This window comes from Prevotella sp. PTAC, assembly GCF_013166535.1.
Classification (GTDB): domain Bacteria; phylum Bacteroidota; class Bacteroidia; order Bacteroidales; family Bacteroidaceae; genus Prevotella.
The window spans coordinates 1-57,671 of record NZ_JABKKK010000002.1 but is presented as its reverse complement, the minus strand read 5'-3'; the positions used below and the strand labels follow the sequence as shown (position 1 = coordinate 57,671).

The 57,671-nt window shown below is 46.7% G+C and carries 41 protein-coding genes, 2 tRNA genes, 1 other RNA gene and 2 pseudogenes (1 of these 46 running past the window's edge); 26 read left to right on the top strand and 20 right to left on the bottom strand.

Annotation, left to right across the window (positions count from 1 at the left end; all coding sequences use genetic code 11):
• From thiC to HPS53_RS02060, 5 genes are all read left to right on the top strand, one after another.
• Nucleotides 1–973: the 3' portion of a phosphomethylpyrimidine synthase ThiC gene (gene thiC, locus HPS53_RS02080; RefSeq protein ID WP_172204057.1), read on the top strand. Its footprint begins 605 nt before the window's first position; the window shows 973 of its 1,578 coding nt (coding positions 606–1,578); its start codon lies beyond the left edge, outside the window; it ends in the stop codon at nucleotides 971–973.
• 35 nt (nucleotides 974–1,008) lie between these two features.
• On the top strand, nucleotides 1,009–1,614 hold the full coding sequence (locus HPS53_RS02075) for a thiamine phosphate synthase (RefSeq protein WP_172204055.1): 606 nt from the start codon (nucleotides 1,009–1,011) through the stop codon (nucleotides 1,612–1,614).
• An 830-nt stretch (nucleotides 1,615–2,444) separates the two neighbouring features.
• Nucleotides 2,445–3,080 (top strand): lactate utilization protein, encoded by a 636-nt coding sequence (locus HPS53_RS02070; RefSeq protein WP_104368521.1) that lies wholly within the window; start codon nucleotides 2,445–2,447, stop codon nucleotides 3,078–3,080.
• 79 nt (nucleotides 3,081–3,159) lie between these two features.
• Complete coding sequence (locus HPS53_RS02065) at nucleotides 3,160–5,229, top strand: DNA topoisomerase 3 (protein ID WP_172204053.1); 2,070 nt, start codon at nucleotides 3,160–3,162, stop codon at nucleotides 5,227–5,229.
• Nucleotides 5,230–5,474: 245 nt separating this feature from the next.
• The gene (locus HPS53_RS02060; RefSeq protein ID WP_172204051.1) at nucleotides 5,475–7,535 is read left to right on the top strand and encodes an OmpA family protein; all 2,061 of its coding nucleotides are present in this window, start codon (nucleotides 5,475–5,477) and stop codon (nucleotides 7,533–7,535) included.
• 19 nt (nucleotides 7,536–7,554) lie between these two features.
• Here HPS53_RS02060 and HPS53_RS02055 read toward each other — a convergent pair whose 3' ends face one another.
• From HPS53_RS02055 to HPS53_RS02045, 3 genes are read right to left on the bottom strand one after another with little or no spacing between them, the layout of a single operon-like run.
• Complete coding sequence (locus tag HPS53_RS02055) at nucleotides 7,555–7,896, bottom strand: DUF5056 domain-containing protein (RefSeq protein WP_104368518.1); 342 nt, start codon at nucleotides 7,894–7,896, stop codon at nucleotides 7,555–7,557.
• Nucleotides 7,883–8,425 carry an RNA polymerase sigma factor gene (locus HPS53_RS02050; RefSeq protein WP_104368517.1) on the bottom strand — a complete coding sequence of 181 codons (543 nt, stop codon included), beginning with the start codon at nucleotides 8,423–8,425 and terminating at the stop codon, nucleotides 7,883–7,885. The genes HPS53_RS02055 and HPS53_RS02050 overlap by 14 nt, the downstream gene beginning before the upstream one ends.
• Nucleotides 8,426–8,434: 9 nt before the next feature.
• Nucleotides 8,435–9,205, bottom strand: a complete 771-nt coding sequence (locus tag HPS53_RS02045) for a DUF6249 domain-containing protein (RefSeq protein WP_172204049.1) — start codon at nucleotides 9,203–9,205, stop codon at nucleotides 8,435–8,437.
• A gap of 112 nt (nucleotides 9,206–9,317) precedes the next feature.
• On the opposite strand from HPS53_RS02045, the gene HPS53_RS02040 reads away from it, so the two are divergent.
• The 3 genes from HPS53_RS02040 to HPS53_RS02030 all read left to right on the top strand — a co-directional run bounded on the left by HPS53_RS02040 (nucleotide 9,318) and on the right by HPS53_RS02030 (nucleotide 12,244).
• Nucleotides 9,318–10,763, top strand: coding sequence for a hypothetical protein (locus HPS53_RS02040; protein ID WP_172204047.1), 1,446 nt, complete (start codon nucleotides 9,318–9,320; stop codon nucleotides 10,761–10,763).
• 182 nt (nucleotides 10,764–10,945) lie between these two features.
• The gene (locus HPS53_RS02035) at nucleotides 10,946–11,740 is read left to right on the top strand and encodes a thymidylate synthase (protein ID WP_172204045.1); all 795 of its coding nucleotides are present in this window, start codon (nucleotides 10,946–10,948) and stop codon (nucleotides 11,738–11,740) included.
• Between the two features lie 24 nt (nucleotides 11,741–11,764).
• Nucleotides 11,765–12,244: a dihydrofolate reductase gene (locus HPS53_RS02030; RefSeq protein ID WP_172204043.1), complete on the top strand. Its 480-nt coding sequence runs from the start codon at nucleotides 11,765–11,767 to the stop codon at nucleotides 12,242–12,244.
• An 80-nt stretch (nucleotides 12,245–12,324) separates the two neighbouring features.
• On the opposite strand, the gene HPS53_RS02025 is transcribed toward HPS53_RS02030, so the two are convergent.
• From HPS53_RS02025 to HPS53_RS02000, 6 genes are all read right to left on the bottom strand, one after another.
• Nucleotides 12,325–13,005 (bottom strand): Crp/Fnr family transcriptional regulator, encoded by a 681-nt coding sequence (locus HPS53_RS02025; RefSeq protein ID WP_172204041.1) that lies wholly within the window; start codon nucleotides 13,003–13,005, stop codon nucleotides 12,325–12,327.
• Nucleotides 13,006–13,009: 4 nt separating this feature from the next.
• Nucleotides 13,010–14,047 (bottom strand): FAD:protein FMN transferase, encoded by a 1,038-nt coding sequence (locus HPS53_RS02020; protein ID WP_172204039.1) that lies wholly within the window; start codon nucleotides 14,045–14,047, stop codon nucleotides 13,010–13,012.
• Nucleotides 14,048–14,130: 83 nt separating this feature from the next.
• Entirely contained in the window at nucleotides 14,131–14,820 is a 690-nt protein-coding gene (locus HPS53_RS02015) for a DUF6048 family protein (RefSeq protein WP_233210115.1), read from the bottom strand.
• On the bottom strand, nucleotides 14,771–15,184 hold the full coding sequence (locus HPS53_RS02010) for a DUF6452 family protein (protein WP_233210113.1): 414 nt from the start codon (nucleotides 15,182–15,184) through the stop codon (nucleotides 14,771–14,773). Before HPS53_RS02010 ends, HPS53_RS02015 begins: the two co-directional genes overlap by 50 nt.
• A 485-nt stretch (nucleotides 15,185–15,669) precedes the next feature.
• Complete coding sequence (locus HPS53_RS02005) at nucleotides 15,670–16,620, bottom strand: glycosyltransferase (RefSeq protein ID WP_172204216.1); 951 nt, start codon at nucleotides 16,618–16,620, stop codon at nucleotides 15,670–15,672.
• 20 nt (nucleotides 16,621–16,640) lie between these two features.
• A complete protein-coding gene (locus HPS53_RS02000; protein ID WP_172204037.1) occupies nucleotides 16,641–17,210 on the bottom strand; it encodes a DUF4199 domain-containing protein in 570 nt (189 codons plus the stop codon).
• Between the two features lie 199 nt (nucleotides 17,211–17,409).
• Here HPS53_RS02000 and ffs point away from each other — a divergent pair.
• Together ffs and HPS53_RS01990 are read left to right on the top strand one after the other, a co-directional pair.
• An RNA gene (gene ffs / locus HPS53_RS01995) (signal recognition particle sRNA small type) lies at nucleotides 17,410–17,508 on the top strand.
• 1 nt (nucleotide 17,509) lies between these two features.
• A tRNA-Thr gene (locus HPS53_RS01990) sits at nucleotides 17,510–17,583 on the top strand.
• Between the two features lie 650 nt (nucleotides 17,584–18,233).
• Here the strand turns inward: HPS53_RS01990 and HPS53_RS01985 are convergent.
• On the bottom strand, nucleotides 18,234–20,825 hold the full coding sequence (locus HPS53_RS01985) for an endonuclease MutS2 (RefSeq protein ID WP_172204035.1): 2,592 nt from the start codon (nucleotides 20,823–20,825) through the stop codon (nucleotides 18,234–18,236).
• Between the two features lie 242 nt (nucleotides 20,826–21,067).
• Between HPS53_RS01985 and HPS53_RS01980 the strand changes: the two genes are divergently transcribed.
• The 8 genes from HPS53_RS01980 (at nucleotide 21,068) to HPS53_RS01945 (ending at nucleotide 35,513) form a co-directional block, all read left to right on the top strand.
• Nucleotides 21,068–26,857 (top strand): C10 family peptidase, encoded by a 5,790-nt coding sequence (locus tag HPS53_RS01980; RefSeq protein WP_172204033.1) that lies wholly within the window; start codon nucleotides 21,068–21,070, stop codon nucleotides 26,855–26,857.
• An 11-nt stretch (nucleotides 26,858–26,868) separates the two neighbouring features.
• Nucleotides 26,869–27,048, top strand: coding sequence for a hypothetical protein (locus HPS53_RS01975; RefSeq protein WP_172204031.1), 180 nt, complete (start codon nucleotides 26,869–26,871; stop codon nucleotides 27,046–27,048).
• Between the two features lie 548 nt (nucleotides 27,049–27,596).
• Complete coding sequence (locus HPS53_RS01970) at nucleotides 27,597–29,873, top strand: outer membrane beta-barrel family protein (protein WP_172204029.1); 2,277 nt, start codon at nucleotides 27,597–27,599, stop codon at nucleotides 29,871–29,873.
• Between the two features lie 13 nt (nucleotides 29,874–29,886).
• On the top strand, nucleotides 29,887–29,976 hold the full coding sequence (locus HPS53_RS12750) for a cysteine peptidase family C39 domain-containing protein (protein ID WP_104370137.1): 90 nt from the start codon (nucleotides 29,887–29,889) through the stop codon (nucleotides 29,974–29,976).
• 634 nt (nucleotides 29,977–30,610) lie between these two features.
• Nucleotides 30,611–30,695, top strand: a tRNA-Ser gene (locus tag HPS53_RS01960).
• 358 nt (nucleotides 30,696–31,053) lie between these two features.
• A complete protein-coding gene (locus HPS53_RS01955; protein WP_172204027.1) occupies nucleotides 31,054–32,151 on the top strand; it encodes a site-specific integrase in 1,098 nt (365 codons plus the stop codon).
• A gap of 280 nt (nucleotides 32,152–32,431) precedes the next feature.
• On the top strand, nucleotides 32,432–34,087 hold the full coding sequence (locus tag HPS53_RS01950; protein ID WP_152635313.1) for a DUF262 domain-containing protein: 1,656 nt from the start codon (nucleotides 32,432–32,434) through the stop codon (nucleotides 34,085–34,087).
• Nucleotides 34,059–35,513: a hypothetical protein gene (locus HPS53_RS01945; protein ID WP_152635314.1), complete on the top strand. Its 1,455-nt coding sequence runs from the start codon at nucleotides 34,059–34,061 to the stop codon at nucleotides 35,511–35,513. Before HPS53_RS01950 ends, HPS53_RS01945 begins: the two co-directional genes overlap by 29 nt.
• Before the next feature lie 67 nt (nucleotides 35,514–35,580).
• Here the strand turns inward: HPS53_RS01945 and HPS53_RS01940 are convergent, their stop codons facing one another.
• The 5 genes from HPS53_RS01940 to HPS53_RS01920 form a co-directional block, all read right to left on the bottom strand.
• A complete protein-coding gene (locus tag HPS53_RS01940; RefSeq protein ID WP_172204025.1) occupies nucleotides 35,581–39,603 on the bottom strand; it encodes an Eco57I restriction-modification methylase domain-containing protein in 4,023 nt (1,340 codons plus the stop codon).
• Between the two features lie 6 nt (nucleotides 39,604–39,609).
• On the bottom strand, nucleotides 39,610–40,626 hold the full coding sequence (locus HPS53_RS01935) for a hypothetical protein (protein WP_025833453.1): 1,017 nt from the start codon (nucleotides 40,624–40,626) through the stop codon (nucleotides 39,610–39,612).
• Nucleotides 40,627–40,846: 220 nt separating this feature from the next.
• A complete protein-coding gene (locus tag HPS53_RS01930) occupies nucleotides 40,847–42,049 on the bottom strand; it encodes a site-specific integrase (RefSeq protein ID WP_025833451.1) in 1,203 nt (400 codons plus the stop codon).
• Between the two features lie 4 nt (nucleotides 42,050–42,053).
• Nucleotides 42,054–42,479 (bottom strand): conjugal transfer protein MobA, encoded by a 426-nt coding sequence (mobA, locus tag HPS53_RS01925; protein WP_172204023.1) that lies wholly within the window; start codon nucleotides 42,477–42,479, stop codon nucleotides 42,054–42,056.
• Between the two features lie 466 nt (nucleotides 42,480–42,945).
• Nucleotides 42,946–43,416: a DUF3408 domain-containing protein gene (locus tag HPS53_RS01920; protein ID WP_172204214.1), complete on the bottom strand. Its 471-nt coding sequence runs from the start codon at nucleotides 43,414–43,416 to the stop codon at nucleotides 42,946–42,948.
• Between the two features lie 421 nt (nucleotides 43,417–43,837).
• Here HPS53_RS01920 and HPS53_RS01915 point away from each other — a divergent pair, with 421 nt between their 5' ends.
• Together HPS53_RS01915 and HPS53_RS01910 are read left to right on the top strand one after the other, a co-directional pair.
• On the top strand, nucleotides 43,838–44,134 hold the full coding sequence (locus HPS53_RS01915; protein WP_172204021.1) for a DNA-binding protein: 297 nt from the start codon (nucleotides 43,838–43,840) through the stop codon (nucleotides 44,132–44,134).
• 46 nt (nucleotides 44,135–44,180) lie between these two features.
• Nucleotides 44,181–44,486, top strand: a complete 306-nt coding sequence (locus HPS53_RS01910; protein WP_172204019.1) for a helix-turn-helix domain-containing protein — start codon at nucleotides 44,181–44,183, stop codon at nucleotides 44,484–44,486.
• A gap of 145 nt (nucleotides 44,487–44,631) precedes the next feature.
• On the opposite strand, the gene HPS53_RS01905 is transcribed toward HPS53_RS01910, so the two are convergent.
• The 4 genes from HPS53_RS01905 to HPS53_RS01890 are packed head-to-tail and all read right to left on the bottom strand — an operon-like array spanning nucleotide 44,632 to nucleotide 47,675.
• The gene (locus HPS53_RS01905) at nucleotides 44,632–44,796 is read right to left on the bottom strand and encodes a hypothetical protein (protein ID WP_172204017.1); all 165 of its coding nucleotides are present in this window, start codon (nucleotides 44,794–44,796) and stop codon (nucleotides 44,632–44,634) included.
• Between the two features lie 27 nt (nucleotides 44,797–44,823).
• Nucleotides 44,824–45,186, bottom strand: coding sequence for a hypothetical protein (locus tag HPS53_RS01900; RefSeq protein ID WP_172204015.1), 363 nt, complete (start codon nucleotides 45,184–45,186; stop codon nucleotides 44,824–44,826).
• 11 nt (nucleotides 45,187–45,197) lie between these two features.
• Nucleotides 45,198–46,415 (bottom strand): site-specific integrase, encoded by a 1,218-nt coding sequence (locus HPS53_RS01895; protein WP_172204013.1) that lies wholly within the window; start codon nucleotides 46,413–46,415, stop codon nucleotides 45,198–45,200.
• 30 nt (nucleotides 46,416–46,445) lie between these two features.
• Nucleotides 46,446–47,675 (bottom strand): site-specific integrase, encoded by a 1,230-nt coding sequence (locus HPS53_RS01890; RefSeq protein ID WP_172204011.1) that lies wholly within the window; start codon nucleotides 47,673–47,675, stop codon nucleotides 46,446–46,448.
• 283 nt (nucleotides 47,676–47,958) lie between these two features.
• On the opposite strand from HPS53_RS01890, the pseudogene HPS53_RS12560 reads away from it, so the two are divergent.
• The 6 genes and pseudogenes from HPS53_RS12560 to HPS53_RS01860 all read left to right on the top strand — a co-directional run.
• Nucleotides 47,959–48,171 (top strand): annotated as a pseudogene (locus HPS53_RS12560) (tyrosine-type recombinase/integrase); the annotation flags it as partial.
• Nucleotides 48,172–48,457: 286 nt separating this feature from the next.
• The gene (locus HPS53_RS01880; protein ID WP_168355206.1) at nucleotides 48,458–48,814 is read left to right on the top strand and encodes a helix-turn-helix domain-containing protein; all 357 of its coding nucleotides are present in this window, start codon (nucleotides 48,458–48,460) and stop codon (nucleotides 48,812–48,814) included.
• Nucleotides 48,802–49,125: a helix-turn-helix domain-containing protein gene (locus HPS53_RS01875; protein WP_135984920.1), complete on the top strand. Its 324-nt coding sequence runs from the start codon at nucleotides 48,802–48,804 to the stop codon at nucleotides 49,123–49,125. Before HPS53_RS01880 ends, HPS53_RS01875 begins: the two co-directional genes overlap by 13 nt.
• A gap of 42 nt (nucleotides 49,126–49,167) precedes the next feature.
• Nucleotides 49,168–50,586 carry a DUF4099 domain-containing protein gene (locus HPS53_RS01870; RefSeq protein WP_135984922.1) on the top strand — a complete coding sequence of 473 codons (1,419 nt, stop codon included), beginning with the start codon at nucleotides 49,168–49,170 and terminating at the stop codon, nucleotides 50,584–50,586.
• A 297-nt stretch (nucleotides 50,587–50,883) separates the two neighbouring features.
• Complete coding sequence (locus HPS53_RS01865) at nucleotides 50,884–51,330, top strand: DUF1896 family protein (protein ID WP_135984924.1); 447 nt, start codon at nucleotides 50,884–50,886, stop codon at nucleotides 51,328–51,330.
• Nucleotides 51,320–56,002: pseudogene (locus HPS53_RS01860) on the top strand (DNA methylase); the annotation flags it as partial. The gene HPS53_RS01865 and the pseudogene HPS53_RS01860, both read left to right, overlap by 11 nt.
• A gap of 343 nt (nucleotides 56,003–56,345) precedes the next feature.
• On the opposite strand, the gene HPS53_RS01855 reads toward HPS53_RS01860, so the two are convergent.
• Entirely contained in the window at nucleotides 56,346–57,374 is a 1,029-nt protein-coding gene (locus tag HPS53_RS01855; protein ID WP_016272550.1) for an IS110 family transposase, read from the bottom strand.
• Nucleotides 57,375–57,671: the final 297 nt, after the last annotated feature.

Here is a 57,671-nt window from a genome sequence, read left to right as displayed (position 1 = left end):
TATACACGAGACAAGGGAGTGGATTTTGCGCAATTGTCCTGTGCCGGTAGGCACCGTTCCCATGTATCAGGCGTTCGAGAAGGTGAACGGCAAGGCAGAAGACCTGACGTGGGAGATATTCCGGGATACTCTGATCGAGCAGTGCGAGCAGGGAGTGGACTACTTCACCATCCATTGCGGCATACGTCTCAAAAACGTACATCTTTCCCAAGGTCGCCTCACGGGTATGGTGAGCCGTGGCGGAAGCATTATATCAAAGTGGTGCATGGTGCATCAGGAAGAGAGTTTCCTTTATGCCCGCTTCGATGATATATGTGACATCTGCGCCAAGTATGATGTTGCCATATCCCTCGGCGACGGTCTTCGCCCGGGCAGCACGCACGATGCCAACGACGCGGCGCAGTTTGCCGAGCTCGACACTATGGGTGAGCTGGTGGAGCGTGCATGGGCCAAGAACGTGCAGGCGTTTATCGAAGGCCCGGGGCATGTGCCGATGCACAAGATACGTGAGAATATGGACAGGCAGATAGAGAAATGCCACGGTGCGCCGTTCTACACCCTCGGTCCTCTCGTTACCGATATCGCTCCCGGCTACGACCATATCACCAGTGCCATCGGAGCCGCCATGATAGGGTGGTATGGCACGGCGATGCTGTGTTATGTGACACCGAAAGAGCATCTCGCCCTGCCCGATAAGGACGATGTGCGTACAGGTGTCGTCACATATAAGATAGCCGCCCATGCCGCCGATTTGGCCAAAGGGCATCCCGGTGCCACAGTGCGTGACAATGCACTGAGTAAGGCACGCTACGACTTCCGTTGGAAAGACCAGTTCAATCTGGCACTCGATCCCGAACGCGCATTTGAATACTACAAGACATCCAACAAGACCGAGGGTGAGTATTGCACCATGTGCGGTCCGAATTTCTGTGCTGCCCGTATCAGCCACTCACTCAAAGACTGCGGCAAGTGATATTGGTATAGTGTGCGATAGTAAACCGAAAGCGTATGAAATTCATAGTGATAACCTCTCCCGAGTTCATCCCGGGGGAGGCTTTTTTTATCCGTCGGTTGTTTGATTGCGGCCTTGACATACTGCATCTGCGCAAGCCCGGCTCGTCAGTCACCGGTTGTGCACAGCTTCTTGATGCGTTGCCGGCCGAGGTGCGCCGCCGCATCGTGACCCACGACCATTTCTCTCTTTGCGGTGATTACGGTCTGTTTGGTGTTCATCTCAACTGTCGCAACCCTGCTGTCCCGTCCGGATTGTGTCCAGCCTCGGTGTCGGCATCGTGCCATTCGGTTGCCGAGGTGCGGCAGCGTAAGACAGGTTGCGACTATGTGTTCATGAGTCCGGTGTTCGACAGCATATCCAAGCGTGGCTACTCAGCCGCCTATTCCGACGAAGCGCTTTGCCGGGCCTCGTCCGACGGCACGATAGACAGTCGTGTCATGGCTCTTGGCGGTGTCTCGCTCGGCAATATCGGGGCGTTGAGGAGATGGGGGTTCGGCGGTGCGGCATTTCTCGGTGATGTGTGGCGGCTGTCGGCAGACGAAGCCGCTTTCACCCGCCATGCATGCGAACTAAGATGCTCGTTGGATGAAAATATCTGAATATTTAGTATGGAAAGTATTTGTGCTTTGTAAAATAAATATCAAGGTGCGACCCGGTTGTTCTGTCTTCCGTTTTCATGATGCGCTCACTGTCGAATGGTGCTTTTTACATTGATTTATGATATGTTTCTCGTCGCATTATGATGAAAAAAACGGTTGTTTCATGTTTGTCCGGTAGTTGTGTTGCAACGGGATACCCGTTGGTTTGCGTTTAGCGTCTAAATGGAATGCAACGAGTATCTAAACGGAGCATGACGAGTATCCCGTTGCAAAGCAATAAGGCCCCCGATGCATAGCACCGGGGGCCTCGTTTTTTGTGATTGGAGTGTTATTCGCTATATTTGTGCTGATTCGGGTATGCGTTCGCAAAGCGGGTGCTAACCCACAGCCATGCGGCCGGCCGCCGCAAAGTATGTGTTTATGCGTTTTTCGGCCTGTAAACGATAATCATATATAGTATTCGACCGTTGTCGGCCGGGGTGTCAATCTGTCTGGGCTTATCAAAAAACATGGTTGCCGAGAGTGCTCGGGCTTCCGGTTTCTGTGTGCAGGCAGTGGTTTGTTTTAATGTCGTTTTGTAAATATTTGTCATGGTTTTCAAGCGTTTCAGATGTTCTTCCTCATACAAATTTAGTGAAAAACGGTGTGAAAATCAAGCGTTGACGCGATATACTTTGCGATATAAACAGTCGGTGGCGGAGTTCCTGAACAGTGCGTTTCGGTATCTGAAAAGTAAAAAATAAGCATCGGCAGACGGTGTTAATCCGTAAGTTTGTTGTAACTTTGCATTTCTTAAACGTTATCTTGCGTATATTAAAAACATATTTACGATGACACCTTTGGAAACGAGAAACGAGCGTCTGGCTAAGAAAATGATTAAAAATCTGGAACGCCGCAACTTCAACGCTTTATATTGCCGCACGTCGGAAGAGGCGATAGAGCAGGTGAACAGGCTTATTGCCGATGGCAGCACAGTGTCGTGGGGCGGATCGATGACCCTGCGCGACATGGGGCTTACAGCATCGCTGCATGAGCGCGGAACGTTGCGCCTGCTTGATCGTGACCTTGCCGCCGACCGAACCGAGGCCGCCGAGATATATCTCGACGCTTTCAGGGCAGATTATTATCTGTCGAGTGCCAATGCCATCAGTGAAGATGGGGTGATAGTGAACATAGACGGTAACGGTAACCGTGTGGCAGCCATAACCTTCGGGCCGAAAAACGTGATATTCGTGATCGGGCTGAACAAGGTGGCACAGAGCGTGGAGGCGGCACTGGCCCGTGCCCGTTCAACGGCATCACCGATAAACGCGGCCCGCTTCGACATCAAGACACCCTGCCAGGCGGACGGCATTTGCCACAACTGCAACTCACCTGAGAGCATCTGCAACCATATACACTTCCTGCGAAACTCACCGCGCGGTCGCCACACGGTGGTGCTCGTAGGTGAGGATTTAGGATACTGACGGCCTTTCCGGCATGGCATTGCCGCCGTAATGGCGGCTCATAATGAAAGTGGTATAAAAACAGAACACAGCGAGAACAATGATAGTCTGCATTGCCGAGAAACCGAGCGTGGCTCGAGACATTGCCCGGATAATAGGGGCTACGGTATCGAAAAAAGGATACATGGAAGGTAACGGGTATCAGGTGACTTGGACATTCGGCCACCTCTGCACCCTGAAAGAGCCCGACGACTACCGTCCCGAGTGGAAGCGGTGGGCGCTCGGAGCGCTGCCCATGCTGCCGGAACGTTTCGGTATAAAGCTCATCGAAGACAAAGGCATAAAAGAGCAGTTTGCCGTGATAGAGCGGTTGATGCGGGATGCCGACGGGATTATAAACTGCGGTGACGCCGGGCAGGAGGGAGAACTGATACAGAGGTGGGTGATGCAGAAAGCGCAGGCACGCTGCCCGGTGAAGCGTCTGTGGATATCGTCGATGACGGACGAGGCAATACGGGAGGGATTCAGCACGCTCAAAGACCAGGCTGACTATCAGCCGCTGTATCTTGCCGGGCTGAGCCGTGCCATAGGCGACTGGATACTGGGCATGAACGCCACGCGCCTTTATACGCTGAAATACGGCCAGAACCGTCAGGTGCTGTCCATCGGTCGTGTGCAGACGCCAACACTCGCGCTCATCGTAAACCGGCAGAAAGAGATCGAGAACTTCAAGCCCGAGGCATATTGGATACTTTCCACCGTATACCGTGACACCACTTTCACGGCAACCAAAGGCCGCTTCACATCGAAAGAGGAGGGCGAGCGGTCGTTTGCCGATATAGCGGGCAAGCCGTTCACCGTCACATCGGTGCAGAAGAAAAACGGTACGGAGGCTCCGCCACGTCTGTACGACCTCACGTCGTTGCAGGTAGACTGCAACAGGAAGTTCTCTATGAGCGCCGAGCTGACGCTCAACGTCATTCAGGGACTGTATGAGAAGAAACTGACTACTTATCCCCGTGTGGACACCCAGTTCTTGAGCGACGACATATACCCCAAATGTCCGTCCACGTTGGCGGGACTTCGCGGTTATGAGGGCCTCACGTCGCCGCTGGCCGGCAGGAAACTGCCGAAATCGAAGAAAGTGTTCGACTCGTCGAAGGTGACAGACCACCACGCCATAATACCCACCGGGGTGCCGGCGATGAACCTCAGCGACATGGAACGGCATGTCTACGACCTCATAGCCCGCCGCTTCATAAGCGTGTTTTACCCCGATTGCAAGTTTGCCACAACCACTGTTCTGGGCAAGGTCGATGATGTTGAGTTCAAGGTGACGGGCAAGACAATCCTCAGTCCTGGCTGGCGCATGGTGTATGAGAAAGACGTAAGTGCGAATGATGACGACGATACGAAGAAAGACGATGAGGAACGCACGCTTCCTCCGTTTGCCGAGGGGGAGAGCGGAAGTCACGAACCGTGTCTGACGGAGAAATGGACCACGCCGCCGAAATTCTATAACGAGGCCACTCTGTTGCGCGCCATGGAGACGGCGGGCAAGTTTGTGGAAGACGAGCAGTTGCGCGCCGCGCTGAAAGAGAACGGAATAGGGCGTCCGTCGTCGCGTGCCGGCATCATAGAGACGCTCTTCAAGCGACATTACATAAAGCGAGAGCGCAAGAACCTCATAGCCACGCCGACGGGCATAGAGCTGATAGGCATTATAAGGGAAGAGCTGCTTAAAAGTTGCGAGCTGACGGGAATATGGGAGAAAAAACTGCGCGACATAGAGCACGGTAAGTATGACGCTGGGCGGTTTGTAGACGAGTTGAAGGTGCAGATCGGTGAAATAGTGCGAGATGTGCTTTCCGATAACAGCAACAGGCGTGTCACGGTGATGACGGAAGAAGACCTGAAAAAGAAACTTGCCCCCAAGACGGCCAAGGCTCCTGCCGCCGCGAAGACGCCGCGCGCAGCCCGCAAATCCGACAAGCATGCTTCCGGTAATGGAGTCGCGTCGGCCTCGAACGTCCTCACGCCGGATGATTCTCTGATAGGCAAGCCGTGCCCGTTATGTGGCGGCGGAACCGTGATAAAGGGTAAATCGGCATACGGCTGTTCCCGGTGGAGAGAGGGATGCAAGTGGGTGTTGCCGTTCGATGGCAAATAGTCATTTTATTAGTCATGGCGTTTGAATATCTATTGCGGCCGGCATAGCTGTCTTTATAGTTGTAAGGAGTATTTTTGAAAGAAAGGGTTATTACTGTCTTGCATGGATATTTGAATAAGGATACATTGCGATGGGGAGTTTTTATCTGGATGTTGAATGGGTTGATGTATACGGTTGTCACGTAACATGGCACAAACGGAAATGTAAAGCAATAAAAACGCCAGGCATTGCGTTATAATTAATGTATGCGCAGAATCTACATTATATTACATACAGTCATTGTCGTGACATTGTTTGCATCGTGCGGAGCAGACAACGCAATGAAAAAGGGCGATAAGTTTTATGCCCTTGGCGAGTATTTCGACGCCTCGACCCAATACAAGAAGGCGTATTCGGCCACGCCGGCTAAAGAAAGGGCCACCCGTGGTAAGAGGGCATTGAAACTTGCGGAGTGTTATCGCAGGATAAACTACACGCAGAAAGCCATTGCCGCATACAACAATGCGATACGATATAAGCAGGCGGACAGCCTGACACATCTGAGGCTGGCGCAGCAGCTGATGAAGACCGGAAACTACAAAGAGGCGGCAAAGAATTTCGAGATAGCGCTCGACAGTATGCCGGGCAGTAAGCTCGCTGTCACCGGACTGAGTGCCGCAAGGCTCGCTCCGCAGTGGAAAGAAGCCGGCTCCCAATATACAGTGAAGCGCGAGAACTTCTTCAACTCACGTCGTGCGGACTACTCTCCGATGCTTGCCGGAGACGATAACGACCAGCTTTTCTTTACTTCCACACGCAATCAGGTGAAAGGTGACGAGTTGAGCGGTATCACGGGAACGAAAAACGGCGACATATTCTTTTCTCAGAAAGATGAAAAGGGTAAATGGACAAAGCCCGAAGACATAGACACCGAACTGAACTCGTCTTTCGATGAGGGCGCATGCTCGTTCACTCCAGACGGTAAGACGATGTATCTTACACAGTGCCTTACCGACCCCTCGTATCCGAGATATGCCACGATATGCACATCCGAACGCTCGGATGCGGCATGGGGGAAGGCAACTCCGCTGACAATCACCAAAGACACACTGTCGAGCTATGCCCATCCGGCAGTGTCTCCCGACGGTGAGTGGCTTTATTTCACGAGCGACATGCCGGGGGGAATGGGCGGTCTCGACATCTGGCGGGTGCGTCTCACGACTAGCGGACTTGGGGGAGTGGAGAACCTTGGGGCACCGGTGAATACCGAGGGTGACGAGATGTTTCCGACATTCAGGCCGAATGGTGATTTGTATTTCTCGTCGGACGGGCATCCGGGCATGGGCGGACTCGACATTTTAATAGCCAAGCCGGATACGGCGGCGGGAGGATGGGTGATAGAGCATCCGGGATATCCGCTCAACTCGCAGGGCGATGACTTCGGTATGACGTTCGAGGGACTGCGCAACCGCGGATTCTTCTCATCGAACAGAGGCGACGGGAAGGGCTGGGATCATATTTACAGTTTTGAAAATCCTGAGATAGTGCAGACCGTGAAAGGATGGGTCTATGAGCAGGAGGGGTACGAACTGCCCGAAGGTCTGGTATATATGGTGGGCAATGACGGCACGAACATGAAGCTTAGCGTGAAGGGAGACGGCTCGTTCACGCAGGAGATAAAGCCCGGAGTGGACTATGTTTTTCTGGGAACTTGCAAGGGATTTCTTAATCATAAGGAGCAGTTGAGAGTGGAACCGGTGACGGAATCGACGGAATATGTACTTCAATTTCCGCTTGCCTCCATTACCGCGCCGGTGCTGATAGACAATATTTTCTATGATTTCGACAAGGCAACGTTGCGTCCCGAGTCTACGACGGCACTCGATGAGTTGATAAAACTGCTGAACGAAAATCCCAATGTGACAATAGAACTCAGTGCACACTGCGACTATCGGGGGGCTGTGGCATATAACAAAGTACTGTCGCAAAAGCGTGCCGAGGCGGTAGTGACTTATCTGATAGAGCACGGTATAGCCAAAGACAGGCTCAGCCCGGTTGGCTACGGTAAGGAGAAGCCCAAGACAATAAAGAAAAAACTGACGGAGAAGTATCCTTTCCTGAAAGAAAACGATGTGCTCACGGAAGAGTTCATAAAGACATTAAAACCGGAAGAGCAGGAGATTTGCAATCAGTTGAACCGCCGCACGGAGTTCATTGTGCTGCGAACGACATACGGAATGTTTGACGAAAAAGGTATGTTGAAAGAGCGGCCGAAGGCCGAACCGGCCGAACCGGAGCCCTCAGATGATTTTGACGGGTTGTTCTGATACGGTGTTTTGACGGTTGTCAGGACGACCAGCTCTCGTTGTCGATTTCATGGTAAGTCCATATTGCCAGCACAATTATGGTAACGGCGGCAAGCGGAAGATATACCAGTTGTCGCGGTTCGAATATCGGTATGGTTCGAATGAAGACTTCTATATATACGGCAATCAGTTGCCATACTTGAAAGACAAAGGACATGATGATGCCGACAGATATGCAGAAAACAGTCCAAAGTCGTGATACACGGTTGACTTTGTCCGGCAACGACCTCATGACCTTATGGCTGAAATCCTTGTCCGGAATATCCATTTGTCGTATTTCATCAAACAGTTTGTCTATCAGTATGTCATCATCTTTTGTCATATCCGTTTTGTTTTAAGTAGTTTGACAGTTTGAACTTGCCTCTTGAGAGGTGTGATTTCACCGTGTTTGGCGACAGTCCGGTTATCTCTGCTATTTTGTCTATCTTGTATCCGTCCGTCAGTTGTAGCGTGATGCAGGAGCGTTCGATCGGGGAGAGAATGGCGAGAGCTTTGTATAGATCCATCCTCATCCCACAATCTGTGGTGTCGGATAGTTTCATTGCGGCTGCGGTCGTGTCGGTGTCTGCCGTCGGTCGCTTGCTTCTTGTGTAGTCGAGAAACACATTGTAGGCGATGCGGAAGAGCCATGTGGAGAACGACGAGCGACCGGCGAACTTCCCGATGTTTATGTACGCCTTGATGAACGTGTCTTGTGCCAGATCGTCACTCAACTGTTCGTCGCCAAGTGTCTGGGCGATGAAAAACCTGCGAAGTGGCGATTGGTATTTCACAACAAGCCTGTCGAATGCACGCTTGTTGTGGAATACGGCCACTTGCATGACGAGTGACATGTCGCTGAACGTCTCCATACTGCTTTTTTACAGTTCCTGGTAGTCTGTACGGTCTTTATCCGATTTCTCTTTGCGTTCGTATTCCTTATCGAAATACTTGTCCTTTTTCTCTGTCGTTCGTGCGATTATTACTTGTCCGATGCCGTAAAACATTAATAGCATACCGATGCTGCGGCCCAAGCTTACATCAATAAACCAGAAAGCGCATATCATTCCGATACCGAGAGTGATGTTCTTGATGCCTTTGCTCCATAGATTGGTATTTTTATTGGTGTGGTTTTGCAGTATGTTTTCCGGAATGGCATGTCCTGTTTTTATGGCCATTTCCGCCAGTTTGTATTTCTGTTTGCGGTTTTTGTATATGAAATAGAATATCAACGCAAGTATCGCCAGAGGCGAGAAGATGAACAATATGGCAATAATGAATATTGATTCGAGCATTATATTGCTCATGTTCATAAAGTCGTTCAGGGGAGGTGGTGTCCCGAAGTCGGCCGCGCCTAACTGCGATAACAGTGTGTCATCGGGATTGACGTTGTTTGGCTGCTGCGCATCCGTGGTCGTATCTGAGTACGCTTCGATGCTTTCTTTCTCTTGCACGGCAGTTGCCGCTTCTTTCTTGATGGAAGATTTTTTCTTTTTCGGGCTTGTCTTTGCCGTCTCATTCTGTTTGGTGGCAGGAGATTCTGTCGCTGTCTGACTTTCTGTTCTGGGAGTATGACGGTGGTACTGGGTCATGGCGGCCGATGTATTCATGACGGTTGCCATAATTATCAATGCGGTCAAAAACGTTTTCATAATGTCTTTTGTTTTTTATCTTTTATTTGATTGTTAGACGCAACAAGGGGCTTTTTAGTTGCAAAGATGCGATTTTTTTTCTAAATTTGCAGTCATAAAACAGTAGAAACCAATGATATTACCCGATAGTTTTGCGCAGAGAACGGAGCAGATGATGGGCAGTGGGCTGTTTGGCCGATTCGTGAAGGCATTGGACGAGGAGCCGCCTGTGAGCATTCGTATAAACGGAAAGAAATGGAATGGACGCCCGGTTGTTTGTGAACGTGTGCCGTGGTGTGCGTCGGGATATTATCTTTCGTCTCGTCCGGCTTTCACTTTCGATCCTCTTCTGCATGCCGGTTGCTACTATGTGCAGGAAGCATCGTCTATGTTTGTGGCGCATGTGATATCCGAATATGTGGATAAGCCTGTGGCGATGCTCGACCTTTGTGCCGCTCCCGGAGGAAAATCTACGGCCGCACTGTCCGCATTACCCGACGGAAGTATGCTTGTATGCAATGAACCGGTGCGTCAACGGGCTAATATCCTGGTCGAGAATATATGCAAATGGGGCAGTCCCAATGTGGTTGTCACTAATAATTTTCCTGTTGATTTTGTTTCTTCCGGTATCTTGTTCGATGTCATTCTTTGTGATGTTCCATGTTCAGGAGAGGGTATGTTCCGCAAAGACGATGGCGCGGTGGGCGAGTGGAGTGTGCAGGGCGTGGAGGCTTGCGGCCGTCTTCAGCGTGAGATTGTCGGCTGTGCGTGGCGTTGCCTGCGGCCGGGTGGTTTGCTGATATATTCCACTTGTACGTTCAATACTGCCGAGAATGAGGAGAATATATCGTGGATGTGCGATAATCTCGGGGCGGAGCCGCTGCCGTCGGGTATTTGTGAGGAGTGGGGGATTACCGGTTCGTTGCTCGACGGGTTTTCAGAGCCTGTATGCCGCTTTATTCCAGGCGTCTCACGTGGCGAGGGATTGTTCATGGCTGCTTTGCGTAAACCTGATGACGGCAGCGCGTCGGTGTCTTGTTTGTCTGTAGAACATGAAGCCGGCTCGAAACTATTACCGTCGAAAATGAAGAGGAAAGCCGGGCGACAGCGGAAAAACAATAAGGCAGATAAGATGAAACTGCCGGTACACTGGTTGCTCGATGATACCCATGCGTTTGACTTTTCTATGCGTGGAGATATAATTGAAGCCGTCCCCGATTCTCTTAGGGATATATATAAGGCGGCTGTTTCACGACTGAAGGTTCTCTCGGCCGGTGTCACCGTCGGGTGTGTTAAGGGGCGTGACATCGTCCCAGATGCGTCGCTTGCGCTTTCGACGTTACTCAACCGTGACGCTTTCCACTTGGTGGAACTGTCTTATGCAGACGCTGTTTCTTATCTGCGTCGTGATAGTATTACGCTTCCTGCCGATACACCGCGTGGTTATGTGCTCGTGACTTATCGAGGAGTGGTGCTCGGTTTTATGAAAAATATCGGCAATCGGGCAAATAACCTCTATCCGCAGGAATGGAAAATAAAGAGTACCCATGTACCGGATATGCCGCACGTGATTGACTGAAACGGAATGCCGGCATGTGTGGCTGTGAGGATAAATGAGGTTAAAGCTATGATCCGGGTGCATGGACATGAAGTATACGGAGTTATTGGCTGCATGTGAAAGCGGCTAAAAACTTTATGAATGATTTGTCTTGTTTCCGTAAAGGAGAAAAGACATTACAATAAAAAGAAAACAATAGATATATGAAACAATACTTGGAGCTGCTCGACAGAATATTGACGGAAGGTACGACAAAGGCCGACCGTACAGGAACGGGCACCAAAAGCGTCTTCGGACATCAGATGAGGTTTAATCTTGAAGAAGGGTTTCCGTTGTTGACAACGAAGAAACTGCATCTCAAATCGATAATACATGAACTGCTGTGGTTTCTTAGCGGTGATACGAACATAAAGTATTTGCAGGAAAACGGAGTGAGGATCTGGAACGAGTGGGCCGACGAGAATGGCGAGCTCGGACCGGTGTACGGTCATCAATGGCGGTCATGGCCAGATTATGACGGTGGAACAATAGACCAGATTGCCGGTGTAGTCAGTCAGTTGAGAAACAATCCGGACTCCAGACGCATGATTGTCAGCGCATGGAATGTTGCCGAGGTTGACAGCATGGCACTCCCGCCGTGTCATACAATGTTCCAGTTTTATGTGGCCGACGGGCGTTTGAGCCTCCAACTGTACCAGCGTTCGGCCGACACATTCCTTGGAGTGCCGTTCAATATAGCGTCGTATGCGCTGTTGTTGCAGATGATGGCACAAGTGACCGGTTACCGGCCGGGCGACTTTATCCATACCACTGGTGATACACACCTGTATCTCAATCATTTCGAGCAGGCCCGCTTGCAGCTTACCCGTGCTCCGCGACTACTGCCGGTAATGCGCATCAACCCGGCCGTGAAGAGCATATTCGATTTCAAATATGAGGATTTCTCATTGGAGAACTATGACCCTTGGCCGCATATCAAGGCTGATGTGTCTGTCTGATACACTGTTTTTAATTTCAAACGAATGATTACAATTATAGCCGCGGTTGCCAAAAATCGAGCCATTGGCAATGAAAATAAACTTATATACTGGCTCCCAAATGATTTGAAACGGTTTAAGGCTCTGACTACCGGACATACCATTATCATGGGGCGCAATACTTTTCTTTCGCTTCCAAAGGGCGCATTGCCCAATCGCCGCAATGTGGTGCTTAGCCGCACCCGGGGCGATTTCCACGGTTGCGACACTTTTTCATCTCTCGATGAGGCTCTCGCTTCATGTTCTCCGGATGAGGATGTATATATCATTGGTGGTGCAAGCGTTTACGAGCAGGCGCTCGTATTTGCCGATCGTCTTTGTCTCACGGAGGTTGACGATATCCCGGCACAAGCCGATGTCTTTTTCCCTGTTTACGACGGGTGGCGCGAGGTAAGCCGTGAGGAGCACGGTATAGACGGGAAGCATGCCTTTGAATATGCGTTTGTCGATCTTGTCAGGGATTAAGGATATACAGATGTGGATGCCAACGGCGGCTCATTGACATGAAAAGTGATGCATGCAGCGAAGCGGCTTGCGTGTGTATGTCATTTTGTGGCAAGTATTACTTTTTCAAGTTTGGGTATTGTTATCATTCCCCGGCTGAGTATTATCAGGCCGTCGTCCTGCATGCTGTTAAGGGCTATTGATATGTTCAGCCGGCTGTCGTTCAGCTCTTCGGCCAGTTGTGTCATTCTTATTTTCACCGATTTGTGTCCGGCAGGGTGTGAACATCGTGCTATTATGAATGAGGCAATGCGCTCTTTCAGGTTGGCGGGGCGGTGTTTCCACAGTAGGTTAATCTGTTTTTGTGTTTGGGAGGCAAAGAAATTTATCATGTTTATACGGAAGACGATGAATGTTTCCGATAAGTTCACAACCTCTTTTTTGTTTATGGCGATGATGTTCACGTCTGTACGTGCGTACACCGTGCTTCTGAATCTTTGCGACAGTCCGAAAATACATTCCGGTTGTATCATGTATGGGGTGCCCAGCTCTTCGTCGATGATGTAGTTGTGGTCGTCTGACGCGGTCACGGTTCTTATTGTTCCGTTCATCAGCAGGTACATATTGTTGCATTTGTCTCCCTCCTTGATAATGCGTTTGCCTGCCGGAAATTTCATGAAGTTGAATTTGGTACGTGATATGATCTGCATAAGCTCGCTTCTTCCCATTCCTTGAAACAGTGGGAATTGAAGCAGTTTGTCGTATAGTTGTATGCCGGGCATTTCCTTATTCCGCTATTTTGTCTCTCATTGATTGTGAGTACCAGACGGTGTCCTTCCCGTCTTTGCCGGTATATATGAAATATGCCATCAATTCGGGATGTCTCGCCAACACGTCTTTAGCCTTGTCAAGTCCCATCACCATGAATGCCGTTGCGTATGCGTCGGCCGTGGTGCAATTGTCGGCTATGACTGTCGACGACAGTATGTTGTGCTGAACGGGATATCCCGTATGCGGATCTATCGTGTGTGCGTATTTCTTTCCGTCCTTATAGTAGAAGTTGCGGTAATTCCCGCTTGTGGCCATGGCCTTGTCGGTGATTTTGAGTATTGTTTGTATTTCCCCGTCGGCATTCAAAGAATCGTCGGTAGGTTTTGTCACACCGATTTTCCACGGCGTTTTCTTCTCGTTCGTTCCGCTTGCCACGATCTCCCCGCCTATGTCTATCATGAAGTTGGTGACCCCCCGGCTGCGCAGCAGTCTTGCCACTCTGTCGCATCCGTAGCCTTTTGCTATCGAACTGAGATCGAGCATGCTGCGCCCGTCTTGTTTTTCGACGAATGTGCGTCCGTTCTCTTTTTTCAGTTTTATCTTCTCGTATCCCACGAATTGCAGCATGCTGTCCACTTGCTGTCCGGTGGGCATCATGGCATTCTTAAATCCGAACCCCCATGCGTTTACGAGCGGTGATACGGTTATGTCGAACGCTCCGTCGGTATCTTCCGATATGCGTTCGGCGATTTCGTATATCTCTTCGAACATTGTTTCGCTGATATCTATGCGTTCTCCACGGTTAATTCTCGAAATAACCGATTTTTTGTTGAACATCGACATCGTCATGTCTACTTTGTCGAGTTCTGCGATGATGGCCTTTTGCAGGTTTGAGTCACATTGGTATGTGATGCCGTATACCGTGCCGAATACAAACCCTTTATCGTGTTGGAACGGCGTGTTGTGCTTCTGTCTGACAATCAGTGTTGTGGCAATTATCAGGAAGGTGAGAAACGGCAGTTGCCACATCAGTCTGTTCTTATTGTTTTTCATTGCGGTTCGGTGATGTCTTTTTATGTTGAATAGGGTATCCTTTCCGGCTTGTACATGTCTTTGATGATAAAGTATCCTGGCTTTCAGATGTCGATTATGATATTGAAGTTGGCTCCAAGTCTTGTGTCGCCATACACTCCGTAGCCAGGTACATACCAGGTATTGCCTATACTGCTGTCTTTATGGCTTATGCGGCGCTTGTATCTGAAAGTCCATCCCATGTGCAGCGGTCCCCATACCTTGGCGTCTATTCCGAACACGGCCTCTATCCAATGCTGGTTGCAGCTCTCTCCCGTGATGCTGAAACCGGTGTTCTGTTGCCATACGGGGTCAATGATGCCTTGTCGTGCTATGTCCACCTTATATGAAGTGAACGCATACCGCAGTCCGCCATATATGCGGTTTGGCGCATGTTTGTTTTTCAGGAGGTTGAGATCACATCCTATTCTGAAATACGGAGCTTTTGTTTTATAGTATATTCCGGTCACCTCATCATCGCGTTCGGCCATTCCGTAGCCCATTTCGAATATGGGGAAATACTGGTCATGCAGGTTTAGCCTCAGCGCTGCCTCATATTCTCCGTAGTCGCTGAGTGCTTTCATTGCCGGCCCCACCAAGTCGAAAGACACGGCAAAGCCGTTGAATACCGGTACGGAATCTTTCTCGATGGCGAACATCTTGCTCTGTGCCTGCGCCGTGTGGCATGCCGCGAGCATGGCGATGCTAAGGGCGAGCCTTGAAATATATGTGGAAATGTTCTGTCGAAGCGTCATAGTTTACGGATGATTTGTTTATCACGACAGAGTCGATGGCATTGTTCGTCCATTTAACGGCTGTTATGTCGTGAAAGAATGAAATATTGCAGTCCACGGATTCGAAGTGAGGTGTGTTGTTCTTGGCTACATACACGGTGTCGAATAGATTCTTCGCTTCGTCGGCAAGTTCAAAGAAGAGTGTGTCTTCTGCGTCCGTATAGCTTATCGGCAGTTCGAACACAGTGGCGTTCGTCTTGCGGTTGAGCAATACGCTGTCAATCCCGTTTCTCATCGTGGTAGATACAGTGAGTGAGCTTTGCAGTGTATCCGGTGTGCCGTCGCTTCTCAGTGCCTTATATTTGGTGTACACGGAGTTCTGCACAGGGCAGTCTATTGATGAGCAACTTGTAAAGGTAAAAATGTAAAAGAGTAAAAAGGTAGAAAAAACTGCGCTTAGGGATGATAAGCGGTGCTTTGACGGTGAAAAACCGTTTGGACGCAAGAGGTGGAAAAGGTGGAGGGATAAAAACGAGTGGCAACGTGCCGGTATGTCGCGCGTTGATAATAGCGTGTCGATGCCAGTTTTCTTTTTCTTGTCGTTGTTATGTCTCATATTTTTTTCGTTCCTTATTTCATTATTCCACCGCAGGGTATTCTTTTAATATGTGATAAATCCATCATACTCTTGTGATGAGTCCGTCTTTTTTCTTATGAAGAGTACTCCTTTTTCTTAATGATAGTCCATCTTTTTCTTATGATAACCCGATCATTAATTCATCTTCCTCTTGTGACGAACTCATTTTTCTCCTTTTGAAAGTTTACTTTCCCATGCCTAAGCGCAGCTTTTTTTACCTTTTTACCTTTAAACTATACTTTTTCGGCTATCTGGTAATCGTTTCGGGTGTTTGACGTGCGGCTGATGAGATCGCCGAGAAATCCGGTGAGAAACAGTTGCGTGCCGATAACCATCATAGTCAGCGATATGTAGAAGAACGGCGAACTTGTCACGAGGCGTTGCGGTATTCCGTTGGCAAGAGCATACACCTTGTCGGCTCCAATGATGAAAGCCGAGATGAAACCGATGAAAAACATTATGGATCCGAGAAAACCGAACACGTGCATCGGTTTGCGGCCGAAACCGCCGAGAAACCACAGTGTGATGAGATCGAGATAGCCGTTGAAAAATCTGTTGAGTCCGAACTTCGATGTGCCATACTTGCGTGCCTGATGCTGCACAACCTTTTCTCCTATCCGGTTAAAACCGGCATTCTTTGCCAGATAGGGGATATACCTGTGCATCTCACCGTATACCTCGATGTTTTTCACCACTTCCTTGCGGTATGCTTTCAGTCCGCAGTTGAAGTCATGCAGGTTGTCTATTCCGCTTATCTTGCGTGCCGTGGCGTTAAACAGTTTTGTGGGTATAGTCTTCGACAGCGGGTCGTACCGTTTCTGTTTATAGCCCGACACGAGGTCGTACCCGTCTTCGGTTATCATCCGGTAGAGTTCCGGTATCTCGTCGGGCGAGTCTTGCAGGTCGGCGTCCATTGTGATTACCACATCTCCCTGTGCCTGTTCAAATCCGCAATACAGAGCCGGGCTCTTGCCGTAGTTGCGGCGGAATCTTATTCCGTGTACGCACTCCGATTTCTCGCTCAGTTCGGTGATTACGTTCCATGAGCGGTCTGTTGAACCGTCGTTTACGAATATCACCTCGAATGTAAATCCGTTTTCTTTCATCACCCGCTCAATCCAGGCGTAAAGCTCCGGCAGCGATTCTTCTTCATTATATAGTGGTATTACGACAGAAATATCCATAGTCTTCATTCTTATTTGTTTTATTCCTCTGGTTGGTTGTTTTCTTGTTTTCCTCCTTCTGACGGTCTTTTTCTGTGTGTCAGCGTGGCAATGGGCAGCGCGGCTGTTATTCCGATAATGATGTTTGTGGTCAGATAGTTCAGCGCATAGTCTATGGGACGTGTCTTGGCCATCAGTTCCAGACTCTCGTTCATGGCCTCTGTGAGTCCGTATGTCTCTATCATACGCTTGTTCTCTTCCATATTCATCATTTCGATAATCCTGCTGATTACATACCCGTTGTCTATGAATTGGAAGTATGCGAACTGTGCCACGGCAAAGAGCACGGCGGCATAGAAGAACATGAGAATGGTGTATGCGTATGCCCGTTTGAAGGATATTGTGCCGTTGAGGGCCGTATCGCGAAACCTGCGTGTGCGGCCGGCGGCGAAAAACAACGAGCCTATAGCCAGAATCATTCCGACAATCATGAGCAGAGAGTTACCCATGCCTGTTATGTATGAGGCGAAAGAGGCTATCCATATCACCGAGAGCAACGCCCCGTCTATCCGTGCGAATGCTTTCAGTTGTATAAATTCCTGCGGAGTCATCTATATTTATTAATGTGATTTATTTGCGTGCAAAAGTACGAAATAAAATTCACAATATGTCGGTCAGCTGTGCTAAATAGTGTTTTTGACTTGTCCTTTTGTGCTGTCAGGCTTGTTCTTTGTTAAAAACATATAAAAGAGGAGCCGTTTAGCGGCGTAATGTCGATTTAAAGTATTACCTTTGCATCCGCTTAAAGACGGGCAAGTCTTACACGGCCAGCTCCCTTCGAATCCTCCAGGACGGGAACGTAGCAAAGGTAGTTGGTTGTAGCGGCGCGATGTAAGTAGCTTGCCCACCCGCCTCTTTAGCTCAGTTGGCCAGAGCACGTGATTTGTAATCTCGGGGTCGTTGGTTCGAATCCGACAAGAGGCTCTCACAAAACATGCACAGCCGCGAACCGATTGGTTCGCGGCTGTTTTCTTTCTGGGGCTTCATTCCATGCATGGTTCTGTTTGCGGCCATTATTCAATATAGCCATTGATTGTTTTACATATTGCGTGTCTATGTCTTACTATTGTTTCCACATGGATTTTTTTATGTTTCGGCATAGTTGCGTCAATGGAATAAGTAATAAAAAAGTCACGAATTTAACATGTTGTTTTTTCGTGAAATAGAAAAATAACACGATACACATCACTATATACACTGCGATAGCATGTTTTTTTCAAGCGGATAAAAAGCCGGATATTCTGCATTCGGACGCTTGTTGGCTGCCATTCGGTATCCGGTTGCGATACGTTCGGCAGCTCGTTGGAAGACAACGGGCATCTAAATGCAGGCCAACGGGTATCTTATTGCCAAGAGTGTTGGCCGCTTAGATGACAGAAATGGTGCCTATGTCGGATCGGATGAGCGTATAGTATTGATTTACAGTGAATTATGCAAAACGATGAAATGCGGCGGAATTTCCGGCCTTCGGGATTGTTGTTTTGCGACAATCGAAATATAAACGGCTTTTTGTAAATAAAAATCCGAAATGTCATGATTGCTTACAATCGCTACATTTCGGATTTTTCATGATGTTATTCTATGTCCACAACAGTTATTCCGGCTCCTCCGAACTGTACGTGCTCATCTCTGAAAGACGTGACGTTTGGTATCGTGGCGAGATACTGGCGGGTTAGTTGCCGCAGCGCTCCCGTACCGGTGCCGTGCAATATGCGCACCCGGCTCATACCAACGAGTATGGCATCGTCTATGAAATACATCACGGCATTGACGGCCTCATCGGCCCGAAGTCCGCGGATGTCGAGATCCTGTTTGAAGTTCAGTTTGCGGTTGTCGATGGTCTCACGTGTCTGCCGTCCTACCGTGGCGTAAGTATTGGCGGCCTCTTTCTTAGGCGTGTCTGCCCGTTCGAGCCTGTCTGCCCGCATCTTAGTGCGCATGCCGCCGCCGAAAATCACAGTAGCCATTTTGCCGTCTACGGCCTCTATGCTGCCCACGGATGTCAGTCCCTTTATTCTCACGGTGTCGCCGACGTTGAATTTGGTGGTCTCCGGCTTGGTTTTCAATGCTGTCTTGCCGTCGGCCGGTGATGCTGTCGAGGAGCTTGCGGCATCCGAGGTGTCGTTTTTCCCAGCGTTCTTTCGCTTTTTTTCCTCTCGCCGTTTTTTACGTTCCTGTATCTGCCGTATTTTGCGGGCGATCATCTCATCGTTTGCCTTGGTGTCGATTTCGCTTACCTCGTCTTTAAACGCGTTCAACTCTTCCCTTATTCTTTTTGTCTCTTCTTTCTCTGCTTGCTTTTCCTTTATCTCGCGTATGGTGTTTTCTATCTTGCGGTTGCTGTCTCGCAGCAGTTCCTCGGCCTGTTCTTTCGCGCGTCGCAGAATGTCCTTGCGGCTTTGTTCGAGTTCCTTTATGTCGCTCTCATATTTGGCTATACGCTGTTCGAGTGACTTCTCGTGCTGGTGTATGGTCTGCCGCTTGTTTTCCCAGTATCGTTTGTCGCGCACTATGTCTTGGAGATACTTGTCGCTTTGTATGTAGTCTGAGCCTACAATCTCAGAGGCATCTCTTATCACTTCTTCCGGAATGCCGGTCTTTCTGGCTATCTCGATGGCGAATGAGCTGCCGGGCTGCCCGATGGCGAGCTGGAACAGTGCCCGCATCTCGTGCCGGTCGTAGAGCATGGCTCCATTGACAACACCCTTGTGGTCTTCGGCGAAGTGCTTGAGGTTCTGGTAGTGTGTGGTTATTATTCCGTAAGCCTCTTTCTTGCAGAACTGTTTTAGTACCGACTCCGCTATCGCCCCGCCAATCTGCGGCTCGGTGCCGCCGCCAAACTCGTCTATCAGCAGCAGTGTGCGCGGATTGGACTGTCTCATCATGTTCTTCATATTCGTAAGATGGCTCGAATAGGTGCTGAGGTCGTTCTCTATGCTTTGCTCGTCACCGATGTCTATCATGATGTTCTCGAAAACTCCTGTTCTCGATCTGTCGCCGATAGGTATAGACAGTCCACATTGAAGCATATACTGCAGGAGTCCCACGGTTTTCAGGCATACCGACTTGCCTCCGGCGTTTGGTCCCGATATTATCAGTATGCGCCGGTCGTGTGTCAGTGTGATATCGAGAGGAACCACGGTCTTGCCCTGCTTGTCGAGAGAAAGCCGCAGTATGGGGTGTATGGCTCTGATCCAGTCTATATGCGGGCGCGAGCCTGTCTCCAGCTCGAAACCTTTTATCAGGTTTGCCAGTTCCGCTTTTGCCCTTATCAGGTCTATGCGGGCCATAAAACGGTATGAATGCAGGATTTCGGCCACGTGAGGACGTACCGTTTTGGCGAACTCGGTGAGTATTCTTATTATTTCCCGTCGCTCTTCGGCTTCGAGTTCTCTAATCTTGTTGTTCGCCTCAACTACCTCGGCAGGCTCTATGAAGACGGTCTTGCCGGTGGCCGATTCGTCATGCACGATACCCCTTATTTTCCGTTTCATACCGGGGGCCACGGGGATTACGAGCCGTCCGTCTCGCAGTGTCGGAGTCACATCCTTTTCCACGAGACCTTCGCTCTGTGCCGAGCGAAGTATGCTGTGCAGTGTTCGGGATATGCTGCCCTCTGTACGTGCCAGGTTGCTGCGGATATCGGCCAGTGCCGGTGACGCGTTGTCTTTTATATGGCCGAACTTGTCGAGTATGGCGTCGATGCGTCTGACGAGTTCCGGAAATGTCATCACGTCGTTAGTCAGGCGTTGCAGGGCGGGGTAGGAGTATGTGGCGGCTTCTCTTTCGTTTTCATGTCCTTTCTCCTTGCCGCTGCCGGTCTCTTCATCTTCCGATGACAGGAAGCGTACGATGTTGTATATTGTGTCTAACGAGCGTTTGAGGTCAAACAGCTCGCTCTCTTCCAGATGAGTGCCTTCGAGGCGCAGACGGGCCACCGACTCTCTCACGTCAAAGAAATATTGAAGCGGGAAGTTGTCTTTCTCGGCCTGTATACGGCGGAACTCCCTTACCTGGCATAGCCACTCGTTTATCGTTTCCGCATCGCAGGATAATGACATCTTGTCCACCATCTCCTTGCCAAGCGTGCTTAGACACCGCTGCCTGAGCAGGTTTCTGATTTCGTCAAATCCAATCTTGCTTTCAAAATTATTCGGATAAATCATGCTGCAAAGTTACTTAATAATTATTTTATAACATTATGTAAATGTAATAAAGTAATAATAATGCCTGATAAACGGATTTTTTCTTAAAAGAACTTTAAATTGCTTGATTTGTATTTCATTATGTCGTTTTAACGCGTGAAATGTTCAAAAGATTTTAATATCTGCCGCCATGTATGATGGTTATTTTTTCTTTTTTATTAATTTTGCGCCCGATTTTAGGATAAATATCAAATTTAAGGAAAATGTTTAAAAGATTTATTGTTGGATTTGCCATACTGGCACTGTTTTCCTCGCAACCTTCGAGCGCGAAGAAAATAAGTGTTTCCCAGGCTAAGGAGACCGCGTTGAGGTTTTTGGGGAATAATGGCGTAAGACGTGCCCCCGGGCTCGTGGCAACTAATGAATTGTCTCATAATGAGACAGTGACAACACCTTATTATTATGTATTCAATAAGGGAGAGAACGAAGGATTTGTTATCGTCTCGGCAGACGATGCTACCGTGCCTGTGATTGGTTTCTCGGACAGCGGTAAGTTTGACTATGACAGAATGCCGGATGCGATGAAATGGATTTTGTCTTCGTATGAGAGACAGATCAAGGCATACTCTTCCAGAACAACAACAACGGAAGACAACACTGCCGGATATGGTGCGGTGAAGCGCAGGGTGCTCTCTCGCAACACGGCGGAATGGAGCCAGGAAGAGCCTTTCAACTATCTTATTCCCGGACGTAAGCTTGTGGGATGCGTTGGTGTGGCAATGGCAACGATAATGCAATATTACACTTATCCGGAGGCAGGAAAGGGCAGTCTGGACGGTGTTGACTTCAATCATACATACGACTGGGCCAACATGCGTACAGACAACTACCGCAGCGGTTACACGACCGCACAGGCCGATGCCGTGTCGCGGCTGATTGCCGATGCGGCCCAGAGCATACAGACTAATTTCGGTTTGTCGGGAAGTAGCGCCAGCGAGGTGAGAGTACCGGCCGCTTTGGTTAAATATTTCGGATACGATGCGGGAGTGTCGTACAAGAAAAAGTCTGAAATGACACAAAAGGCATGGGAAGAACTCATTATGAAAGAGATAGACGCAGGTCGCCCCGTTCTGTATAGCGGACAGGATGTGTCTGTAGGCCATGCCTTTGTTTGTGACGGCTATGAAATGCGTGGCAGTCAGCCCTATTTCCGTATGAACTGGGGATGGGGGGGTATTGGTAATGATATATTCCTTGTCTCGAGCCTTACGCCGACCACGCAGTCGGGTAACAATTGGAATTTCTCTGAGCAGGCCACGGTCATATATAACATCAAGCCGGCGGAGAACAGTATTGTATGGTCGTCGGTTCAACTCACGAGCGACGAAAAGCAGGTAGGTATGACTTCTGATAAAGAGTCGGTCGGTGCCGGTGACAGTTTCACCGTGCGTGCGGGCGCGTTCAAGAATGTATCTTATGATAACTTCTCAGGAAAGATGGCCGTAGCCTTGTTCGCCTCTAACGGAGCGTTCAAGACATTGGTGTCGCCCGAGTATAACTATAGCCTGGCGGCTTTCCAGATAGACAAGACATACTATCGTGATTTTAACTGTACTGTGCCGGCAGGGGCAACGGTCTCTTTGGGCGACATGTTCCGCATGGTTACGAAAGCAACCGGAGAGAATGACTGGAAACCGATGACCGGCGGCTCCCTGACTACGAATGCGATAGACGCGATGGAAAACAATATCGCTTATTTCACCGTTACCATGCCCAACTCACTGGCAGGGGCGACTATCGAAGGAGCGGCCGACAAGGTGATAAAGGGTCGTAGCTACTCTTTCCGTGTGGTACCGGATAATGCGGATGACGTGGTGACGGTAAAAGCCAACGGATACATTGTGTCCGGGGCAAACGGTTTCACATACACGCTTCCTAACGTGATAGAAGATGTGGCACTTGATATATATGTTCAGAATGCCGCGGATGTGAAGCGGAGCAAGACATTGTGGGTGTCGAGCGGAATGTTGGAGAAATCGTTGACCGAAGAGGAATGCGGAACGGTGAAAAGCCTTACTCTTTTCGGTACTATAGACGTGCGTGATATTGATTTTATCCGCGAGAAGATGCGTGTAGACTCTCTTGATTTGTCGGGTGTGAGCATTACCGCTAACGGTACAAACGCTGCCAATGCAATCCCGGCACGTGCGTTCCGCCGTTACGGCACACTGAAATCTATAAAACTGCCGGCAGGTATAACCCGTCTTGGCAGTAGCGCTTTCGAACTCACCGCACTGTCTGAGGTGGAGATTCCGGCATCAGTGTCTACATGGGACTATAATGTGTTCCTGAACTGTGCGGGCCTGTCAAAGGTTACATCGAGACGCCGCACTCCCGCGTTTATCAACTGGTGTGTATTTGTCGGTACTCCGCGGACGCGGCTCATTGTTCCTACCGGAAGCTCGGCTCTGTATAAAGCGAAAGAGAACTGGAAGGACTTCAAGGATGTCATAGAGGAAGATGCGGCTCCGGCAACATCATACAAAGTGATAATGCAGGATGTGGAAGGTGTGAAAGTGACAACCCTTGACGGAGCTTTGCCCGAGATGGCACCCGGCGGCAAGTATCGCTTTACTGTAGAGACAGACGGCCGCTACAGCGACTCCCGCATGACCGTATATGCGAATACGGGCAAGCTGACGGCCGTGAACGGAGTATATGAGGCCACTATAAACGCAAACACGCTTATCCATATAGACTTTGCCGAGCCGGCAGCCAATGCGGGAGTGTCTCCCTGGAAGATAACATCGGCAAAAGGCGGTGTGGGCATGGTGACGGACGTGATCAATGTGATGCCCGGAAAGACATTCTCAATACGTGTAAACGCGCTTGACATTCCTGAGGGCGACTCTTTCAAGAGCGGCCTTGCTTATGCGGCAGTACTTACCGATAAGGACGGTCGTATAAAGGAGGTGATATCTCCTGAGGTATCCAATCCATACGATAATACCGGTATATTGCCGGCTACTTTCACCTGTTGCGTAAAGGAGTCTAACGTGGTCGAAGGCAACTTCGTGCGTATAGCCACTTCCACGAACATGAAGACATGGAAGCTTGTGGATGGAACGGACGCAAGTGTAAAGGCCATGATACCTGCAATAGGCAATGAGGTGATTTACCATACGGTGAACATGCCGGGCGAGATAGAGAAAGCCGTAATCACAAACGCCGCGACGCAAGTGGTGCATGGCGGTGACCTGACTTTCTCCGTAAATCCCAAACTGTCTACCGATAGGGTTTATGTGTCTGTGAACGATAAGGAATATGTGGCCGGTGAGAAGTCTGCTACAGTGAAAATCAATAACGTCAAAGAGGACCTTGACGTGACGATTTCAATATACGACGAGAATGAGACTCCGTACCATACATATAATATATATGCGGGCCAGTTGGCAGCGAAGATGCCGGAAAAGCCTGTGAACAAGAATGTGCGTCTGGTCGGCAAAATGAATGCCCAGGATTTTGAGACTATCAAAAAGTATTCCACCGCTATCACGGCATTGGACCTTTCCGATGTAGAGATTGTCGGCGATGGAAATATGGCAAATACTCTGCCTGCCCAGGCTTTCGCTCCTAACGGAGTCATGGATCGCTGTGCCATCAAGAAAGTGATTTTGCCCAAATCGTTGAAACGTATAGAGGCAAGCGCATTCTACCGTGTCATGTATTTGACGGAAATAACCATACCTGAGAATGTTGAATATATAGGTGTGAATGCTTTTACCACTTGTGTGTCATTGAAAAAGGTTATTTCATTATCTGCCGATCCCAAGCCGCTTTCGAACGGAGACCCGTTCCCCAACCCGGGAATGTCAAAGAATATAACTTTGGAAGTGCCGCAAGGTAGTAAGTCGAAGTATGAAGCTCTGTCATATTGGAACTTATTCTCGACTATAAATGAAATAGTTCCCACTTATACGATTATCTATGAACCTGAACGTGCGGAGCCGTATAACATAACGACAAACACGGATAAGATTGAGGCGGGAAAGACTGTTTCAATGAAAGTGAAAGTACATCCTGATTACAACAATGGCAATCCGGTCAAGCCTGACCAGAAGTATAAGGTCTATTTGAACGGAAAACAACATCCGGGCGATGGTTGGGCAGAATATAATATGTGGGATGTTACTGTCAACAGTGATGTTCATTTTGATGTAGTGTATTTCTATGACGCGAAAGTGACGGTTCCGGAGAATATCACGGTAGCCGCTGTGGAGGGATACAGCCTTACGGATATTAAGGAAGGTAATGACCTGAAGTTTACCGTTACAAAACCTGAGAACGGTGAGATGACTGTTAAGGTGAAGATAAACAGAAGCGAGACACCCGCGGACGAGAACGGTGTTTACTCATTGGAAAACATCCAGGAGAATGTGGAAGTGAATGTGTCGGTAGTTCCGGTGAACGGAGCGACACTGACGGATGAAGACATCAAGGTGATCGCTACCGATGAGGTTGCCGACATCACGGATGTGAAGTTGGAGGGTGAAATATCCGACGAGACATTTAACGCTATTCGTGAAAATTTCGAAGGATTGGAAAATGTAGACCTCAGTGGCATTGCAAACTCTTCCATACCGGAGAATGCATTGAGCGGTTTGACAAATCTTGTGAATGTGGACATACCGGAAACGGTAACGGCAATAGGTAATAATGCTTTCGCCGGATGTTCTAATTTGGAGTCGCTGACGCTTTCCAATGTATCGGAAATAGGTGAAGGTGCTTTCACCGGATGCGACAACCTGACAAGTGTGATAATAAACACCCGGAGTTCTGATGTGAATGTAAGAAGATCGCCCGGCCGTGCCAATGCTCCGGCTGTTGCGGGTATAAGTGAGTCTTCATTTGCCGGTGCCAACCCCAACTGTCTGGTATTTGTCATGGACGGTGTGGCAACAGGTGAGAATATTATCGCCAATAAAGGCGGTGAGGCCGGATACGTGGCTACCGGAAATGTACGTATGAACGCTGGATACGCATTCTCTACTCCGAACGAATTTGCGATGGATGGCAATGATATCATAATGGAGCGTGACTTCATTGCTGCCGACAAATGGAACGGCATAACATTGCCTTTCGCCATGAGTGAGGAACAGATAGCGTCGGTGTTCGGTGAAAAAACGCTTGTGGCCTCTCTCGACACCCTATCCGGAAATACTTTGTTCTTTGATGTGGATACTAAGGCTATAGAGGCCAACAAACCTTATCTTATCAGGGTTTCTGATATTAAGGACAGCTATGTGTTCAAGGCCGGTGAGGTATCTTCGGTTCAGGCTGAGATGGTGGAAAGCAGACAGGATGTTGAGTTTGTCGGCAGCTATTCGCCTGTGACATTGCAGGACGGAGAGTATTGCATATCCGACAATGCCTTGCATGAGGCTTCTGGAAATACGGTAGGTTCGTTTGCCGGATATTTCCGTATGGCAGCAGGCGGCGAATACAATCTCTGTCCGGGATACGCAAAGACCGTATTTAATGAGTCGGGATTTGCCACGTTCAGTGCCGATCGTGCCGTTAGCGTACCACAAGGTGTTACGGTTTATTCATCGGAACTTTCGGAAGGCAAGATTGTCATCAGACCGACAGAAGCAAAGATTATTCCGGCAAATACCGGTGTAATCATCGGCGGGGCCGGTGAGGCAGGTTTCTCGGTGGCTGCGGAAGAAGGTACGGCGATACAGACTGTATTGACTGCCGCTCCCTCAGGATTTGTTTCAGACGGAAATATCTATGGATTGAAGAAAGACGATGCTGTGTTTGCTAAAGTTGAGAGTGGAACGGAAATAGCTGCGCACACAGCTTATCTCAGACTTGCGGATAGCGAGGTGAAATCTATAAGGATAGTGCTCGGTGACGATACAACAGGTATAGACGCGATAGAGAATTCTGTTTTATCGGGTAATGCTGTATACAATATTAATGGACAGCGTATGTCTGTCTTGCGTAAAGGTATTAATATTGTGAATGGAAAGAAAGTGATAATCAAATAACATTGAAACTTATGACAATTAAAAAGAAATATGTCCATCCTGAGATCATCGTGATCGAAATGCTTGCGGAGAGCAGTATCTTGGCCGAATCGATATTTGAAGTCGAAGTAGACAGTGATACAACGTTGCCTGGAAGCGAGTTTAACTCAAAAGACCATGGATTCAGTATTTGGGATGATGACGATGAATAAAGGTCGGTAGTTGTTTGACGGCAAAATATAGTCGTTAGACCAATTTACCGAAGAAAATATAAGTAAAGCATAAAGAGCGGTTGTATGATAGATGCAATCGCTCTTTTTAATTTGTTATCTCACCATGCCAATCTGGTTTAAGAGTATTCCATTGTCACAAACTGTCGTATGCAATTTTATGCCTGTCGTAAATGTCTGAAGGTCACCACGACTGACAACGGCTGCAAGTATCCTACCCGTCAGTACATAAATATAACTGCCGTGATACACGTCAGAGGCATGGAGGACATAGTCGTTTACTTCGCATAAGCTTACATGCTTACAGTTCATGGCGGAAGGGGCATCGTGAATGTAAAAAAGCTTATCAGGCAGTACAGACCCAAGAAGTCTAATTCCAATGATTTTTCTACAAATACATAAAGTATCTAACGGAAAAAATGAACCTCCGGTATCGTAAAACCCCAGTTTTTCAAATCCAAAGAACGCATTCTACAAATATATTGCTAATTTTGCACTTGACAGTTTAAGCGTCATTAACTATTAATTTAATGAAAAAGTATTTGGTTTCTATTCTTATGCTCACACCTTTTTTCAGTTGGGCACAATCCATTACAGGTACGGTGGTGGATAGTGATGGACAAAGTATCGCATTTGCCAATGTAACCCTGTGTCAATCGTCGGACAGCACGATTATAACTGGTTGTACGAGCGATGAGAATGGGAACTTTTGTTTCGCAACGGAATGCACAGGGGGAATGTATCTGCGCATTTCGTTTGTCGGTTACAAGACAAAATTGGTGGAATTAGGAACGTCTCCTCTTCGTGTCACATTGGAATCCATAATGTTGAATGAAGTTATTGTGGTTGCCCGGAGGAAACTTTATGAGCAAAAAAACGGTGAAATGATTGCCAATGTGAAAGGAACTATATTGGAGACATTTCCCAAGACTGCCGATGTTATTGCACAGTTGCCATTTGTCAGTAGCCAGAATGGTATTTTCACGGTCTTTGGAAAAGGTTCTCCTGCCATTTATATTAATAACAGGCTGGTGCAAGACCTGAAAGAATTGGACCGGTTGATGCCGTCCGAGATAAAAAACATAAAAGTAAATACAATGCCGGGTGCAAAATATGATGCTACTGTCGGTGCCGTTATCCAAATAATTACAGAAAAAGCGCAAGGAGAAGGTTTGAGTGGAATCTTGCATGCGGGTTCAAAACGTTCCGAACGTTGGTCTGCGGAAGAATTTGTATCACTTAACTACCGACACAAAGTTTGGGATATATTTGGCTCTGCTTATCTGATACAAAGGCGCCGGCAAATCGACATGAAAGCCAATCAGCAATTGAGTGTAGCGGATGCGGTGCATGGGGTGGGTTACCAAGAAGAGGAAAATGTGAAATCCGAACGATTGGCAACAGTTGGTGGCATAAACTACAATCCGAACGAGAATATTTCCGCAGGTGTGCAATATGTATACAATCATTCGACTTGGAAAAACGATATGCTCAACAATATCAGCCATACCGTGAATAATGAAATGGAGGTTAAGCAACAGCGGGCATCATCCGATAGGCCAGACCATACACACAATGTCAATGCGTATTTCAGCGGTACCTTAGGAGGTAATCTTTCTTTGGATTTCAATCTTGATTGGGTGAAAGGGAATGAAAGGGACAATATGCATTCGTGGTTCCCAAATGACGCATCTGGGGATGTCAATACGGTCAGTACCCGCCGGTACGGTTATTATGCGTCGAAAGGTATTCTGACTTACGCTAACAAGTATGTGAACCTGGAAGGAGGGGCGGAATATTCATACACAGACATGACTCAGACTTATGCCATCGACAACACTGCGCTTGGCATCAATAATTCCGAGGATGTTACCAAACAGAATCGTTGGGCATTGTTTGTTTCAGCCAAATCCCAGGTCGGCAATTGGGGATTCGGAGCCGGAATGCGTTATGAGGATATCGATTTCGACTATTACAAGAACAAGGCATGGAACAAGGAGCAATCAAAGAAATATCATAAGTTGTTCCCAAACCTTTTTGTGAACTATTCAAAGGGGAACATGCAAGCTACATTAAGTTACGAACGAAAAATCAAATATCCTTCTTATAGTGCATTGAGAAGCAATATACAATACAGTTCCCCTTATGTGTATGAAAGCGGCAACCCCATGCTCCTGCCGCAAATGCAAAATGATTTTACCTGCATTTTGGGCTATAAGGATATCAAGGCCATGTTGGGTTATACCCTCTATGAGGACTATATGACCCAGGTGGTGGAACTGTATGATGGAAACCCGGTTGCTTTGATGAGACCCGACAATATGAAAGACGTGAAGAGCCGTTTTATTGCTTTCAGCTACACTCCGACTATAGGCATTTGGCGGCCAAACTTCGAATTGGGTGGGCAATGGCAAGATTTCAGTTTGTCGGATAAGACGTATGACAAGCCCATTTTCAAGATTCGCTTGAACAATTCGTTATCATTTCCCCATCAATGGTTTCTTACAGCCGGTGTAGGTTGGCAGTCGGAGGGGAACTCTGGCATCTATCTGCTCAAGTCGTCCTTACAAACGAATGTCAATATAGCCAAGATGTTGTTCGACAAGAGGATGTCCGTTTCTCTAATGGTAAATGATATCTTTAAAACAGATAAGATTCAATGGAGCATAAATCACAGTCATATTGTGTTTGACTATGACAAAAACAGCGATTCACGTTATGTGCAATTGACTATACAGTATAATTTCAACGCGACAAAAAGCAAATATAAAGGTGGTTCTTCCAGTGATGAAAAGCAACGATTGTAAATTGTAAGGGATTATGGGGTTTAAATTTTGCAGACAACGTGACAGTATGTCCTGTGGTGTAGCATGTTTACAAATGATTTGTAAACATTATGGGATGATATAGATTAACGCAGACTATCAAACCTGTGTGTTCTCACAAGTGAAGGTGTTTCATTATTAAGCTTAATCAAGACTGCGGCTCAACTGGGATTAAATTCAACTTCAATACAAAATTTTGCACTTTGATTTGGAAGCGACAGAAACTGCAAATATGGGGAAGGTCTGAAGCTCCCAAATAGAAACGCAATGCTTTTTGTGATGGCTTAGCCCTAAATCTATGAAAAACAAGTTTCGTCCTAAGCGGTTGGGATGCAAAGTCCCCTCCCTAGGAGCGTTAGACAGCAATATAAAAAAGAAAGGGAGACCGAAATCTCCCCAATATTAATTAACTTTGTATTGCACATGTCAAATTAACTAACCTCGGAGAAAAGGTACGAAATTTACCTTGGAATCAAGCGGTATTGGAGAAAAAGTCGCAGCGTAGGAGGAATAGGTATGAGTCTTTATAGTCCCGATAGCAAATGTAAATTTGCCTAACTTTGTATTTGCTGTCGGACTCTACATTTTCTGTTTGAATCTACACATATGAAAGAAATAGAAACTATAGAATAAAAAACGCTTGAAAAATTTGCAAGTTTAAATAAAAAATATTACCTTTGCACTCGCTTTTAAGACATCATCGCATGTCTCTCAGGCAAGGAGAGATGGTAGAGTGGTCGATTACAGTAGTCTTGAAAACTACCGTACCGAGAGGTACCGGGGGTTCGAATCCCTCTCTCTCCGCTTGGAACAATCCCAATCCCCTGTAAATCCTTGATTTACAGGGGATTTTCTTTTGGATGCAATGCCAAGATTTGACACTGTTAGGCCATTGTTAGACAGAGTTGCCTAACAAAAACCTAACAGAAAAATCGGCAAACCTCAAATTGTTAGGTTTTTCAGTATAACAAACTGATTTGTCGTCATTTGGCAATGATTTGTCTACTCATACCTCAGAGTAATCAATTAACTTTGCGTTCGATTACCAATTGGATATGAGCCTACGGAGACAAATATCGGGATAGTTAAATATCCTTAACGCCTTTTTGCTCATTCCTGTTGGGGATCGCCACAAAAAATCCCAAACAAATCAAAAAGACGTATGAGTAAAAGCACCCTCAAAATCCGTTTCTTCCTGCGAAGAAACCATGTCTATGCAGACGGAACGTGCTGCATCATGACAAGAATCACCATCAACGGAGAGAACACTAATTTCAGTTCTAAACTGAATGTCAATCCCAAACTGTGGGACACCAAGCAAGGCAAGGTCAGCGGCAAATCAAAAGTTGCCACTGAATTGAATGGACTTATGTCTGATATGGAGTCATCAATTCGTCAGATGTACTTCGATATGTCAAGATATGAAACTGTCACAGCCGAGAAACTCCGTAATGCCTTTATGGGGATTGTTCCGGAAAACCAGACGCTCATAGGGTTATTTACGGAACACATAGAGGAATGTCGTGCCCTTATAGGAATAAGCAAGACCCCTGCAACCGTCCAGAAATATGACCGCGCATTACGCAGAGTAAAGGAATTCATCAAGTTCAAGTATCATCTTACGGATATGCCACTGCGCGATGTTAACCACAAATTCATTGTGGACTTGGAGACATATCTGCGTACAGTAAGCGGATGTAATGAGAATACCACAGCCAAGTTCATCCAAACATTCAAGGCGATTATCATAAAAGCCAAAAACAACGGTTGGATTATTGCTGATCCGTTTGCCAACTACAGAATCCGCATCAAGAGAGTAGATAGAGGCTATCTCACCGAAAAAGAGATTGCCACTATTGCTGAGAAAGAGTTTCCGACAAAGCGGCTGGAGCAGGTGCGCGACATATTCATCTTCTCATGCTACACCGGATTGGCGTATATAGACATAAAAGAGTTGAAGAAAGAACATATCCAAACTTCCTTTGACGGCAATCAATGGATAATGACTCACAGGCACAAGACGGGTACCCCGGTGAATGTGCCCTTACTCGCAATCCCACAGGAACTGATCAAGAAATACGAGGGGCAGGCTAAGGACGGTCTTCTGTTCCCCGTGTTGAGCAACCAGAAGATGAATGCCTATCTGAAGGAAATAGCCGTTGTATGCGGCATTGAGAAGAACATCACGTTCCACCTTGCGAGACGTTATAGTTTGTCTTTACGTTTGAAAATGATTAGTTTGCAGATATTTCCTTCTTGATGGGTAACGATTTAGAAACGAGCGAGGTTCTGTATTCTGCCTTGTTTTGCACTATATCAAAAGAACGCTTTTTCTGATTGCAAAGATACACATTTCCCGAAAATCGGACAATCTATATCTTTGAAATTCTATGTACTATGAGCAAAAACGTTTTTTTAGGTCTTCTATTTGTTCAAATATGTGCAGGAACATCCATAATACGAAATAAAAGCACTAACTTTGCAGGGAAAGATTATTAACCAACTAATTCAAAAGAATTGGTTTTAAACCATAGCTTAGAATGGCACTATCATTGTCTGCAGAACAAAAAAATTTAAGATCGTTATTCATAAACGATGACAGATATATCGTCCCTTCTTTTCAACGGCCCTATAGGTGGACTAAAAATGAGGTTAAACAACTATTTGATGATATCACACAGGCATTTAGTTCAAATGAAGACTATTTTGTCGGTAATATCGTAATTGCTCGCGGAAATGATGATAGATCAAAACCCCAGATTATTGATGGACAGCAGCGCATTTTGACATTATGGATGTACTTAAAAGTTCTGGCAATTCTTACAAATGTTTCGCGACTTGATGAAATGCTATCCATAAGAGATTGGGAAGATGAAAAGGTTCTTTCCAAAATATATTCTTTAGTTTTCGAAGAAGCAGATCAGTCTGGTATCGAAGAAGTCTTAGTTTGGGATAAGGAAGATTTTAAAACAAGAACAAAAGGGCTACCTAAACTCGGTCTAATCCAATCAAATGCTGTATATATATATAAATGGATGCAAGAATATTTTGACAGATTGGATAATACCAAACAGACAGAATTTTGGAAATATTTTATTGACAGAATATACTTATTGCCGATAGCTTTAGATGGTAAAGATATGGCTGAGGCGACATCCCGTGCGCTAACAATCTTTGAAACAATTAATAATAGAGGGTTAGACTTAGCTGATGCAGATATCTTAAAGGCAAAACTTTATGAAATGGCTACTAGCGTGAAAGAAGGTAATGTTTTCATTGACCAATGGAAGTGCTTTAGTCAAAAGTGTATAGAATTAAGTGTTCCTGTAAATGATGTATTTAGATACTATTTAAGAATCATACGGGCAAAGAACAATCAGACAACTTCAGAACCCAATCTAAGAAATTTCTTTTTGAAAAATGAGATTTCTCCATTCAAGACGAAGGAATGGAAAAGTATTATGGCAGAATTAAATTTAATCGGTGATACTTTGGAAAGCATAGACTCGTTAAAGAGTTCATCGGTAAAGATGGCACTTTTGTATCAGGTTTTACAAGAGCATTCAAGTGCCATTCCTTTATCTGCCATGGTTGTATATATATATTCCATCATGGAATCAAATAATAAACTGGAAGAAAAGGGGGTTGTACGATTTTTAGAAATACTCATAAAAATATGTTACACCTATGACCTATCTCAGGATATAAAGTATAAAATCTTTGATATAAATGCTCGGGTAATGAATAATAGACCATTAGTATATCAAGCTAGTGGAATTACAGAAGAATTCTTTGACGAAAGGCGTCGTCTAAGAAATGGATTAGTTATGCTTTATCATTATCTTATTGAAAATAACTGGAAGAAATTTCCTATCGATTCTCTTGTACGAGTAGAACGCATCGTCCGTCAAAATGACACCATAGCACATCCTGATTGGCCGAAAGACAACATTGATAAGGAGATTGAAAGTATGGCTAATTTCTCAATCATTGATTTTTCTAAAAGCTATAAATCTTTGCAAGAAAGAAGCCATGCATATAATTCATCCAGTCTAACTTCTGTCTCTGGCATTCTAAAGGGTAAAACATATTATTCATATAATGATTTTACATATCGAAAGAATGATATGCAAACTGTTCTTACAAAATTTTTAACTCAATCTGAAAGTGAAAAGAATTACAATATCAAATTTTAAGGGGATAAAATCTCTAAAAGATTTGTGTTTATATAAGAGTCTCCAAGGTGGTGGTGAAAAAGAAGTAAATCTTTTGCTGTATGCTGAAAATGGAGGTGGCAAGACTTCTATTTCTGAGGCTATCAGATTAGTTTCTTTTGCAAATGTTATTGAGAATGAAGTGATAGGTGCTAATATTGTAGATGAAGAACGAGAAGCAGCTAAAAGAGATTGGCTAACGGAATATCTACATGATAAGTCTACAGAATCATTTGAGATAGAAATTGATGGGTTTAAATTTTCATCAATTAACGCAGAAGTATTAGCTAATGCCAATATTTCTGTACTGGACAGAACCCAACTTGTTCCTTCTTCTAAAATTGATATTAAACAGATTATAAGTAGGACACATTTTGAGGGTATAAGTTCATATGAAGAGTTATTTTCACCAGTAGCAATTGAATTGGTTTTAAGCGAAGTTAATGCTATGCTTAAAGAAGAATTTAGAGAAAACATTAAGGTCGTAAGAGTTGAAACTGTTGAAAGTATCGTTGGGATAAAAGGAATACATGATGGCATTATCACAGAAAATATTGATAGCAAACTAAATGAATCAAATCAAAATTTAATCAAGATCTTAATCTTTATCAATTACTTAACCTTGTTGCCACCCACACAAGATGGTACCAAACGTTTCGTTGTATTGGATGATATAATGTCAAGCCTTGATTTGGCAAATCGTATTATTTTAGCCCGCATTATCATTAAATTAGGTAATGATTATCAGTTATTGGTAATGACACACAATGTGGGATTCTATAATATGATTAAACATCTTGCTGCAAGTAATAACGTATGTGAAAACTGGATTTTTTCATCGTTGTATACGTATGATGAGAATCATATACCATATTCAGTGGATAATGAAGATACGGTTGATGAATTGTTAAAAAAACATGGTGGAGTTATTCTTCCCACAAATGGAGATGCCGTGAATGCTATGCGTAAAAAATTTGAGAATTTATTGCATGAGTTTGGCAAGATTCTAATTCTTGGAATACAAGAAGAAACTTCTGATTTAATTGATAAAATAAGTATGAATAATAGCAACTTATATTGTTATGTAGAAGGGAATAATATTTTAACTCATTTTGACCTAATTAAAAATATTTCCACTTTAACGAATTGCTGTCCAGCATCGCAATTAAAATCAAGGATTAATAATGTTTTTCAAAAATATAATAACAATAATATGTTCCCATGGATTTCTGAGACGGTACAGCACCTTCGTACTTATCAAAAAGTTATTTTACATCAAGGGTCCCATGATCAATGTGGAACACTACCAGCTATTTCTTCAAAAGAAATTACAATAACATTAGATCTAATGAAGAAACTTGAGAAAATAACAAATAGGAGTTCGACAAGTTATCCGTATTTTATTTGATACATAGTGCAAGATAAATAAAACCTTACAAAATAAGTCGCTTATATTGTAATTTCATTGGATGACATTACATCGGTTTTATTATTGACTCAATGAATGATATTTCTTCATTGGACAAATGGTATTTGGTATAAAGTTGTTGGTCTATGTCAGTAACAGATTTTGTCCAATCAATATCGCTCTCTGAGGTAAAATCTTGAAGAGGAACAAATTGGAATACATCACGTGCATTGTCTTGTGTTTTCTTTTTTATCGAAACAAGATATCTAAAGAAACGAGAATAGATGTACTTAATAATAGCATTACAAGAAAAAACATCAAGCCTCATAGATTCTTGATTGTATCCAACAACTAAGTATGTGTAGGAACAAACGCTCATAGGTTCCCCATAGAAAGGGCGTCCCAAAACAATTGCATCTGTACCAGAACCACCTACCTTAGGGATAAAAACTTTATGCAAGGCGATAGCTTGATTATTTCGTGGAACTTCAGATGGTTTTATCCAGCCATAACCAGCATCTGAAAGTTTCTTATTAACATATAGTTTAATTGGATGATCATCATCGGCTTGAGATATGAAGCCAGTCCAATTAGAACCCAATAAATTGTCATTGTCAAAAAAGTGTTTAGGGCTGACCATATCACGGAAAGTAGAGGAATTAAAATAATTGCCTTCCATCTCCATAATTTTTGCAACAATACTGTTTGCCTGTGCATCGCGTATTACAATCCCTGCACCCAAACCATTCAAATAGGTACAAGATGTGTGTGCTTTTAAATTCTGGTCGTATAATTTGTACCTACATTTACCTTCAAAATCTCTGTCAAATAAGAAATAACAAATACCTCCTTTTATCTCAACACCAGTAAAACAAGAAGATGATGTTAGAAAGTCAGTTAAAGATACAAATCGGTTAGAATTTAGAAGTTCGTCCACCCAATCACTTGATATACCTTGCCCAACTTTAGTCATCCATCTGCTTGGCATTATCAAAGAGACATAACTTGTGGTTACTTTTCTTGCTATGTCGAAGAAATAAGGATAAATTGCAGTAGCGAAAGCTGCATTAGAAACCGTTTTCTCGGAGGCTCTTAAATCTTGATATGGTGGATTCCCCACTATCGCATTGAATTTCATATTCTTTATACCTGTTCTATTGGAAACAAATTTCTCTACCTGCTTGATGAAATGTTCCGGTTTATTTTTGATTTGATTGATTAAGTCCTCAAAGTATCGGGTGTTCACTTTCGCTTTGCGGAAACCGATAAGTGTGCGTTTGGTGATGCTCTTAGCCATCGGAGTCTTGCAGATGACAAAGATGTTTTCTGCCACTACCTTATCCCAGATGCGCTGTTCATCCTCTATGCTCGACACCGAAAACAAAGAGTTCTTAACCCGTGTGCGGTAAATGCTGTACGCCATGTAAAGAGGATACAAGCCGGACTTGGAGTTGATTTCAAGAATACGGGAGTCCTCCGCAAACACATTGGCGGTCACCTCGCCATGATCAATGAAACGAGGGTCGGACAAGGTGGTTTCATAGTCCTTTTCAAAAAAGTTATAACCGCCTAAACAATCCCCAAGGTGCATATTCACCACACGCCAAGGGGTAAGCACCGTTTCTTTGTCGGGATTGCGGAACGTGCTGAATATATCCGTGATACGTTCAATGCGTTCCTCCACGCTCAGTTTGTCCGCAGCACGAGCCATGACACGAATGCGCTTGCCTGCCGCACAAAATATTTCCGGATCATAGTATTTCTTGATGCTGTTGAACTTCTGCCTGGTCACGCCCTTGGGCATGAATTCCTCCCACGATTGCGGATCGATGAGCGAAGCGAAATTGTCAATCGTTATTTCCTGTGATTCGTCCTGTAGTTCCGCGCCATAAATCAACAATGGCATACGGATGGAGATACCCCTAAGAATGGAAATGGCGGCCTCGCGGTTCTCCTTTTTCTTCTTCAGTTCCGCGAGACGTTGCTTTTCTTCCTCCGTCAAGGGTTGCTTGTCCTTGCCCTTCTTCTTGGATTTCTTTTCAAGGTCTTCCAATTCCTCGTATTGTTCGTCCGTCAGTCCCTGATTGTTGATGTCCACCTGATTGGTCTTGGGCATGGCCTTCGTCTGACCGATAATCTTCTTGAGGTCGTCAAACTCCTGCAATTCCAAGTCGTTTAGCTTCATCAACTCGTCATTATACAGGCTCTTGTCCTCGAAGCCGTTACGGACTACCCGCTCCACATACACCTTTTTGAGCTGCTCCAGCATCCGCGGCACATCGAACTGTTTCATCTTTGAGCCTTCGATGGAGATAATCGGACAGAAGTTCAGGAACTCGCCCATAATCTTGCGGTCGTTGCCGCTGGTCTTTCCGGCCTTTGCCGAAATCTTTGCCGTTTCTGCAATAACTTTCAATGTGCGGTCGGGAGCGAAGTCAAACACATAGCATTGCTCTTTGACACGGCCGTTGATGGTGGCAGGCGTCTGCACACGGAAGATGGTCTGCATATAACTTGATGCAGCGGTATTATAAGAGCCGGACAGCATAAATACACCCGTCCACGCCTTGACACTTACGCCCGTTGTCAAACGGCCGCATGACAAGGTGATTGTTCGTGTGGAATCCGGGTCTTTGCCTATCGCTTCCTCTACCGCCTTCAGTGCATCCTTGCTCTCTTCATCCTCGTCACCTTCTCCCGCTACATTCACCACTTTGAAATGCTGGAACACGGGATGTGATTGCAGCAAAGCACTCATCGCACGAGCCTCCTTCACACCTGGCAACATCCACAGCGTATGCCGGAAGATGTTGCGGTACTCGTCATTGGCAAAAGGATAGCAGCTCTCCTTGTCCTCTTCGGTCAGGAGGTTAAGGAAGGCACGGACATCCTTTTCGTGGACAAATGTGCCGCTGTCGTTTACGCGGAAGAACTCGCGGAAGTTAAAGGCCACATCCTCATCCACGAACTCATGGAGCAAGCGTCCGAGGTCGTAGGTGTAGATGTTCATCTTGGGCAGTGAGGCGTAGGGATTTGGATCGCCAAAATGCGTCATGTCCCATGAAGCCTTTGCCCGTTGTTCCATCACATAGTCCCACGTGTAGATTTCCTCATCCTTGAAATCATCCAACAGGTTGAACGGTGTACCCGAAAGGCGCAGGATTTTAGTCTTATCCTTGGTCAACTCCTGCATTACAGCCTTGCCCAGTTCCGTCTGCGTCCCTTCGTGCGCCTCGTCCACGATGATGCAATCCCAAGCGGTGGCAAACACTTCATTGTTCTTGTCGAAGTTGCCACCCACAAGTTCAGAACCGCGCAAATCCTGCATGGAAGCGAAATAGACATATTGGCATTTGCCCTGTTTTGCTCTCGCTTCAAGTGAAGCATGACTGTCACCATTGTTCTTTGAGCCATACGCAAAGCCGGGACTGTCATAGAATATCTTGCCGAAATCCTCGAACCAACCGCTGTCCACTACCGGGCGATGGGTAAGGATGAGCGTTCGCCCGAAGTCCATGTCCTTCACCACTTGCAAAGCCGACAAGGTTTTGCCAAAACGCATCTTGGCATTCCACAACATCTGATTGCCTTTCTTGAACTGCTTTTTGGTCTTCTCAATGGCCTCGCGCTGTTCAGGACGGAACGCAATCGGGCTTTGGGCATGTGATACTTCCGCAGAAGATAAAGATTCCCGACCTTCCTTTACCGCTGCTATCGCCCGTTTGACCGTTTCAAGGTCAGTGATGAACCACTCATTGGCCTTGTTCTCGGTATCAAAGACCTTTTTCCTGATGCCGGAACGCTCCAGGACGTTATGTACTTCCTTGTCATTAAAAGAACACAAACCATTCCTACTATTGTGTATCGTCAGTTCCGTATAGAGTAGGTCGTATGCGATACCTGCCGTCTGCGTATATTGGTTGATGCGCTTCTTGGCGGATTCGTTGAGTGCCTTACTGTTGGGCGCAAGACCAAACACATTGTCATTATCACAGGTGGCCTCGCCCACCTTTAAGCAGCCTTTGTGCGCTGCATCGTTGATGCGGAACACATATATCAGTTTCAGTTTTAGTGAAGATGTGAATTTCATACTGCACTATTTTATGAGGTCGATAAATCGGATTCGTTTTCCCATCTTTCCCGTTTCGGGATCCTTTGCCCGCCAGTCCTTAATGAGGCAATAGGTGCCGTTGTGCCTGCGTATGTCATCTTTCGCACAACCTTCGCATTGGCTGACTTCCTCCCTCGTTCCGAACAGTTCATACACAAGTGTTCGCCGCTCACCGCAACTGTTCGGTACAACACCCTTCAGCCCGTCCATCTGCCACACGTTCCATGATATGATGTAGGCGATGTAGTTGATGGATTTGAGCAATGGCCGTTTTCCAAACTTCTGCTGGTAGTATTCGATAAAGGTGATGAGCATCGCTTCACGGGCAATCAGCAAATTGTCTCCCTGCCACTCGTAGGCGTATGTGCTCTTGTAGGCTTCCTGTGCCCACTCCAGCCATTCGCCGGAGGTTTCCGTATTCTCACCTACGACCCGCAGTTTGCGGTCAAGCAAACCTATGCGTTGCTCTAAGGGAATGGCCTCTCCGGTTGTGGTATCATAGCGGCTGACGATGTAGGGAGCCTCTCCGCAGGTTATCTCCAAACGATTGTCGCGTACATAGTCCTTCCAAGTCTTATTTTCGGGGAATACAATGTTGTCATCTGTGGATTTCCAGCGATGGACTCCATGTTCATCTGTGTATTCCGTATTGAATACATCCTTTCTTCCGAACCACGCTTCATCAATCAAGTTGTTCTGTGCGTTGCATATCCACGAAGGAGTGAAGACTTCCGCCATGTCACGGGAACGTGCTGTCTGGGTATTCCGGCTTTTAAGCACACGGGGCATGATGACATGACCGTTGTCCCCGGTAATCAGATGTGGAAGAATCGGATCTGCATATTGGTACCCTTCGCCAAGACTTTCATAATCAGATGTGGCCCAAAAGATATTGCGCTGAATACCCTCCCTGCTCATGGTATGGTCTTTGAGCAGGGTGTTCAGCAAATCGGGCGAAAGCCGAAAGATACAATCCTCCAATATGTCAACTTCAACGGGCATTTTCTATATGATTAAGGAGGTATCTCTCCGTAAGAGACACGTTGAAGCTGATAGTCAATAGTTTGAATAGCGTTTCACAAAACAAAATGGCTGTTTATCGATGATATAGAGTATTTTATCATCTGATAAACAGCCTAATTCTCATAAAAATGTGTACCTTTGCGTTATAGTTAGTGTCTCTTACGGAGAGAAGATTGATTTCGCAAAACAATCATTCGTCTTACATCAAATCCCTTAATATCTGTGTGTTCGCCTTATCCACGACAGAGTTGTCTAATGAAGTCAGATAGATTTGTGTCGTCATTTCCGAATCATGTCCCATACCTTCGCTGATAACCGAGATGGGGATGTTCTTGCTTTTGGCTATGCTTGCCCACGAATGACGGGCTACATACAGTGTTAATGGAATGGATAAACCTGCTAACTTGGCAATCTCTTTCAAGTTCTTGTTGGTACGATAAAGTGCATTCTTGTATTGGTTACGGTTGTCGTAAGGGTATTTTAGAATCGGGAGCAAGTAAGGGCTACCATAATCTGTTTTGTGTTTATCCGCAATCTCCTGCATACACTTCTCCCATTTGATGAATAGCTGTTGCCCGGTCTTGCGTCTTCGATAAGATAGAATGCCATTTTGCAGGTCTTTCTTCTTCAAATGGGCCATGTCAATGAACGACATGCCACGGGTATAGAAGGAGAAGAGGAACATATCACGGGCGAAGTCCAAGGATGGGTGTAAGAACAAGTCAAGGTTCTTGATTTTCTTGATTGCCTTTAATTGGATTGCCCGTTTGACGGTCTTGTCAACTCCCGTATAGACGTGCTTGAACGGATTGCGATTGTTCGTCAGTTCCTTCTCTACGGCACGGTTATAGACAGCCCGCAATATCCGCATATAGAACGAGCTGCTGTTCTTAGTTATCCTTTTGCCGTGCAGCCATGCCTCATACATCAGCATTAGGTCCGAGTCTATTTCATCCAGAAGTATATCCTTGCTCTCCCGGAATTGCATAAAACTTCTAAGCGTAGCGTAGTAGGTTTCGGAGGTGCGATGCTTTCCCATTTGCTTGAGTCGTGCAATAATACCATTCATGAAATTGAGCAGCGTTTGTTCGTTGGCAGACTTTTGAAAAGCGGAAATAATATCGTCAGCGGCGTAACTTTTCTGCTTATTTTCCCAATGACTGACGATATTTTCCAATCGCCTGACATCCCAATTCATCCGTTCTTTAATGGATTGAAGATACACATTCCTTCCGTTGTTGGCGAGAATTAAGGTAGCACTTCTTTCGTCCCACTCATCCGCATAGATGCTGTAATTCGTCTTTAGCTGACGGATTACACGCTTATGGATGATTTGGTAATAGATTGTCCCTTCCTTGCTCACGGCTGTGGAAGGTCTGAACTTCACCTTGATTGAGGTCATACAATCAAACACGATTTATTTGCACCCACTTGGCATACATCTCCCTCAAAATTTCGACGATTTCACGGCTTAGTTTCACGAGGTCGATGGTCTGCCTCTCCAACTTGTAGAGCAATGCCATCGCCTTCTTCTCCGAGAAGTGGCAACGTAGTTCCTTCACAACTTGGTTGTAGTTCGTTCCGATGCCCCGGAACTGGGCGTGAAAGTCGGACAGCTTGGTGCAGTATTCCAGCATAGCCTTGTCCACCTTCAGCACCTTGAACTTCTGCCCGAAGAAGTGCGCCTTGAGAAAGACGGCCTTCGCGTACAACTGTGATTCCTCATACATCGTGAGGAACTTGTTCCATTCCACATCATCGAAGCGCACCATCACGCAGTGCGTTTTCGGGTTCAACATGGGATTCCTCCCGTACTTGCTGTTCTTCTTCATCTTGTTTTCTTATTTTAATTTAATGATTCTTTCTTGGTCTAATCTCTGATTAAAAACTTGGAAATTATCCGACTGCGGAGGATAATTCTGCCCACGGCGGTGCAAGGATTTTCAGTTACCGGGAAGCCCCGGAGTAACTGAAAATATATCTTGCTGTGTCTTTGAAGACACGAAAATCCTCCGCTTGTCGGATTGGTTTGTGAGTATAATGACTCATTTTGTGTATCGGTCTAACCGATGAAGTGTAGCCACTGACTTAATCGGTTAGACCGATTTTCTCTTAGAAACTGTTTAAATTTAATTGTGAGGTTCATTGAGAGGATTTTATGAGGTGTTTTTACGAGTCGAAGAGGGAGCATAGCGAGCTATGTGACCGATGAGACTCGGTGAAAACATCCATAAAAGACCTCAAGGAAGCCACAAGATTCACTATATAAAAAATTTCGAATTAATTTTAAACAGTTTCTTAGAGCTTACGCCACTGCTCTATGTCTTCCCGATAGGTTTCAAGATGTAGACGAGTGAGGTTCTCGATAAGTCCCGAGGCACTCATGCCACGTCCTCCGAGACGGCGTACAATCTCGTCCAACTCATCGCGTACCTTCTCGCTGACAAACACGGGCTTCCGGTTGATAATCTTCGGAACTTGGAGATAGGTTGTGCGGTACTCTTCCAGCGACAACTTGCGCTGCTTGCTGCTGACACGCTTCTGCGGCGTGGTCAGCTCTTCCGATGTGATACTTTCTGACGACTTTTCCGCAACGCTGGTTTCTGATTCCTTTACAGCTGTTCCTCCGGGCTGTGCCAGTTCTTCCGGATCCAGACCGAGATTCCTGCAGAAGTCGTCCATAGACTTCTCACTGCGGGATTCTCTGCGCCCCATTCTGTCCACGATTTCACGAGCCTGCTGCTCACTGATGTTTGGTTCTCTTGTCATTGCCATAAAACAAATTATTTAAGTTATTAACTATGGTCTTGGTATTCACCTTGACCGATTATCGGGAGCAAAGTAAGGCGCTTTAGTACAGTCAGTCAAACACTTGGATTCTCTTAGGCAATTTTGTGTAACTTTGCTTTGGGACAATAGGAACAATGGTGCAGACTTCACCGATTTGCTGGACACAAGGAGTAGAAAAATCAAAGTCTCATTTACGGGCGAACTTGAATTAAGGTCTTATTGAGATTGGGCTACCATCTTAAACGTGGAAGTTTAGATGAAACAGAAAGCCTACCTATAAGGCTTATCCTGGCCAAGCTATACCATACCGATGCCAAAGGCTGCCAGTTATGAAAAAAGCATTGTCGGATGACGGATTATCCATTCCTTTGCGACAAAAGAAACACAAAAGGAAAGAATTATGGAAATAGTATCAATCGAGAAAAGAACTTTTGAGACGATGGTCGTCAAGTTCGACCGGTTCGTCCGCCGCATGGATGCCATCTGCCATCGGCACGGCGAAAAGACGATGAGTGAGTGGATGGACAATCAGGTGAACATCAGTCCACGCACCTTGCAGACGCTGCGGGACAACGGAACACTCGCCTTCTCGCAAATCAACCACAAGACGTATTACCGTCCCGAAGACGTGAAGCGCATCGTTGCCCATGTGGAGGACAGGCGGAAGGATGCTCGCTTCAAAGGAAGAACAATATAAACAATAAATAAAGTATAACAACAATACCCACTAAATCCAATGTAACATGAATGAACTGATGACCAAAGACAACGAGTGGATTCTCCACTTCATGGGCAGTCTTGACCGACTGCTGGACAATTACGAGCGTATGACTGCCGACTATCGCCCGACACTGGGCGGTGAGCGTTTCTTCACCGACAAGGAAGTCTCGGCACGATTGAAGGTGAGCCGCCGGACACTTCAGGACTACCGCAACGAGCGACGGATTGCCTATATCCAATTGGGCGGAAAGATACTCTATCGCGAGTCGGACATAGAGAAGATGCTGCTTGACGGCTACCGCTCCGCCTACCGACAGACCGCCATCTGATTTTCTTGAAGGAGCGCAGTTTGCCGTCTGCCCAATAGGTCGCGGCAGCAATGGACATGGCAGCAAAAAGAAAAAGGAACAGCTTACGGATGAAGCATCAGAATTCCGCTTCGTCTGTAAGCCGTTCCTTTCTTTTGATTTCCCGTCAGTCGCTTGTTTCCGTTGCCGGATGCCTTACGAGCGTATGGTTGGCAGGGGCAAGGTTTTCGGGCAGAATACGCTCCGTAGGAGGAAGATTTTGCTCGAAACGGCTCTGCCGCTTGACCTTGCCTCTGCCATCAAACCATGCGCTACCTTTGCATCCGAGCATCGGAAACGAGTGTCTGACGGGATGAACTCAATTATACCATCGGTTAGTTCCTCTGTCATAAGAAACAAATAACGCGACATTACCAGCATTCAGTTTGCTGATTACAAACCGTCTGAATAGCATACTCTCTTTACTACTTATCCTGAACGCAATGGCTACAACCATTTCAAGGTTATAAGCATCATAACTGATTCCATCGGGTTGCTTGACATACTTCATCGTGTCCGCCTCGCTTAGTTCCTTGCTCTTGTAGATGGCATGAATCGCCTTGCGAACATCGCACGAGAACACCCCGAACAAGTCGGCTATCTCGAATTGAGTCATCCATACGGGTGAAGTGGGCATACTCACCACACCGCTTTCACTGATTGTTATTATTCCTCTGTTCATAATTGATATTGTTATTTGATGTTGTTCGTCTTTTCGCTGTTTGGTTGTGTCTTTCTTATCTCCATAAGCCTGTCCATATCTTCCGAGATTTTATCATCGGTCACCCGGGCATAGCCCTGTGTGGTCTTGATATTTGTATGTCCCATCATCTTGCTGATGCTCTCTATCGGAACACCAGCCGAAAGCATCATGGTTCCGAATGAATGTCTACTCGCGTGATAGCTGAGGTTCTCTTTCACACCTGCCAATATGCCTATTTCATGGATGCAGAACCAAAGGCTGTTGCGATTGGGCAAGGGGAATATGGGCTCCTCGTCATTGGTGGTATTATATAGGGACAAGATTTGTTCTGCAACCGGATGCAGCGGCACGAAAGATTCAACATCGGTTTTCTTTCTGTTGATACGGATGTAACGTCTTCCGTCTGCTGTTGTTCCGATATGCGAAGGGTAAAGCCGCTTTACATCTACATACGACAACCCGGTGAAAGCCGAAAAGATGAAAATCCTTCGGGTAAGCTCTTGCCGTTTCTCCGGCATGGGTTGTTCCATTATCCTCTGCAATTCTGCTCTGCTGATATGCTTCAACTTGTTGTCGGGCTTTTTCTCGTATGATACATCAGCAAGAGGATTGAAGCGGATGATTTCTCTATCCACTGCAATGTAGATTAGTCTGTTCAGCCATGTAAGGCAATGATTGATGTGTCCCGCTTTGCATCCTTTGGCTTTCAGATAGAATTTGTAGCCCCAGCCGAAATCCTCGGTGATGTCCTCGAAGGCAATGTCACGCATACCAAGTGAAAGGAGGTATTCGTGCAGATAGGCTTGTGAGGACTTGGACTGACGATAGGAAGATGTGGACTCTATCACTTCCGCACGGATTCGCAACCGTTCACGCTCTTCCTCTCCTGCTTTCATGAGAGTGGTGGGGACCGCTGTCACACAGGTTATCTCATTTTTCAGCATTTCTGCCGTAACCATACCCGTCTCTTTCAACAGGTTTTCATAAGATGTTTCTATTTTGGCCCGCAGGGCGATAAGGAGATTGGTAGTCCTTGTGTCCTTTACTTCTCCGCTTTTCGCGTCCCAGTTGTCCGGGTTGCAGTAATAGCCCGTGGAGAATACACTCTTCTTGCCGTCAATGGTGATACGGCATAGGATAGCAGTTGTACCGTCTGCCTTGACTTTTCCACGGTTGATGTAGTATAGAATTGAAAATGTGCTTCGCATAATTGAATTGTTTTAATGATTAGAGAATAGTTAGAGAATAAGTTTCAGATCCTTTGTGGCTTCGATGTACTTGTCCATATCCTCAAAGAGTTTCTTCGGTGTCACACGGGCATATACTTGGGTTGTCCTTATATCGGAATGTCCCAGCATCTTGCTGACGGTTTCGATGGGCACTCCGTTTTCAAGCGTCATAAGGGTGGAGAATGAATGCCGTCCCATGTGATAAGACAAGCGGCCTTTGATTCCGGCCTTCATTTTGATGCTTGTCAGACACCATTTCAAGGCTTGATACTGGATTACTGGAAACAGTGTGGCCCGTGTAGCGTCCTTATATTTCTCGATGAGGGCAATCGCTTCCGGCAACAGTTTGACACGGCTGAGCTGCCCGTTCTTGCTTCTGCGGTATTTCAGCCACAGCGCACCATAGTCATCCCGTGATAAGTTGTCGGGAGTGATGGCCACCACATCCACATACGATGTCCCGGTATAGCAGGCGAAAAGAAACATATCACGGACAATAGAATGCACGGGGCGGCATCCTTGAAGATCTATGTCACGGATTTTCTCGAAGTCCTCCTTGCTCAATGCTTTTGGCGGCGTTTCCTTCTGCTTGGGCAGTGGATAGTGCTCGAAATAGAACTTATCCGAGTGTCCTTCCTTGAATGCCATGCGGCAGATCTTCTTCAGTATCGCCAGATAGTGGCGCACCGTTTGAACACCCAAACCCTTCTCTATTACGATGAATTCCTGAAACTCTCGGATGAATTGTTCGTTGAGTTGGCAGAAGGCAAGGTCTGAAATCTTGAACTTGTCACTGATGAACTCACCAAGACGGCGGCGAGTATAGATGTAGGTCGGTGGAGTGCGGTGTGAGACATCTATACCCACACGAGCCTTGATTTCCTCAATGTGTCTGTCAAAGAGAGCCAACAAGGTCATTTGTGTCTCCTTGCTACCCTGGAACACTTCCTTGACCGTAGTTGCATCAAAGTCTGTCTTACGCTCCATGAGAGTGTCGAAGGCAGAGTTTACCGCCAACAGCAGTTTCTCGATTTTCGTATTGACCTCCACTGCCTCTCGGCTCTTTCCGTTTAGTCGACTTTCACGGGCATTCCACAGTTCGGGAGTGCAGGAGAGTTTACAACTGAACTGCGCCATCGTGCGGTTCACGGTAATTCTGCCCATTATCGGGGCTTTGCCCGACTTGTCCAATCTGCTCCTCTTGAGGTAGAGCAACACCTTGAATTTTTCAACTTTCATACGCTTATATTTTTTTAGGTGCAAAGTTACTTGCCATATAAGCGTTCCTTGATATGCAAAATGCTGTGGATGAGCGAAAACAAAACGGTGAGGATTTCTTTTCGTTGTTTCCCGTTACCTATCCTTGTCCGGTAACTGCCCGGCTAACGGTTTGGTAACTGAACAACCTCAATGTTCCGCTTTCATTTGCTTTTTCCACATTTGGCAAAATACTGAAACTATGCTCATTTCAAACGACTTACGTTTTATCTTCACCTGTCTGCTTTTCCTTGCTTAACCATTCACTTTCCATTGTGCCCGTCACACCTTCGCCACAACCGTTACACTCTCACATGGTGTACCCATCGAATCAGTATCGAAGATGCTGGGTCATACCAATATTCAGACTACGCAGATATACGCCCGAATTACCAATCAAAAAATAAGTAAGGATATGGCAGCACTCGCCGAGAAAATGGGAGGAAGCCTTGGGGTGTCAGCGTCAATTTCTAAATGAATGTTAACAAAATTCATAAATAAAGGTGATATAGGCCTCTGAAATGGGGTGTTTTTATCCCAAAAGCATCAAATCTTATGGGTATATAAGGAAAAAATATATTAAAAGGAGCCGTAGAACCTGTTTCTGCGGCTCTTTTTTTTGCCCATACATACCAATTTTGTTAAATGCTGTTAAGTATCGCCGTTAACTACCCCTACCTCATGGGTAGTATTAGGAAATGGTCATGGGATTATGAATTTACTTTGCGATGTCAATAATGACAAGCAACACTAAAAATCCCAATATGAGCTACGTACTGATTGATGAAAAAAGACTGGAGCGGATTTCGGAAGGGATAACCTTCATAGCCGACTTCATACGCTCGATCTTTGAGGAAAAGACAAAGCGTGACACCGACCGTCTTCTGACAAACACTGAGGCTGCCGAACTGCTCAATGTCAGCACCCGGACACTTGCCCGTATGAGGGCTAATGGAAGCATAGCATATTCCATCGTGGAAGGTTCCTGCCGATATTCCTATAATGACATCTGGGATGCGGTTGAAAGATGCAAAATCAAGTCCACTCCAAGAATACAGGCTGAGTTTGAGCATAACTACCATGCTGTAATCTCTAAAAGGAACACGACATGGAGACGATAACTATGGAGAAAGGCTCGTTCGAGCGTTGGATGCGGATGATTTTTGACCGCCTTGACCGTCAGGACAAGAAACTCGATGCGCTCGCCAGACGCAACCAGCCGTCGCTTCCCGAAGTGCAGGGCGAGAGAGTGTATGATGTGCCGGCACTCGCCGAAGTGTTCAATGTGACAGCCAACACCATTTACCGCTGGAAACGCCTCGGGAGCATACCTCTCCGTAAAATAGGCGGAAAGCTCCGTATGCTGGAGCATGAGGTGGCGGAAATAATCACCAGTCCTGACAAGATGCAGAAATTGAGAGATTCGGAATAGTTCCGGACCATAATAACCCACTAAAATCTTAATTATTTTCAAATGGATCAAAACCAAGAAAAAGAAAAGGTACTGATTGCCCGAAACAACGAGACAGGGCAAATCGGCGCGGTGACGGGGCAGAATCCCGACGGCACACCGCAGATGGCCGATGTCAAGTCGGCGAAACTCAGCGATCTCGTGAAGTTCACAAAGGGTCAGAATCCGGTAGAGGCCTTTGTGTCAAACTTTCTCCGTCAGGCGAAGAATCCGTCCGTATTCGGTTTCTTCAGCGTCAATGCCGACGACTTCGGCACGGTAGGACAAGGTCTCGGCGCTTTGCTTGAATCGCCTGAGAAAAACAAGGAGATGCTGGCACCCTTCAAGGTGGAAGCGTCGGAGGTATCACAGTCGCAATCGCAGTCACAGCACAAGTATCAGGCAATCGACGGAAACAGCATTGACTGGGCTGCCTTCAAGGAGAACTGGGGCGTTGACCGGGAGCAGCTTGAAAAGTCGGGAGATCTTGATAAGATGCTCAACTACGGCAAATCGGGGCTTGTGAAAATTCAGCCCACTCTTGCCGGAGAAAAGATGGAACTCGATGCCCGTCTGTCGTTACGCAAGGACACCAACGGCATGGTGAAACTCGTGCCCCACTTCATCCATCTGGAGCCGAATCTTGAAAAGGAATACCGTGGTCATCAGTTCACGGCAGAGGATAAGGCTCAGTTGCTCAACACCGGCAACCTCGGCAGGATTGTGGAGCTCAACGGCAAGGACGGTAAGAAGATACCTTCGTATGTCAGCCTCGACCGCCTGACCAACGAGATTGTGAGCCTTCCTGTGGACAAGTTGCACATTCGCGGCAATATCGGCAAGACAGTCCTCACAAAAGAGGAAATCGAGACGCTGAAAAGCGGTCTGCCACTCATCAACAAGGAAGTGAGTCTTCGCGAGGGCAAGACTTTCACAACCACTTTGCAGGTCAACGCCGACTCCAGATGCGTGGAGTTCGTTCCGAAAGCATGGCAGAAACACAACATGGTCGAGAAGCAACAGCAGCCGCAGGGCCAGCGTCAGCAGTCCTCCCAACAAAACAGCTGGACCGATGCCGAGGGCAATATCCGTCCTATCGGGAAATGGAAGGAAAACCGCTTCACCGAACAGCAGAAAGCAGATTATGTGGCAGGCAAGACGGTGGTGCTGGAAAATGCTGTTGACGCAAAGGGTCAGCCATGCACACTTTATTTGAAGTTCGACCCGGCTAAACAACGGCCTATCGCCTCAACCAAAAATCCGGATCTGGCACAGACCGTTGCACCGTCAAACGAGAGCGCTACGCAAATGGCGGTCAATAACGACGGCAGGACCAATGAAGCCACAAAGAATGTGAAGGAGCCGCTTCAACAGGGCCAGACAGCGCCAAAGAATGACAGCCAACAAAAACAGCAGCGAAAACCCAAAGGTCCGATAGTTTAGACTTTGCCCGTAACGGCGCCACTAATCCACGCAATCCCAATATTCATTAACCCCGGTTGCAGGGGTGAGAAAAGCCCCTGCAACCATAATATTATCTCCTATAAATGCAGGATATATGTAGAGAATAAAAATAAATCGAGCCGTTCCCCATTCCCGGACCGAAGATATTTATTATCTTTGCCACCGAATCCAATCATAAAATCTTTTTGATTCATCTGATTGGGATTTTAGTGGCGCCGTCTGGGAGGGATACCCGGACGGCTTTTCATTTACCCACCCACTAAAATCTCCAAAAAGATGAAAAATCCAACACGCGAGGAAGAACTGTCGTTCTACTACCTCTATCTGAAAAACTATCTGGCATCGTACCGCTTTGAGGGCGTTACCGAGACTATGATACGCGCTCGCGCTGAAAAAGCCGAGGAAACATACGAAAACGCACGCCGCAACGGTGCCGAGGTTGACGAGGCACACGAGATGTCAATGGCCGCACTACTTGAAGGCTACCGATATTCCGAATACGAGATAATTATGGATGTCCTTGAAGAAGAGTTCAAGGATGATGTGAGCGAGGAGATGCGTCCGTTCATGGCGACATTCCTCCTGTCTTTCGGAATGGTTGAAAATGTGTTTGACAGTTATGACATTCATGCAAACACGTTTGTAAACACCGCAACATATCACCTGCTTCGCTGCGAACTCACAGGCATAATCTCCATAATCCTCACTGAGAATGGCTTATAAGCGTTTGCAGACGATGCGCTACAACATCGAGGCGATACGCACGGCGTTTCGTCTCGGTGTTGAGAAGCGCGGGCCCAGTGCCGAGGAAATGGAGGTGCTGGGCAGGTATGCCGGGTTCGGTGGACTGAAATGTATCCTCAATGATGCCGACAGCCTTATGGATGCCGCCAAATGGAGCAAATCGGACATCGAGCTGTTTGCCCCTACTGTGGAACTGCGCCAGCTTATCCGCGAGTATTCAAAGGATGACAGGGAATTTGCCCGGTATATGGACTCGCTGAAAACATCAGTGCTGACGGCGTTCTATACTCCGTCGCCGGTTGTCGATGCTATCTTTGATACGCTCAAAACCAATGGCGTAGAAGTCAAGAAGTATCTGGAGCCGAGTGCCGGACAGGGTGTTTTCGTTGACTCGTTCATGCGAGATTATCCCAATGCAGAGGCTATGGCGTTTGAGAAAGATTTGCTCACGGGCAAAATCCTTGTAGCATTGCATCCTGACTCGGAAGTCAGAGTTGAGGGCTTCGAAAAGATTGAGCCGGATTACAACGGCTACTTTGATGTGGCTTGTTCCAATATCCCTTTCGGAGACTTTGCCGTGGCGGATCCTATCTATGCCACGAGCAAGGAACTGGCTTACCGACAATCGACAAAGGCGATACACAATTATTTCTTCCTCAAAGCACTTGACTCCGTGCGCGAGGGTGGATTGGTAGCCTTTATCACATCGCAGGGTGTGATGAACTCCGCTTCGCCCTTTGTCCGTGCGGAGATGGTGAAGCGTGCCGATTTGGTGGCCGCATTGCGTCTGCCTAACAACACGTTCTCCGACAATGCCGGGACTGACACAGGCAGTGACCTGATTATCCTCCAGAAGCATAGCGGTAAAACCGCATTGTCGGCTGACGAGGAATTTTTCGTGCAGTCGGTTGTTGACCGTGACAGCAAGGCACCCACCAACAAGTATTTCGCGGCATTTCCGCAGAATGTGATATGCACCGACGCGAGTGTCAGCACAGACCCATACGGCAAGCCCGCGTTTATCTATAAGCACAGCAGCGGTGTAGATGGCATCGCAAGGGATATTCGTCTGGCTCTTGACGAGTCGCTGAAATTGCGTCTTGACAAGGAGTTGTATAATTCGCAGGGGATAAAGCCGCCCACGCCTGAACCTATTTATACAGCACCCAAACCAAAGTTAACAGCCACGCAATCCAAGAAAATATCGGAAACGCCAATAATGAGGCAATACACCGAGATGAAGAAGCGTCACCCCGATGCAATCCTTCTTTTTCGTGTCGGCGACTTCTACGAGTGCATGGGTGAGGATGCTGTGAAGTCTTCGGAGATATTGGGTATCACATTGACAAGGCGGATGAACGGCAAAGCCGGATCCATAGAATTGGCTGGATTTCCGCATCATGCCCTTGACACATATCTTCCGAAATTGGTGAGAGCCGGGCAACGTGTGGCAATATGTGAGCAGCTTGAAGATCCGAAGCAGAAACAGCGTGAGGAATTCAAGCCTACTGAGATTGTGACTCCGCAGAAGGCGGAAACAAAACCTGCGCCAGAGCCTGAACCTACACCTGCGCCTGTTCAATCTGCGCCGGAAACCACTTCCGCGCCAACGGAACCCGCCAAAGAAATTGATACCGACGGCAGTCCCGATTACAATGATAACCCGGACCCGCGATTGTTCGCCTACAATCTTTTCGGTGAGTTGGAGCCAATAGGTAAGCCCCAGCGTCAGCCACGCCAATCGGCACAGCCTAAAAATGAGGATAAGCCAAAGCCTTCTGAAAGACCGAAAGTTGAAATTTCGCCAAAGGTTCAATCCAAGTTCAGACAGCTTACAGATAAGGAGCTGGAATTATATGGTTCTCTCAACTGGGAAGATAATCCTCCCATCAACGGTTTCTATGAAACGATGATGAGTATCGCCCACCGCCAACTCGCGGAACGTGAAGCGGCAAGGCAGGCGGCGGAACAAAAAAAGAAGGATGCGGAAGTCGGTATCGAGATTATCCGTACCGAAGGATTCTCTATACCTAAGCCCAAAGTGGCTGCATCGGAAGATAAGCCCGATATGTCGCCCCGTCCTTTCTCTGAGGATATTCAATTTTTCCACAAGAATGGTTCTATGGTCGTAGATAACGGTCAGGTCGGTTTTCTCTCAGAGGTCAAAAAGTACGGAGCATTATTCACTCCGTTGGCTCTCAAATCTGAACAGGAGAAACGAGCCATGCTGTATATCACCTTATCCGAAACGTATCAGCAACTCTACCATTACGAGGCTGAGACACACGAAGCAAGCGAACATCTCCGTGAACACCTCAACCAGTATTACGATGAGTTTGTGGACAAGTACGGCAACCTCAACGAGAAGCAGAACGCCAAGTTTATCCTTATGGATGCCAATGGGCGTGACGCATTGGCATTGGAACGCGGCGAGAACGGTATGTTTGTAAAGGCTGACATCTTCGGCCACCCCGTAGCCTTTGCGGTTGATGAGGTCACTTCGGTTGATACTCCTATGGAAGCTCTTTCCGCATCGCTCAATAAATACGGAGTGGTTAATTTAGAGTATATGGGCGGACTTGTAGATATGGACGAGGATACGCTTGTTGATTCACTCGAAGGTCACATCTATTACAATCCTCTTGTGGAGAATTACGAGATTGCAGACCGCTTCATCGCCGGCAATGTGGTAAAAAAAGCCGAGGACATTCAAGCGTGGATAGATAAGGAGAACGACCGCATAAAGGGCTTCCCCGGATATGACGGTATAGAGCCGTATATCGAAATGGCGCAGGACTCGCTCAAAGCCTTGCAGGATGCAACTCCGAGAAAGATTACTTTTGATGAGCTTGACTTCAACTTCGGCGAGCGTTGGATACCCACGGGCATATACTCCGCATACATGAGCCATCTCTATGGCACAAACGTGACGATAGCCTATTCTTCCTCGATGGACGAATATTCGGCTAAGGCTGACCGTGGGAACATGAAGATATGGGAGGAATTTTGCGTGCGTGGCTATTACCGAACCTACGACGGCATGAACCTGTTGAAACACGCCCTGCATAACACCGTGCCGGACATTAAGAAGTCCATAGGCAAGGATGAGAACGGCAACGACATAAAGGTACCGGACAGCGAAGCGATACAACTCGCCAATACCAAGATTGACGAGATACGCAACGGCTTTTCTGAATGGCTCGAAGCGCAGTCACCGGAGTTCAAGGAGAGGCTTGTTGACCTCTATAACCGCAAGTTCAACTGTTTCGTGCGCCCGAAATATGACGGATCTCACCAGACATTCCCCGACCTCAACATGAAGATGCTGGGCGACCGCTACGGGATCAGTTCCATTTACCAGTCGCAGAAGGATTGCGTGTGGATGCTGAAACAGAATGGTGGCGGAATTTGTGATTTTGAAGTGGGTTGTGGTAAAACGCTGATAATGTGTATTGCAGCGCATGAAATGAAGCGATTGGGATTAGCTCACAAGCCGATGATTATCGGACTGAAAGCCAATGTCGCCGAGATTGCCATGACCTATCAGACAGCATATCCCAATGCCCGTATCCTTTTTGCCGATGAAAAGAGTTTCAAGGCGGAGAACCGTGTCGCTTTCTTCAACAATATCCGCAATAACGACTATGACTGCGTAATAATGTCGCACGACCAGTTCGGCAAGATACCGCAGTCACCGGAGATGCAGCAGCAGATTCTTCAGGCAGAGCTTGATACCGTCGAGGAAAATCTGAAAGTGCTGAAAGACCAAGGCAAGGACATATCCCGTGGTATGCTGAAAGGGCTTATCAAGCGTAAGGAGAACCTCACCGCCAAGATTGCCACAATCCAGCACCAGATGGAGGAAAAGAAGGACGACATGGTGGACTTCAAACAGATGGGCATTGACCATATCTTCGTGGACGAGTCGCATCAGTTCAAGAATCTGATGTTCAACACCAGACATGACCGTGTGGCGGGATTGGGCAATTCGGAAGGCTCACAACGCGCCCTCAATCTTCTCTACGCCATCCGAACAATCCAAGAGCGGACTGGCAAGGATTTGGGCGCAACTTTTCTCAGTGGCACGACAATCTCCAACTCGCTCACGGAATTGTACTTGCTCTTCAAATATCTCCGTCCGAAAGAGCTTGAAAGGCAGGACATCAGATGCTTCGATGCGTGGGCGGCCATCTTCGCCAAGAAGACGACTGATTTTGAGTTTAATGTCACCAATAACATAGTGGCGAAAGAGCGTTTCAGGTACTTTATCAAGGTGCCGGAGTTGGCTGCATTTTACAATGAGATAACAGATTACCGCACGGCAGAGGATGTTGGCGTTGACCGTCCGATGAAGAATGAGATACTGCATAATATTCCACCGACTCCGGACCAAGAGGCTTTTATCCAAAAGCTGATGGAGTTCGCCAAGACTGGCGATGCAAAAATCCTCGGTCGTGCGCCTTTATCGGACACTGAGGAAAAGGCGAAGATGCTCATTGCCACTGACTATGCACGAAAGATGGCTCTTGATATGCGCATGGTTGACCCCTCGTATGAGGATGATCCGAATAACAAGGCAAGCCACTGTGCTAAGATGATTGCAGAATATTACCGAAAGTATGACGCACAGAAAGGCACACAGTTTGTATTTAGATACTGTGATAAAATCCAAATCTTTTTGAGGAAAAATTGACCAATATCTGTATTTTTCTCAAAATGGCGTAAATTGCCATCTGATTCGCTACAATTATAAGTTACCCAAGACGCGTATTCGCTCTTGGGGGCGGTTTAGTCCGCCCCCGCCGCTCGGGCATCCCCTCCCAGAAGGAGAGAGGAATGTTTTTGTCGATAAAGTTGTAATTTTTCCCTGTCAAACGCTCGGTTTTGTGCAAAATTCAGCTTAAATTTGCGCATAGTTATGGAGGACGCATTCCGATATGGAATCGCCCATCCCGTGTAGGCCGAGTGTTATCACCGGCCTATTTTTTTATCTGTCAGTTTTTAGTGGAGTGTTCCGGGTCGTAAGGTTTCTTGGATTTGCAGACTGAATACATCAGAATCAGGAGTTTGCGCATGACGGCGACAAGGGCCACTTTCCCTGACGGATTGGATTTCTTAATCCGGTCATAGAACTCTCTCATCTTGGGATTGAAACGTATGGCAGACATCGCGCAGATGTAGAGCATGGATCGGATTGTCGAGTTTCCTTTCTTCGATATGTGGCGTTTTGGATCCTGCGGACCCGACTGACGGGCCACGACATCCAGACCGGCAAAAGAGACCACCTGCCGGTGATTGTTGAAGTTGGCGAAGCATCCGACCTCGGCAAGTATGGCGGCGGCAGTAGTCTGACCTATTCCCGGAATAGTAGTTGACAGTCTGACTGCTTCCTTGAATTGCTCGGATTTATCAATGAGATTCCGGATCTCGGTCTCGGCTTTGTATATGTTTTTATCAATATCATCAAGTGCGGCAGAGCATATCCTTACAGTCTTTTTGTCTGAGAAAGAGCTTACAGTAAGTGCTCCAAGCCGGTTCTTCAGCATCGTGCTGTGTTTTACCAGAGAGGTGCGCAGGCGGCACAATGACCGTATTGACGCAAACTGCTCATCCGGTGCCGCCCAATTCTTGAGCTTGCGATTCTCGCATCCGAGCATCGAGAGGATATAGGCATCGATTTTGTCGGTCTTAGTCTTGTATCCTTCGTATTTTGCGAAGTCCCTGACTCGGTTTGCCGGAACAACATGAACGGTCATCCCGAGTTTGGTAAGGTGCATTGCAAGAGCCTCGTAATATACACCTGTAGGCTCCATGACGAAACAAAGCGGATACCCTTTGAGGGACTCTTTACGCGTCCATCTGACGAACTGGTTGAATCCGTGCCTGTCATTGGTGAATTCTATCGGCGATGTGCTACACCCTTCTGCATCAAGCATGGACAGGCAGGCCATGAATGTCGATTTGGCGATATCTATACCCACGCACTGGCGGAAATAGACAGTTGGTTTAAATCTCGGTTGCATGTCAATTGGATTATTTGGTTATACAATCTGACTGTCAATAATCTTCGTCACCTTCACTCTTGGCAGAACTCAAGCTCGGTCAATCCGGCTTACGATACTTTGTCCAGGCTCTAAAGATATAAAAAAGGCAGCGGCGAAATCTAAATCACGGTATCTCCAGAGGAGGACAAAGTGGTTGATGGGCTCGCTGCCGATGGACAATCATTTTAGCAAAACTACAAACAATTATCCACCCGATGGACATCTCTCTTACTAGAAAAAAGTGCCAATCGCTATTGACACTGCAAAGGTAAGAGT

Coding starts and splice junctions, on each gene's coding strand:
- HPS53_RS02020 (WP_172204039.1), bottom strand. CDS start 14,047: ATGAAAAACAATAAGAACAGACTGATGTGGCAACTGCCGTTTCTCACC.
- HPS53_RS01880 (WP_168355206.1), top strand. CDS start 48,458: ATGAGCTACGTACTGATTGATGAAAAAAGACTGGAGCGGATTTCGGAA.
- HPS53_RS01940 (WP_172204025.1), bottom strand. CDS start 39,603: ATGAAATTCACATCTTCACTAAAACTGAAACTGATATATGTGTTCCGC.
- HPS53_RS02075 (WP_172204055.1), top strand. CDS start 1,009: ATGAAATTCATAGTGATAACCTCTCCCGAGTTCATCCCGGGGGAGGCT.
- HPS53_RS01870 (WP_135984922.1), top strand. CDS start 49,168: ATGGATCAAAACCAAGAAAAAGAAAAGGTACTGATTGCCCGAAACAAC.
- HPS53_RS01980 (WP_172204033.1), top strand. CDS start 21,068: ATGTTTAAAAGATTTATTGTTGGATTTGCCATACTGGCACTGTTTTCC.
- HPS53_RS01920 (WP_172204214.1), bottom strand. CDS start 43,416: ATGACAAGAGAACCAAACATCAGTGAGCAGCAGGCTCGTGAAATCGTG.
- HPS53_RS01890 (WP_172204011.1), bottom strand. CDS start 47,675: ATGAAAGTTGAAAAATTCAAGGTGTTGCTCTACCTCAAGAGGAGCAGA.
- HPS53_RS02015 (WP_233210115.1), bottom strand. CDS start 14,820: ATGACGCTTCGACAGAACATTTCCACATATATTTCAAGGCTCGCCCTT.
- HPS53_RS02045 (WP_172204049.1), bottom strand. CDS start 9,205: ATGAAAACGTTTTTGACCGCATTGATAATTATGGCAACCGTCATGAAT.
- HPS53_RS01910 (WP_172204019.1), top strand. CDS start 44,181: ATGAATGAACTGATGACCAAAGACAACGAGTGGATTCTCCACTTCATG.
- HPS53_RS01955 (WP_172204027.1), top strand. CDS start 31,054: ATGAGTAAAAGCACCCTCAAAATCCGTTTCTTCCTGCGAAGAAACCAT.
- HPS53_RS01985 (WP_172204035.1), bottom strand. CDS start 20,825: ATGATTTATCCGAATAATTTTGAAAGCAAGATTGGATTTGACGAAATC.
- HPS53_RS01875 (WP_135984920.1), top strand. CDS start 48,802: ATGGAGACGATAACTATGGAGAAAGGCTCGTTCGAGCGTTGGATGCGG.
- mobA (WP_172204023.1), bottom strand. CDS start 42,479: ATGAAGAAGAACAGCAAGTACGGGAGGAATCCCATGTTGAACCCGAAA.
- HPS53_RS02065 (WP_172204053.1), top strand. CDS start 3,160: ATGATAGTCTGCATTGCCGAGAAACCGAGCGTGGCTCGAGACATTGCC.
- HPS53_RS02055 (WP_104368518.1), bottom strand. CDS start 7,896: ATGACAAAAGATGATGACATACTGATAGACAAACTGTTTGATGAAATA.
- HPS53_RS02005 (WP_172204216.1), bottom strand. CDS start 16,620: ATGGATATTTCTGTCGTAATACCACTATATAATGAAGAAGAATCGCTG.
- HPS53_RS01905 (WP_172204017.1), bottom strand. CDS start 44,796: ATGCTCGGATGCAAAGGTAGCGCATGGTTTGATGGCAGAGGCAAGGTC.
- HPS53_RS02040 (WP_172204047.1), top strand. CDS start 9,318: ATGATATTACCCGATAGTTTTGCGCAGAGAACGGAGCAGATGATGGGC.
- HPS53_RS01900 (WP_172204015.1), bottom strand. CDS start 45,186: ATGAACAGAGGAATAATAACAATCAGTGAAAGCGGTGTGGTGAGTATG.
- HPS53_RS01855 (WP_016272550.1), bottom strand. CDS start 57,374: ATGCAACCGAGATTTAAACCAACTGTCTATTTCCGCCAGTGCGTGGGT.
- HPS53_RS01865 (WP_135984924.1), top strand. CDS start 50,884: ATGAAAAATCCAACACGCGAGGAAGAACTGTCGTTCTACTACCTCTAT.
- HPS53_RS02060 (WP_172204051.1), top strand. CDS start 5,475: ATGCGCAGAATCTACATTATATTACATACAGTCATTGTCGTGACATTG.
- HPS53_RS01915 (WP_172204021.1), top strand. CDS start 43,838: ATGGAAATAGTATCAATCGAGAAAAGAACTTTTGAGACGATGGTCGTC.
- HPS53_RS02050 (WP_104368517.1), bottom strand. CDS start 8,425: ATGGAGACGTTCAGCGACATGTCACTCGTCATGCAAGTGGCCGTATTC.
- HPS53_RS02035 (WP_172204045.1), top strand. CDS start 10,946: ATGAAACAATACTTGGAGCTGCTCGACAGAATATTGACGGAAGGTACG.
- HPS53_RS02025 (WP_172204041.1), bottom strand. CDS start 13,005: ATGCCCGGCATACAACTATACGACAAACTGCTTCAATTCCCACTGTTT.
- HPS53_RS01930 (WP_025833451.1), bottom strand. CDS start 42,049: ATGACCTCAATCAAGGTGAAGTTCAGACCTTCCACAGCCGTGAGCAAG.
- HPS53_RS02070 (WP_104368521.1), top strand. CDS start 2,445: ATGACACCTTTGGAAACGAGAAACGAGCGTCTGGCTAAGAAAATGATT.
- HPS53_RS01935 (WP_025833453.1), bottom strand. CDS start 40,626: ATGCCCGTTGAAGTTGACATATTGGAGGATTGTATCTTTCGGCTTTCG.
- HPS53_RS01950 (WP_152635313.1), top strand. CDS start 32,432: ATGGCACTATCATTGTCTGCAGAACAAAAAAATTTAAGATCGTTATTC.
- HPS53_RS02030 (WP_172204043.1), top strand. CDS start 11,765: ATGATTACAATTATAGCCGCGGTTGCCAAAAATCGAGCCATTGGCAAT.
- HPS53_RS12750 (WP_104370137.1), top strand. CDS start 29,887: ATGGGGTTTAAATTTTGCAGACAACGTGACAGTATGTCCTGTGGTGTA.
- HPS53_RS02000 (WP_172204037.1), bottom strand. CDS start 17,210: ATGACTCCGCAGGAATTTATACAACTGAAAGCATTCGCACGGATAGAC.
- HPS53_RS01895 (WP_172204013.1), bottom strand. CDS start 46,415: ATGCGAAGCACATTTTCAATTCTATACTACATCAACCGTGGAAAAGTC.
- HPS53_RS01970 (WP_172204029.1), top strand. CDS start 27,597: ATGAAAAAGTATTTGGTTTCTATTCTTATGCTCACACCTTTTTTCAGT.
- HPS53_RS01975 (WP_172204031.1), top strand. CDS start 26,869: ATGACAATTAAAAAGAAATATGTCCATCCTGAGATCATCGTGATCGAA.